Origin of the sequence: Thalassospira sp. MIT1004, from assembly GCF_001858545.1 — a bacterium.
GTDB classification, from domain to species: domain Bacteria; phylum Pseudomonadota; class Alphaproteobacteria; order Rhodospirillales; family Thalassospiraceae; genus Thalassospira; species Thalassospira xiamenensis.
Map to the genome: position 1 here is coordinate 1 of NZ_MCAO01000022.1, position 57,671 is coordinate 57,671.

At 55.8% G+C, this 57,671-nt stretch carries 55 protein-coding genes (1 of these 55 running past the window's edge); 30 read left to right on the forward strand and 25 right to left on the reverse strand.

Annotated elements, in window-relative coordinates; genetic code table 11:
• Positions 1–566 precede the first annotated feature (566 nt).
• The 4 genes from BC440_RS08590 to BC440_RS08605 all read left to right on the forward strand — a co-directional run bounded on the left by BC440_RS08590 (position 567) and on the right by BC440_RS08605 (position 3,855).
• Positions 567–1,637 (forward strand): ABC transporter substrate-binding protein, encoded by a 1,071-nt coding sequence (locus tag BC440_RS08590; protein ID WP_247643545.1) that lies wholly within the window; start codon positions 567–569, stop codon positions 1,635–1,637.
• Positions 1,638–1,711: 74 nt separating this feature from the next.
• Entirely contained in the window at positions 1,712–2,485 is a 774-nt protein-coding gene (locus BC440_RS08595; RefSeq protein ID WP_071239868.1) for an ABC transporter ATP-binding protein, read from the forward strand.
• Positions 2,475–3,308, forward strand: a complete 834-nt coding sequence (locus BC440_RS08600) for an ABC transporter permease (RefSeq protein ID WP_139192093.1) — start codon at positions 2,475–2,477, stop codon at positions 3,306–3,308. The genes BC440_RS08595 and BC440_RS08600 overlap by 11 nt, the downstream gene beginning before the upstream one ends.
• Before the next feature lie 91 nt (positions 3,309–3,399).
• Positions 3,400–3,855 carry a host attachment protein gene (locus BC440_RS08605; protein ID WP_071239869.1) on the forward strand — a complete coding sequence of 152 codons (456 nt, stop codon included), beginning with the start codon at positions 3,400–3,402 and terminating at the stop codon, positions 3,853–3,855.
• A 21-nt stretch (positions 3,856–3,876) separates the two neighbouring features.
• On the opposite strand, the gene BC440_RS08610 is transcribed toward BC440_RS08605, so the two are convergent.
• The 7 genes from BC440_RS08610 to pcaQ form a co-directional block, all read right to left on the reverse strand.
• Complete coding sequence (locus tag BC440_RS08610; RefSeq protein ID WP_071239870.1) at positions 3,877–4,797, reverse strand: helix-turn-helix domain-containing protein; 921 nt, start codon at positions 4,795–4,797, stop codon at positions 3,877–3,879.
• Positions 4,798–4,907: 110 nt separating this feature from the next.
• Positions 4,908–5,303 (reverse strand): type II toxin-antitoxin system HicB family antitoxin, encoded by a 396-nt coding sequence (locus tag BC440_RS08615; protein WP_071239871.1) that lies wholly within the window; start codon positions 5,301–5,303, stop codon positions 4,908–4,910.
• Between the two features lie 39 nt (positions 5,304–5,342).
• On the reverse strand, positions 5,343–5,531 hold the full coding sequence (locus BC440_RS08620) for a type II toxin-antitoxin system HicA family toxin (protein WP_071239872.1): 189 nt from the start codon (positions 5,529–5,531) through the stop codon (positions 5,343–5,345).
• 169 nt (positions 5,532–5,700) lie between these two features.
• A complete protein-coding gene (locus BC440_RS08625; RefSeq protein ID WP_071239873.1) occupies positions 5,701–7,092 on the reverse strand; it encodes a TRAP transporter large permease in 1,392 nt (463 codons plus the stop codon).
• Positions 7,085–7,588, reverse strand: coding sequence for a TRAP transporter small permease (locus BC440_RS08630; protein WP_071239874.1), 504 nt, complete (start codon positions 7,586–7,588; stop codon positions 7,085–7,087). Before BC440_RS08630 ends, BC440_RS08625 begins: the two co-directional genes overlap by 8 nt.
• 95 nt (positions 7,589–7,683) lie before the next feature.
• Positions 7,684–8,718: a TRAP transporter substrate-binding protein gene (locus tag BC440_RS08635; protein WP_037991622.1), complete on the reverse strand. Its 1,035-nt coding sequence runs from the start codon at positions 8,716–8,718 to the stop codon at positions 7,684–7,686.
• 233 nt (positions 8,719–8,951) lie between these two features.
• Positions 8,952–9,893, reverse strand: a complete 942-nt coding sequence (gene pcaQ, locus BC440_RS08640; protein WP_063092015.1) for a pca operon transcription factor PcaQ — start codon at positions 9,891–9,893, stop codon at positions 8,952–8,954.
• A gap of 130 nt (positions 9,894–10,023) precedes the next feature.
• On the opposite strand from pcaQ, the gene pcaD reads away from it, so the two are divergent.
• The 8 genes from pcaD (at position 10,024) to BC440_RS08680 (ending at position 16,979) form a co-directional block, all read left to right on the forward strand.
• Entirely contained in the window at positions 10,024–10,824 is an 801-nt protein-coding gene (gene pcaD, locus BC440_RS08645; protein WP_071239875.1) for a 3-oxoadipate enol-lactonase, read from the forward strand.
• Entirely contained in the window at positions 10,817–11,209 is a 393-nt protein-coding gene (gene pcaC, locus BC440_RS08650; protein ID WP_037991466.1) for a 4-carboxymuconolactone decarboxylase, read from the forward strand. Before pcaD ends, pcaC begins: the two co-directional genes overlap by 8 nt.
• A 5-nt stretch (positions 11,210–11,214) precedes the next feature.
• The gene (pcaH, locus tag BC440_RS08655; protein WP_071239876.1) at positions 11,215–11,916 is read left to right on the forward strand and encodes a protocatechuate 3,4-dioxygenase subunit beta; all 702 of its coding nucleotides are present in this window, start codon (positions 11,215–11,217) and stop codon (positions 11,914–11,916) included.
• A gap of 3 nt (positions 11,917–11,919) precedes the next feature.
• A complete protein-coding gene (gene pcaG, locus BC440_RS08660; RefSeq protein ID WP_071239877.1) occupies positions 11,920–12,507 on the forward strand; it encodes a protocatechuate 3,4-dioxygenase subunit alpha in 588 nt (195 codons plus the stop codon).
• A gap of 131 nt (positions 12,508–12,638) precedes the next feature.
• On the forward strand, positions 12,639–13,493 hold the full coding sequence (locus tag BC440_RS08665) for a CoA transferase subunit A (protein ID WP_071239878.1): 855 nt from the start codon (positions 12,639–12,641) through the stop codon (positions 13,491–13,493).
• A 14-nt stretch (positions 13,494–13,507) separates the two neighbouring features.
• Entirely contained in the window at positions 13,508–14,281 is a 774-nt protein-coding gene (locus BC440_RS08670) for a CoA-transferase subunit beta (protein ID WP_062953078.1), read from the forward strand.
• Between the two features lie 11 nt (positions 14,282–14,292).
• The gene (pcaF, locus tag BC440_RS08675) at positions 14,293–15,498 is read left to right on the forward strand and encodes a 3-oxoadipyl-CoA thiolase (RefSeq protein ID WP_071239879.1); all 1,206 of its coding nucleotides are present in this window, start codon (positions 14,293–14,295) and stop codon (positions 15,496–15,498) included.
• Between the two features lie 140 nt (positions 15,499–15,638).
• The gene (locus BC440_RS08680; protein WP_071239880.1) at positions 15,639–16,979 is read left to right on the forward strand and encodes a 3-carboxy-cis,cis-muconate cycloisomerase; all 1,341 of its coding nucleotides are present in this window, start codon (positions 15,639–15,641) and stop codon (positions 16,977–16,979) included.
• Between the two features lie 46 nt (positions 16,980–17,025).
• Here the strand turns inward: BC440_RS08680 and BC440_RS08685 are convergent, their stop codons facing one another.
• Positions 17,026–17,508 carry a GNAT family N-acetyltransferase gene (locus tag BC440_RS08685; protein WP_247643546.1) on the reverse strand — a complete coding sequence of 161 codons (483 nt, stop codon included), beginning with the start codon at positions 17,506–17,508 and terminating at the stop codon, positions 17,026–17,028.
• Positions 17,505–18,245, reverse strand: a complete 741-nt coding sequence (locus tag BC440_RS08690) for a TenA family protein (protein WP_071239882.1) — start codon at positions 18,243–18,245, stop codon at positions 17,505–17,507. Before BC440_RS08690 ends, BC440_RS08685 begins: the two co-directional genes overlap by 4 nt.
• A 199-nt stretch (positions 18,246–18,444) precedes the next feature.
• Between BC440_RS08690 and BC440_RS08695 the strand changes: the two genes are divergently transcribed.
• The 5 genes from BC440_RS08695 (at position 18,445) to BC440_RS08715 (ending at position 23,147) form a co-directional block, all read left to right on the forward strand.
• Positions 18,445–18,675 (forward strand): DUF2892 domain-containing protein, encoded by a 231-nt coding sequence (locus tag BC440_RS08695; protein WP_037991445.1) that lies wholly within the window; start codon positions 18,445–18,447, stop codon positions 18,673–18,675.
• A 34-nt stretch (positions 18,676–18,709) separates the two neighbouring features.
• Positions 18,710–19,618: an MBL fold metallo-hydrolase gene (locus tag BC440_RS08700; protein WP_051682332.1), complete on the forward strand. Its 909-nt coding sequence runs from the start codon at positions 18,710–18,712 to the stop codon at positions 19,616–19,618.
• Between the two features lie 47 nt (positions 19,619–19,665).
• Positions 19,666–20,079: a TIGR01244 family sulfur transferase gene (locus BC440_RS08705; RefSeq protein ID WP_083379327.1), complete on the forward strand. Its 414-nt coding sequence runs from the start codon at positions 19,666–19,668 to the stop codon at positions 20,077–20,079.
• 73 nt (positions 20,080–20,152) lie between these two features.
• Complete coding sequence (gene sulP / locus BC440_RS08710) at positions 20,153–21,922, forward strand: sulfate permease (protein ID WP_071239884.1); 1,770 nt, start codon at positions 20,153–20,155, stop codon at positions 21,920–21,922.
• 112 nt (positions 21,923–22,034) lie between these two features.
• On the forward strand, positions 22,035–23,147 hold the full coding sequence (locus BC440_RS08715; RefSeq protein ID WP_247643547.1) for a peptidase C39 family protein: 1,113 nt from the start codon (positions 22,035–22,037) through the stop codon (positions 23,145–23,147).
• 39 nt (positions 23,148–23,186) lie between these two features.
• On the opposite strand, the gene BC440_RS08720 is transcribed toward BC440_RS08715, so the two are convergent.
• Entirely contained in the window at positions 23,187–25,160 is a 1,974-nt protein-coding gene (locus tag BC440_RS08720) for a GNAT family N-acetyltransferase (RefSeq protein ID WP_083379328.1), read from the reverse strand.
• A gap of 279 nt (positions 25,161–25,439) precedes the next feature.
• Here BC440_RS08720 and BC440_RS08725 point away from each other — a divergent pair, with 279 nt between their 5' ends.
• Together BC440_RS08725 and BC440_RS08730 are read left to right on the forward strand one after the other, a co-directional pair.
• The gene (locus BC440_RS08725; RefSeq protein WP_071239886.1) at positions 25,440–27,434 is read left to right on the forward strand and encodes an autotransporter assembly complex family protein; all 1,995 of its coding nucleotides are present in this window, start codon (positions 25,440–25,442) and stop codon (positions 27,432–27,434) included.
• Positions 27,431–31,849 carry a translocation/assembly module TamB domain-containing protein gene (locus BC440_RS08730; protein ID WP_071239887.1) on the forward strand — a complete coding sequence of 1,473 codons (4,419 nt, stop codon included), beginning with the start codon at positions 27,431–27,433 and terminating at the stop codon, positions 31,847–31,849. Before BC440_RS08725 ends, BC440_RS08730 begins: the two co-directional genes overlap by 4 nt.
• Here BC440_RS08730 and BC440_RS08735 read toward each other — a convergent pair.
• Positions 31,843–32,793 (reverse strand): sugar kinase, encoded by a 951-nt coding sequence (locus BC440_RS08735; protein ID WP_071239888.1) that lies wholly within the window; start codon positions 32,791–32,793, stop codon positions 31,843–31,845. The genes BC440_RS08730 and BC440_RS08735 overlap by 7 nt on opposite strands.
• Before the next feature lie 27 nt (positions 32,794–32,820).
• The gene (locus BC440_RS08740; protein ID WP_007089337.1) at positions 32,821–33,705 is read right to left on the reverse strand and encodes a MurR/RpiR family transcriptional regulator; all 885 of its coding nucleotides are present in this window, start codon (positions 33,703–33,705) and stop codon (positions 32,821–32,823) included.
• Between the two features lie 298 nt (positions 33,706–34,003).
• Here BC440_RS08740 and BC440_RS08745 point away from each other — a divergent pair, with 298 nt between their 5' ends.
• From BC440_RS08745 to BC440_RS08765, 5 genes are all read left to right on the forward strand, one after another.
• Complete coding sequence (locus tag BC440_RS08745; protein ID WP_071239889.1) at positions 34,004–34,525, forward strand: TRAP transporter small permease; 522 nt, start codon at positions 34,004–34,006, stop codon at positions 34,523–34,525.
• Positions 34,522–35,802, forward strand: coding sequence for a TRAP transporter large permease (locus BC440_RS08750; protein WP_007089339.1), 1,281 nt, complete (start codon positions 34,522–34,524; stop codon positions 35,800–35,802). Before BC440_RS08745 ends, BC440_RS08750 begins: the two co-directional genes overlap by 4 nt.
• 95 nt (positions 35,803–35,897) lie before the next feature.
• Positions 35,898–36,953, forward strand: a complete 1,056-nt coding sequence (locus tag BC440_RS08755) for a DctP family TRAP transporter solute-binding subunit (protein ID WP_139192095.1) — start codon at positions 35,898–35,900, stop codon at positions 36,951–36,953.
• A 90-nt stretch (positions 36,954–37,043) separates the two neighbouring features.
• Entirely contained in the window at positions 37,044–38,513 is a 1,470-nt protein-coding gene (locus BC440_RS08760) for a M81 family metallopeptidase (protein ID WP_071239890.1), read from the forward strand.
• A gap of 38 nt (positions 38,514–38,551) precedes the next feature.
• Positions 38,552–39,622 carry a D-TA family PLP-dependent enzyme gene (locus BC440_RS08765; protein WP_083379329.1) on the forward strand — a complete coding sequence of 357 codons (1,071 nt, stop codon included), beginning with the start codon at positions 38,552–38,554 and terminating at the stop codon, positions 39,620–39,622.
• 11 nt (positions 39,623–39,633) lie between these two features.
• Here the strand turns inward: BC440_RS08765 and BC440_RS08770 are convergent, their stop codons facing one another.
• The gene (locus tag BC440_RS08770) at positions 39,634–40,128 is read right to left on the reverse strand and encodes a hypothetical protein (protein ID WP_071239891.1); all 495 of its coding nucleotides are present in this window, start codon (positions 40,126–40,128) and stop codon (positions 39,634–39,636) included.
• A gap of 201 nt (positions 40,129–40,329) precedes the next feature.
• On the opposite strand from BC440_RS08770, the gene BC440_RS08775 reads away from it, so the two are divergent.
• The 3 genes from BC440_RS08775 to BC440_RS08785 all read left to right on the forward strand — a co-directional run bounded on the left by BC440_RS08775 (position 40,330) and on the right by BC440_RS08785 (position 42,767).
• Positions 40,330–41,181 carry an alpha/beta hydrolase gene (locus tag BC440_RS08775; RefSeq protein WP_071239893.1) on the forward strand — a complete coding sequence of 284 codons (852 nt, stop codon included), beginning with the start codon at positions 40,330–40,332 and terminating at the stop codon, positions 41,179–41,181.
• Between the two features lie 138 nt (positions 41,182–41,319).
• On the forward strand, positions 41,320–42,270 hold the full coding sequence (locus BC440_RS08780; RefSeq protein ID WP_071239895.1) for an ornithine cyclodeaminase family protein: 951 nt from the start codon (positions 41,320–41,322) through the stop codon (positions 42,268–42,270).
• Positions 42,267–42,767, forward strand: coding sequence for a thioesterase family protein (locus BC440_RS08785; RefSeq protein ID WP_071239896.1), 501 nt, complete (start codon positions 42,267–42,269; stop codon positions 42,765–42,767). Before BC440_RS08780 ends, BC440_RS08785 begins: the two co-directional genes overlap by 4 nt.
• A 57-nt stretch (positions 42,768–42,824) precedes the next feature.
• On the opposite strand, the gene BC440_RS08790 is transcribed toward BC440_RS08785, so the two are convergent.
• Positions 42,825–43,334: a GNAT family N-acetyltransferase gene (locus BC440_RS08790; RefSeq protein ID WP_071239899.1), complete on the reverse strand. Its 510-nt coding sequence runs from the start codon at positions 43,332–43,334 to the stop codon at positions 42,825–42,827.
• A gap of 102 nt (positions 43,335–43,436) precedes the next feature.
• Between BC440_RS08790 and BC440_RS08795 the strand changes: the two genes are divergently transcribed.
• Complete coding sequence (locus tag BC440_RS08795; protein WP_007089348.1) at positions 43,437–44,675, forward strand: bifunctional alpha/beta hydrolase/OsmC family protein; 1,239 nt, start codon at positions 43,437–43,439, stop codon at positions 44,673–44,675.
• Between the two features lie 88 nt (positions 44,676–44,763).
• Here the strand turns inward: BC440_RS08795 and BC440_RS08800 are convergent, their stop codons facing one another.
• From BC440_RS08800 to BC440_RS08845, 10 genes are all read right to left on the reverse strand, one after another.
• Positions 44,764–45,111 carry a RidA family protein gene (locus BC440_RS08800; protein WP_007089349.1) on the reverse strand — a complete coding sequence of 116 codons (348 nt, stop codon included), beginning with the start codon at positions 45,109–45,111 and terminating at the stop codon, positions 44,764–44,766.
• A 42-nt stretch (positions 45,112–45,153) separates the two neighbouring features.
• Positions 45,154–46,449, reverse strand: a complete 1,296-nt coding sequence (locus BC440_RS08805) for an ArgE/DapE family deacylase (RefSeq protein ID WP_071239900.1) — start codon at positions 46,447–46,449, stop codon at positions 45,154–45,156.
• 21 nt (positions 46,450–46,470) lie between these two features.
• The gene (locus BC440_RS08810; RefSeq protein WP_071239901.1) at positions 46,471–47,613 is read right to left on the reverse strand and encodes an FAD-binding oxidoreductase; all 1,143 of its coding nucleotides are present in this window, start codon (positions 47,611–47,613) and stop codon (positions 46,471–46,473) included.
• On the reverse strand, positions 47,610–48,653 hold the full coding sequence (locus tag BC440_RS08815) for a histone deacetylase family protein (protein ID WP_139192096.1): 1,044 nt from the start codon (positions 48,651–48,653) through the stop codon (positions 47,610–47,612). The genes BC440_RS08810 and BC440_RS08815 overlap by 4 nt, the downstream gene beginning before the upstream one ends.
• A gap of 55 nt (positions 48,654–48,708) precedes the next feature.
• Complete coding sequence (locus BC440_RS08820) at positions 48,709–49,638, reverse strand: 3-keto-5-aminohexanoate cleavage protein (protein ID WP_063091884.1); 930 nt, start codon at positions 49,636–49,638, stop codon at positions 48,709–48,711.
• A complete protein-coding gene (locus BC440_RS08825) occupies positions 49,635–51,011 on the reverse strand; it encodes an aspartate aminotransferase family protein (RefSeq protein ID WP_071240203.1) in 1,377 nt (458 codons plus the stop codon). Before BC440_RS08825 ends, BC440_RS08820 begins: the two co-directional genes overlap by 4 nt.
• Positions 51,012–51,034: 23 nt before the next feature.
• Positions 51,035–52,132: an ABC transporter ATP-binding protein gene (locus tag BC440_RS08830; RefSeq protein ID WP_071239902.1), complete on the reverse strand. Its 1,098-nt coding sequence runs from the start codon at positions 52,130–52,132 to the stop codon at positions 51,035–51,037.
• 90 nt (positions 52,133–52,222) lie between these two features.
• Positions 52,223–53,377 carry an extracellular solute-binding protein gene (locus tag BC440_RS08835; protein ID WP_071239903.1) on the reverse strand — a complete coding sequence of 385 codons (1,155 nt, stop codon included), beginning with the start codon at positions 53,375–53,377 and terminating at the stop codon, positions 52,223–52,225.
• Between the two features lie 110 nt (positions 53,378–53,487).
• Positions 53,488–54,297, reverse strand: coding sequence for an ABC transporter permease (locus BC440_RS08840; protein ID WP_071239904.1), 810 nt, complete (start codon positions 54,295–54,297; stop codon positions 53,488–53,490).
• 9 nt (positions 54,298–54,306) lie between these two features.
• Complete coding sequence (locus BC440_RS08845; protein ID WP_007089358.1) at positions 54,307–55,179, reverse strand: ABC transporter permease; 873 nt, start codon at positions 55,177–55,179, stop codon at positions 54,307–54,309.
• 152 nt (positions 55,180–55,331) lie between these two features.
• On the opposite strand from BC440_RS08845, the gene BC440_RS08850 reads away from it, so the two are divergent.
• Positions 55,332–56,276, forward strand: a complete 945-nt coding sequence (locus BC440_RS08850; protein WP_240478847.1) for a LysR family transcriptional regulator — start codon at positions 55,332–55,334, stop codon at positions 56,274–56,276.
• Positions 56,277–56,360: 84 nt separating this feature from the next.
• A complete protein-coding gene (gene moaD / locus BC440_RS08855) occupies positions 56,361–56,612 on the forward strand; it encodes a molybdopterin converting factor subunit 1 (RefSeq protein ID WP_071239905.1) in 252 nt (83 codons plus the stop codon).
• 60 nt (positions 56,613–56,672) lie between these two features.
• Here the strand turns inward: moaD and choV are convergent, their stop codons facing one another.
• On the reverse strand, positions 56,673–57,671 hold the 3' portion of the coding sequence (gene choV / locus BC440_RS08860) for a choline ABC transporter ATP-binding protein (protein ID WP_037991387.1). Its footprint extends 198 nt past the window's final position; only the last 999 of its 1,197 coding nucleotides appear in the window; its start codon lies beyond the right edge, outside the window; its stop codon occupies positions 56,673–56,675.

Consider the following 57,671-nt stretch of genomic DNA (forward strand, 5'->3'; position numbering starts at 1 on the left):
GTGCCTTAACTTCAAAACCCCTGCCGAGCTATTCTCTGAGCAGGTCAAACATGTTGCACTTCAAGTGTGAGTCCATCCTCCCGCGTTCGCGGGAGTGACGGTAGAGGAGCGAGGCGACGGTAGAGGGGCGGGCGACGGTAAAGGAAGCGGGGCGGCGCAGGCATCGTGGCAGTGGCGATAGAGAGGCGGGGCGACGGTTGTTTTGCGCAAGGCAAGTATCGGGCGCCTGACCCATCCCCGTCATGCCCGCGAAGGCGGGCATCCAGTCAGCGGTTCCGGGTTTCTCCGATTTCGGTGATGGAGGTTTTGGCCCGATGGGTTCCCGCTTTCGCGGGAACGACGGTTGAGGGGTGCTAGAAAGATGGGAGAGCGTGGTACGGGAAGGGCGGGAGGCCCGCGAAAATTCGACCTTGGCGGAAATAGGGTTCGCTGTGACTTGCGCATTAAGGGTGAGATCGACCCTTTTGGCGGAAAAATGCGGCAAAGATTGGCAATTTGTCGATAAATCGGCTAACAAAATTCCGAAGGTTATAATGCATTCAAAAAAATGATCCTGTGGAGGAAACATGCTTTCGATTAGGGGAATGGCGGGCGCGGCACGGCTGGCGCGTGGATCGGTTGTTGCACTGGCGATGGGGGCGAGCGCGCTTGTGGCGTTTGGCGCACAGGCCGCACAAGCCAACGAGAAGGTCGATATTGCCGCACTGGCGTTTGTTTCAAGCGCGCCGTTATTTATTGCCAAGGAAAAGGGTTACCTTGCCGACGAGGGCCTTGATGCCGAGATTTCGATCTTTCAGGCGGCCCAGCCGGTGGCGGTTGCGATTGCATCGGGCGATGCCGATTTTGGCGTGACGGCGTTTACGGGCGGGTTCTTTAACCTTGCGGCCAAGGGCGCGCTTAAGGTTATTGGCGCGCAGTTGCATGAAGATCCGGGTTATGACGGATCGGCCATTCTGGCGTCCAATGCGGCGTTTGAGGCGGGGCTGACATCGGTTGATAAATTGCCCGGTCATAGCTTTGCCCTGTCGCAGGTCGGATCGAGCTTCCATTACATGATCGGCAATGTGGCGGAGAAGGCCGGGTTTGACCCGGAAAGTGTTTCGCTTAAACCGTTGCAGTCGGTTCCCAACATGATTGGCGCGCTTAAAAGCGGGCAGGTCGACAGCATGATCATCGTGCCGCATATCGCAAAGCCGCTGGCCAATGCCGGGGCGGCACATATTATCGGCTGGGTGAAGGATTACGTGCCTTATCAGGTGGGTGGCCTGTTTACATCGACCGAGAATGTCGAAGAAAACCGCGAGATGGTCGAAAAGTTCGTACGCGCCTATCAGAAGGGGGTGGCGGATTACCGTGCGGCCCTTCTGGCGACCGATGCGGATGGCAAGCTTGTTGAAAGCGACACCACGCAGGAGATTCTGGAGATCGTGCATAAATATGTTTATGCCAACGATCCGGCGGACAAGGCCTATCCGAAAATCCGCAATGGCGCGATGTTCATCACCGAAGAAGCCAGACTTGACGTTGCCGATGTCAGGGCGCAGGTCAAATGGTATCAGGATCGCGGCTTTGTTTCGGCCGATGCCGATCCGGCGAAATTCATCGATACCAGCTTTATCCCGGCCTTGACCGAGTAAGGCGATATTTTCCGACCGGGCCATCTTCTAGCCCGGTCGTTTCATTTTTAGATTTCAGATAAACGGATTGTGCCATGCGGCTGCAAATCAAGGGCATTTGCCATTCATATGATCAGGTCGAGGCGCTGCGCGATATCGATTTCGGGATCGAGCCGGGCGAGGTCGTCGCCCTGATCGGGCCGTCGGGCTGCGGCAAATCGACATTATTGTCGATCATTGGCGGGCTGTTGGCCCCGACACGCGGCGAGATTCTGATTTGTGACAAGGCGACACCCGAAGGATGCCTTAACCCGCTGACTTATGTGTTTCAGGATTTCGCGCTTTTGCCGTGGCGGACGGTGGCGGGCAATATCAGCCTTGTTCTTGAAGACCACGGATTATCCAAGGCGGACCTTGAGGCGCGGGTGGCCGAGGTGCTGGCGCAGACAAATCTTTGGGATTTCCGTGATGCGTATCCCAAACAGCTTTCGGGCGGGATGAAGCAGCGTGTGGGGATTGCGCGTGCGTTGGCGGTGCGCCCGGCGGTTTTGCTGATGGACGAGCCGCTATCGGCGCTTGACGCGCAGACGCGGATTTTGCTGCTTGATGAATTTGCCGCCTTGTTTGCGCGGACCGGCATGACGGCGGTTTATGTGACGCATAACCTGAACGAGGCGGTGCGGCTGGCCAACCGGGTGGTGGCATTGCGCCGTCGCCCCGGCACGATCAAGGAAATCCATACAATCGATATTCCGATAGCAGAGCGGCGTGAAGGCATGCCGGAACTGATCGCGCATGAGCAGGCCCTTTGGGAGCTGATCCGGGATGAGGCGATTGCGGCCGATAAGGAGCTTGAAAATGTCGCATGATATCAGCGAAGTCCGGGCGGAGCGCCAAAGCACGGCATCGCCAGCAAGCCATGTGCGGTTTCGCGCGACGGGGTTTAACCCGAAGGCCAATCCGGTTGCGGCGTGGGGCTTTTTTGTGGGGGTGATTGCGCTTTGGCAATTGGGATCAAGCACGGGGGTGATCAGCGAACTTGCGATGCCAAGCCCGGTTGCAGTCGCCAAGGCGCTTTGGCAATTGATCATCACGGGTGATCTTTGGCTTCATCTTGGCGCGTCGTTACAGCGGCTTGTCGGCGGCTGGATCATGGGGACGGTGGCCGGGCTTTTTGTCGGTTTTCTGGTGGGGATGTTCAGCTGGGCGCGCTCGCCCGGTGTGGCATTTGTATCGGCCCTTTTCCCGATCCCGAAAATTGCGCTTCTGCCGCTTTTCATCATCTGGTTTGGCATTGGTGAACCATCGAAATTTGCCACCATTGCCTTTGGCGTGTTTTTCCCGACCGTGATCAATACATTCGGCGGGGTGGATAACGTGCAGCGCAACCTGATCCGCATGGGGCAAAGCTTTGATCTGCCGATGTGGTCGGTGATCCGCAAGATCATCCTGCCCGGTGCGTTGCCGACCATCCTGTCGGGGTTCCGTATTTCATCCTCGATCGCGATCATCCTTCTGATTGCGGCCGAAATGATCGGCGCTCAATACGGCATCGGGGCGCTTATTCTGGCCGCAGGCAACCTGTATCAGACCGATCAACTGATTGCCGGTGTGGTGGTTTTATCGCTTTTGGGGCTGTGTGTTTCGTGGCTTTTAGGAAGGCTTGATCGCTGGTTGCTGGGCTGGCGGTAATCGATTTCGGACTGTTTGATCTGCCTTGATTTGGAACCAAAGCTGTCCCCGTAACGTTCCGGGGACAGTCCTAACAAAAAGGCAGGTTGAAATGCATAGGAACCAGTGGATTCTCGTCGCCGACGGTGGCAAGGCGCATGTGATTGCGGTTACGCGCGATGCCGAAGGCCGTCATCTGGAAACGGTCGAGGAAATGCAGGCCGATAACCGGTCCAGTCAGGAAATCGCCAGCGACAAACCGGGACGAGGTTTTGCCAATCCGGCAGGCAATCAGCAGCGCCACGCCATGCCCCCGGCATCCGATCCGCATGAACATGCCCAGAAGGAATTTGTCGATGATGTCGTCAGATATCTTGCCGATGAGTGCAAGCAGGGCAGGTTTGACAACCTGATCGTGATTGCCCCGCCCAAGGTGATGGGCGAGGTCCGCACCAAAATGCCCAAGCCGCTGGCCGAGGCGCTTGACGGGGAAATCGTCAAGGATCTGACCAATGTGCCGCTTGATGAGTTGCCCAAGCATCTGAGCGGGACGGGTGGCTGGCTTTAACTGGCGTTGGTTTGGCCGGAGTTACCGGTGATCCTGCCGGAATTGCACCGGTGACATCGCGGCCTTTTTGGCGAAAAAGCGCGAGAAATAGCCGGCATCGCGAAAGCCCAGTTCATCGGCGATCTGCTGAACCGCGATGTCGGTATAGATCAGGGTGCGTTTGGCTTCGAGGATCAGGCGGTGATGGAGGACTTCGATGGCGGTCATGCCATAGATGTCCTTGGCGATGCGGTTGAGCTGTGTGGTGGTGATGCCGATTTCGCGGGCGTAGAATTCCAGCGGCTTGTGCTGTTTGTAGAAGGTTTCGATCAGGGATTGGAATTTGCGGAACTTGGCGGTTTTCTGTTCCTTGCGGCTAAGCCGTGCCGGATCCCCGGACGGGGCATCGCGGCCGATGCCGAGCAAAAGCAACCCCAATATGTTACGCAGGGCATATAACCGCCCGGTATTATGTCCGTAATATTCCGCGACCAGTTGACGGATCAGGAAATCGGTCGGGCTTGGCTGATCGGCGGTTGCCGATGCATCAACGCAAAGTGGTCGGTCAAGGCGTGCAAGCAATTTCGGGGCAGGGGCCAGAATTTCCTGCAAATGATAGTCGGTCAGTGAAATGACCCAGCCGTCGATATCGGGGCTGAAGCGAAAGCCGTGCACGGTGCCGGGCGGCAGGGTCAGCAGATGGCCGACCTGCATGGTGAATTGCCGGTCGTCAAATTCGATCCCGGCATGGCCGTGCGTGATGTAAAGCAATTGAAACAGATTGGCGTGACGGTGCGGCTGAATGTGCAGGTCATGCAGTTTGGATCGCGACGGGATGCTTTCGAGATGAAAGAATTCCGGTTCGGAAATGGCAATCTGTTCGGCGGTTCCGGGGACGGTATCGCCGGTTTCACCGTAAAGTTTATAGACCGGGATGCTGTTGCGGGTTGCGACCATGATCATGTTTTGCTGTTTGCTTTCGGACAGTCTAGCGGTTTTCGGGTTTGACCAAAAGAAAAGCCCGTGCCTTTTCGGGCACGGGTCTATCATCAACAACGGATTATCAAGCCGTTTCAGGGGGCGCTATTGCGCCGTTTGAGTTCCGCAAGGGCTGCATCCTCAAGGAATGCACTGCGGTTGGTGGTCACGCCATCAATGGCGGCCAGCAACGCACTATCAAGCGTGGTGTTGATCCGCGTCTTGCGACCGGGAACGGTTGCCGTCACCAGAAGCAAATCAGCGACCTGGACATCATCATCAACGACCACATCAGCAAGACGGGTTGCGTCGGGGATCGGGTCGCCATCTTCAAGCATTCCCGCCAGATGCATGACCAGTGCCTGTGTGGCATCGCTATAGCATTCTTCGACCGTATCCCCGGCACCGGCACAACCGGGAAGGTCTGGGAAGAAGGCGCTATAGCCGCCAGCTTCATCCGTTTCAATTACGACCGGAAAAGTCTTTTGCATGATGCAATCCTGTTTTCCTGTTTGTGTCGGGTGTCCGGCTCATTTGAGCTGGACACCGCTTTGTTTCTCTATGTTCCGAAGGGTACCTATTTTCAGATCCTTCTTCGGATGCGGGACCGTGACGCGCCCCGGCTTGGTCGGGTGGCGGAACTGGTGATGGCTTCCTGTCGTTCCGACCTCGTACCATCCATCCGCTTTTATCTTCTTGATGACTTCCCGGCTTTGCATCACCCCTCCGTTGTTGACACATTATATATACACACTTTTGCACACAAATACAACAGCAGGGTGTGCGTTTATATGTATGATCATATCTCTCCTCGCACCCGTAATCAGCCAATCAAAAGAAAAGCCCGCCACAGCGGGCGGGCTTTTCGCAAGCTTATGATGCGCGTTGCTAACCGCCGAGTAATGTTGGGACAAACAGGGTTAGCACCGGGACAAAGATCAGCAACATGATGCGGACGATCTCGGCGGCAAAGAAGGGCATGACGCCGCGGAAGGTCTGGCTCATGGGGACGCCATCGGCAAGGGCGTTGATGATGAACACATTCAGCCCCACCGGTGGCGTTATCAGCCCCAGTTCCACGACAATCAGGGCGAGAATACCAAACCAGATTTTAAGGTCTTCGGCCCCCATGCCATAGGCCGCGGTTGCCGCCGTTGCCCAGTCACCGCCATTGATATCGACCAGGGCCGGCCAGAAGAACGGGATGATCACAACGATCATCGACAGGCTTTCCATGAAGCAGCCCAGAACGATCAGGGCGAGCAGCATCAGAACCATGATCAGCCAGGGATCAAGGCCGCTGGTCGCGGCGGCCTCGGCCATATAGGCCGGAAGGTTGGCGCGGCTGAAGAAACCTTTAAGGATTTCGGCCCCCAGCAGGATGAAGAAAATCATCGAGGTGGTGACAGCCGTATCGCGCAGCGACTGTTTCAGACCGGAAAATGTCAGGCCGCCCTTGCCACGCAGGCGCATGTAAGCGCCATAAACCAGAATGGCAAACACGCCGACACCGGCCGCCGGGGTCGGGGTGAACAGACCGGCCCCAAGGCCCAGAATGATTGATCCGAAAATCACCATCACCGGGATCAGGCGCAGCAATGCTTCGCGACGTTCTGCCGGTGCCATCGGTTCGGGGATCGGGGCGAGGCTTGGATTCAGGCGGACCTGAATGGCAATTACCGCCATAAAGAACACCACCGCCAGCAAACCGGGGATGATGGCCGCCTGGAACATCTGGATGATCGATGCCTCGACCGTGACGGCGTAAATCACCAGTGCGACAGACGGCGGGATCAGGATGCCGAGCGTTCCGCCCGCCGCCAGTGTGCCGGTGGCAAGGCGCGGCGAATAATTCAGGCGGCGCAATTCCGGCAGGGCGACCTTGCCCATGGTCGATGCGGTGGCAAGCGATGATCCGCAAACCGCACCAAACCCGGCACAGGCCCCGATGGCGGCCATGGCAACGCCACCACGGAACCGGCCCAGAATGGCGTTTACACCCTGAAACAGATCGCGTGACAGGTTGGCCTGGCTGGCGAGATAGCCCATCAGGACGAATAACGGCACGACCGAGAGTTCATAGTTCGAGACAATCCCGTAAAACAGGGATTTGAACTGTTGCAGATAGGGTTCAAAGCGCAGGAAGGGGAAGAACAGGCTAAGCACATAGTTGCCGCCGATCCCGATCCCGATCATGGCAAGCCCGACCGGAACGCGCAGTGCGAGAATAAAGAACAGCAGTACAAGACCGCCAAGGCCGATTAATTCGCGTTCAGACATTGGCCGTGGCCTCGCTTTCGAAAATCTGGCTTGCGGCAATCAGCGCCCACAGGAACATCGATACGATGCCCGGCACATAGAACGGCCAGATCGGCCAGCCCAGAATTGCCGACAGGGTATTGTCGCTGCGGACTTCGATCAGGCCGTTGATCATCATATAGCCAAGGAACAGGGCCAGAAGCGTCATCAGGATGCCAGAGATGATATCAACGCCGCGCGCGAACCAGTTGGGAAACATTTTGATAAACACGTCGACGGCGACATGGCCGTAACGGGTCTGGCAATAGGGGAAGAACATCAGGGCCGCCGAGCTGACAACCATGCTGACGAAATCCTCGTAGCCGATAATTGCCGGGAAATTCGCACCAAACAGGCGCGCGAGTTTGTCCAGGCCGAATGCGGTAACGTTGACGATGGTTACCACCGCGATCAGCAGGGCCAAAAAACCACCCGCCACGGCAAGCCATGATGCGGCCTTGTTAAGCACGTGTTTCATCTGTCATTCATTCTCGCGGGCAATCTTGCGGGAAAACGGGGTTACGTAACGTGATGATACGTAACCCTGTCAGATTTGCCAGTAATCTGGAAAGATTACTGCTCGGTATGGGCGAGAACGGCAGCCTTGGCCTTTTCGACCAGTGCAGCACCGTCGATGCCGTTCGATTTGGCTTCTTCGATCCAGCGATCAACAACCGATGCGGATGCATCGTCAAAGGTCGCTTTTTCTTCCGGGGTCAGTTGAACAACCTGACCCTTGCCATCGTTGATCATTTTCTTGCCGACTTCTTCGACATTATTGAAAACATCACCGATCTGGGCGGCAAAATCGCGGCCGGAGTTCCGGTCGATGATTTCTTTCAGATCGTCGGGCAGGCTTTCGTAACGGTCCTTGTTCATGGCGAACAGGAAGACCGAGGTACCAAAGCGCGAATTAACGCCCTGGCCTTCGACGGAATAGGAAACCAGTTCAGCCAGTTTCAGCGGCGGGACGACTTCGAACGGAACCAGGCCGCCGTCAACCACGCCAAGCGACATGGCCTGCGGCAGGGCCGGGACCGGCATGCCAACCGGTTCCGCACCCCAGGATTCAATCACCCATGAACCGGTACGGGTCGGTGTACGCAGTTTGAGGCCTTTGACATCGGCAACGGTGCGGACTTCTTTCTGGGTCAGGTGGATGGCCTGACCGGCATGGACGTGAACGGCGAGCGGATGGATGTCTTTAAGGTCCGGTGCCATGTCTTCCATCAGGTCCCAGATCGCGAGGTTGGTCGCGCGTGCATCGCCCAGATGAACACCCGGAAGTTCGAAAACTTCGGTATGCGGGAAGACGCCCGGGGTGTAACCTGGCAGGGTCCAGACGATATCGGCGACACCATCACGGACCTGACGATACAGTTCCGGCGGGTTGCCACCCAGCGACATGGACGGGAAAATTTCAAACTTGATGCGACCGTTGGATTCTTCTTCGATCTTTTTGGCCCACGGTTCGATCATCTGGGCCTGTGCCGGTGCTTTCGGGCCCAGGAAGTGCTGGATCGTCAGGGTGACTTCCTGTGCATGGGCGCCAAACGACACCATGGTCGCAACGGCGGCACCTGTCAGCAGTTTCGTGATGTGTTTCATTCTTTCCTCCTTTGAACGTCCCGTGGCGTTGCCAAACGCCATCAAACGTCTCAGCCATGATGCGTTTTTTATCTGCAAAGTTTTCCTGAAGTTTTTTTCTTGTTGTTTTTGTTATTCTTTTTGTTCGCATGTTTGCCGTTTATGCACAGCTGCCATGCCAATTTGTAATCAATCTAATGGTCGTCGCATGGTTATGTATAATGATATTGGCGCTTGTTTTCATAACCATATGATTATGTATCGTGGCGGGCATGGGTTGCATGATGCCGGGCGGCTTCTTCGCGGACCGCATTGATCAGGATTTCGACCGGGGGGGGAATCGGGCTGTCGATACGGGTGGTCAGGCCCACCGGGCCAAAGGTATCGCTGGTATCAATCGGCAATTCGACAAGGTGGCCTTCGGCAATGTCGGATGCCACAGCCCCGTTCGAGATGATCCAGATCGCATCGGTTTCGCGGGTAAAGGCGCGGCCAAAGGATGTCGAAACGGTTTCGATCCGGTCGGGCAGGGCACCGATTCCATGCGCAATCAGCATTTTGTCGACAGTCGAGTGAATGATCGCCTGTTTGGGCGGCACCAGAACGGTAAATTCGCGAATGCGCGTAATGTCCGGGTTTTTATCGGCCAGCAATGGATGACCGGGCCGCGCAACCAGCGAGATATGTTCCGAATATAGATGTATGAAGGACAGGCCCGACATCTGATCGGGTTCGGCCAGACGACCGACCACCAGATCAAGTTCGCCGACGCGCAATTGCCCCATCAGCATCACGTTTGGCCCGGCCACGACCTTGACCGTTGTATCGGGGCTGAGTGCCTTGAACCGGCGGATGGCGTTTGGCATGACGCTGGCGGCGACGGTTGGCAATACACCAAGATTGATCGAAAGGCCGCCCTGCATGCGGACCTGACTGATACTGTCGACACCCTGACGAAGGGCGGTGACACTGGCACCGGCATAACGCAGGAACACCTTGCCGAAATCGGTCAGCGTGACACCGCGTTTGGAGCGGTCGAACAGACGGGCATCAAGATGTTCTTCGAGCTCGCGGATGGTTTTGGAAACGGCCGGCTGGGTGATGGATAATGTGTCGGCGGCCTTGACGACGCTGCGCTGGCGGGCGACCTCCAGAAAGCAGGTCAGATGGCGGAATTTAATGCGTTGATCAAGCATGCGTACCATTCCAGAAATCAAATCTTGCGAGTTTATATAATTGTATAGTTATGCAATTAACGCAAATCCTCATTTTACATAACCAAAACTGCCTGCCAGATTATGGGTAACAAGTCAGGGTGGAAATAACATGAGTTTACAAGTCGCCCCGATCAACGGGACACATATCCATTATTGCCAGACCGGCCCGAAAGACGGCCCGGCTTTGGTGTTTTCAAATTCGCTGGGTACGGATCTGCGTATCTGGAACGATGTTGTTGCGGCCTTTTCGAACCGGTTCAACGTCATAACCTATGACAAGCGCGGACATGGTTTATCGGGCATTGGCGGGGTGGATTATAATATCGACCTGCATGCCAATGACCTGATCGGGCTTCTGGATTATCTGGGCGTCAAGGACGTCATTATTTGCGGTTTGTCGGTTGGCGGACTGATTGCGCAGAAGGTCACGGAACTGGTGCCCGCGCGCGTTCGCGGTCTGATCCTGTGTGATACTGCGCCGAAACTTGGCGATGCGGATGGCTGGAACATGCGCATCAATGCCATCAGGGAAGGTGGCATCGAGGTTCTTGGCGATGCCATCATCGAACGCTGGCTGTCGCCGACATATCGCCGTGAACGGCCGGTTGAAACCGCGATGTATCGCGACATGCTGGTGCGGACCACGGTGGAGGGGTATGTCGGAACGTGCGTTGCCCTTCGTGATGGGGATCTTCGCGATGCCGCGACCCGGATTTCGGTGCCGGTTCTTTGTGTTTGCGGATCGGACGATCTGGCGACACCGCCCGATGTGGTGCGCGAGATGGCCGGGATGATCCCCGGTGCCGAATTCGAACTTATAAACGGGGTCGGGCATTTGCCGTGCCTTGAAACCCCCGAATTGCTTTCCCGGTTGATCGACCGATTTATCAAGGAGAAGAACCTTGTCTGAGAACCGGTATGAAGTCGGTATGAAAACCCGCCGTTCCGTTCTGGGCGATGCCCATGTGGATCGTGCATCGGCGAATGTCACGGAAATCGATGCCGGTTTTCAGCGTTACATCACCGAGAATGTCTGGAATGGTGTCTGGACCAGCGATGCGTTCACCAAACGCGAACGCAGCATTGTGACCATCGCGCTTCTGGCCGGGCTTGGCCATGAAGAAGAACTGGCGATGCATATCCGTGCGACGCTGAATACCGGCGCCACGCGCGAAGATATCCGTGAAGTTCTGATGCATGTTGCGGTCTATGCCGGTGTTCCCACCGCCAATACGGCATTCCGCATTGCCAAACAAACCTATGCCGAGATCGATGCGGCCGCCAAGGGAGAGTAAACGCCATGTCCACCTTTAAACCGCGCGACTGGGGTTCCCACGCCCCCTTTATCGCACCCGGTTACAAGTCCACCATCCTGCGCGGCCCGACGCAGGCACCACTTGCGATCAAATCAGGATTGAGCGAGGGCACCGGCCCGCGTTTTGCCCCGGCATCGGTGCGCAAGCTTGACTTCGATCTGACCAAGAACGGCATCACCAATGGTGAACCGCTGGGTGAACGTATTGTGGTGCATGGCAAGGTCATGGATACCGATGGCCGCCCGCAGCCCGACATTCTTGTTGAAGTCTGGCAGGCCAATGCGGCGGGGCGTTATGTGCACAAGGTGGATCAGCATGACGCGCCGCTTGACCCGAATTTCCGCGGGTCGGGCCGGTGCATGACGGACGCCAATGGCAATTATGTTTTCTATACGATCAAGCCGGGTGCCTATCCGTGGGGCAACCATTTCAATGCATGGCGTCCGAACCATATTCATCTGTCGTTGTTCGGGCCGGGTTTTGCCACGCGACTTGTGACCCAGATGTATTTCCCGGGTGATCCGTTGCTGGAGCTTGATCCGATTTTCCTGGGTACCGAGGACGCCGCGGCACGCGAACGCCTGATTTCGAAATTCTCGATCGAGAAGACCGAGGAAGGCTTTGCCCTTGGTTATCAGTTTGACATCGTCCTGCGCGGACGCAATGCCACCCCGATGGAGAATTAAGTCATGGCATATGGTGAAACCCCCTCGCAGACGGTTGGTCCGTATTTCGCCTATGGCCTGACCGCCGGGCAATATGCATACGACTTTACCGACATTGCCGACACGACCATCGCCGGACCGGACGCGGAAGGCGAACATATCCGCATCACTGGTCGTGTCCTTGATGGCAACGGCGATGTCGTCAATGACGCGATGATCGAAATCTGGCAGGCCGATGCCAAGGGCGCCTATACCGAAAATCCGGTTGATGTTGCGTCATCGGGTTTCCGGGGCCTTGGCCGTTGTGGCACCGGCACGGACGCGCAGAACCGCTTTTATTTTGACACCGTCAAACCGGGTGTTGTTGCTGATGGCACGGCCCCGTTTGTCAATGTCATCGTGTTCATGCGCGGCATGCTGGTTCATGCCTTTACCCGTTTTTATTTCGATGACGAGGCGGCATTGAACGCCAAGGATGACATCCTGCAATCGGTTCCCGCCGATCGCCGTGACACGCTGATTGCCAAGCGTGTTGAAACCCGTACCGGGGTTGAATACCGGATCGACATTCATATGCAGGGGGACGCGGAAACCGTGTTCTTCGACGTGTAAGTCGCTTCGGTCTGGATGGCTGTGTTCGCTGCTTTGGGGAAAGCCGGTGGTCACAGCCATCCAAATCATTCCAACGCATCCGGCTGAGATATGCCGCGTTTTATTGTTCTGGTTACCACAGGAGTTTTACCGTGGTTGCACGTTTCATGTCGCTTAAAGAGGCTGTCGCATCCTGCATCAAGGATGGCGATACCGTCTCGATGGAAGGTTTCACACATCTGATCCCGCATGCCGCCGGGCACGAGGTCATTCGTCAGGGGATCAGGGATCTGACCCTGATCCGGATGACGCCCGATATGATCTATGATCAGCTGATCGGGGCCGGTTGTGCAAAGAAGCTGGTGTTTTCGTGGGGCGGCAACCCCGGTGTCGGGTCGCTGCACCGGTTGCGCGATGCGGTGCAGGAAGGCTGGCCGCACAAGCTTGAGATCGAGGAACACAGCCACGCGGCAATGGCGAATGCCTATGACGCGGGGGCGGCGGGTCTGCCCTGTGCGGTGTTCAAGGGATATCGCGGGGCGGAATTGCCGCGCGTGAACAAGAACATCAAATTCATCGAATGCCCGTTTACCGGTGAAAGCCTTGCCGCTGTTCCGGCCATTCGCCCGGATGTGGCGGTGGTTCATGCCCAGAAAGCCAACAAGAAGGGCGATGTCCTGTTTGAAGGTATTGTCGGGGTTCAGAAAGAAGCCGTTCTGGCCGCGAAAAAGTCGATCATTACGGTCGAGGAGATCGTCGATAACTTTGACGATGTTCCCTACAACGCCGTGATGCTGCCGAACTGGGCGGTGACCGCGATTGTCGAGGTGCCCGGTGGTGCACATCCGTCTTATGCCCAGGGTTATTACAAGCGCGACAACGCGTTTTACAAGGCGTGGGACAAGATCGCCAATGATCGCGACAGTTTCACCGCATGGATTGATGAGCATGTCATGAAGGGCGGCCCCGAAGATTTCGCCGCCAAGCGCGAAGCGAACAAAGGGTAAGCGGAGGAAAGATCATGGTTGACTATACCCCTACCGAAATGATGACGGTTTCTGCCTCGCGCGCACTCAAGAATGACGATGTGTGCTTTGTCGGCATCGGCATGCCGTCGGCAGCGTGCAACCTTGCACGTTTGACGCATGCGCCGGAACTGACCCTTATTTATGAAAGCGGCACGATTGGCACGAAGCCCGATGTGTTGCCACTGTCCATCGGGGATGGCGAACTTTGCGAAACGGCTGTCAATACCGTGCCGGTGCCGGAAATGTTCCGCTACTGGTTGCAGGGCGGCAAGATTTCCGTCGGCTTCCTTGGCGCGGCACAGCTTGATAAATATGGCAACATCAACACCACCGTGATTGGCGATTACGACGATCCCAAGGTTCGCCTGCCGGGCGGTGGCGGGGCACCGGAAATCGCGACGAGCTGTGGCGAGGTGTTTCTGGTGATGAAACAAAGCAAGCGCGGCTTTGTTGAAAAGATCGATTTCGTGACCTCGCTTGGTCATGGCAAGGGCGGGGATGACCGTGCATCTTATGGTGTGGATACCAAAGGCCCGTCGCGGCTGATTACCGATCTTTGCATCATGGAACCGCATCCGGTTGGAAAGCATTTCATCGTGACATCGATCCATCCGGGCGTGACGCGCGAAGATATTATCGAAAACACCGGCTGGGCTGTTGAATTTGCGGATGAAGTCGCCGAAACTCCGGTGCCCGACGCGCACGAGCTTCAGGTCCTGCGTGACCTGCATGCCCGCACCGCCAAGGCCCATGAAGGCCAGCAGTAAGGACTTTGATTATGGCTGATGCTTATATCTGCGATTTTATCCGTACCCCGATTGGCCGTTTTGGCGGCAGTCTTTCGTCGGTCCGTGCGGACGACCTTGGTGCCATTCCGCTGAAGGCGTTAATCGAACGCAACCCGAATATCGATTTCGGCGATGTCGATGACGTGATTTTCGGATGTGCCAATCAGGCCGGTGAAGACAATCGCAACGTGGCGCGCATGTCGTCGCTTCTGGCCGGATTGCCGGAAAATGTTACCGGCACGACGGTCAACCGTCTGTGCGGGTCGGGTATGGATGCGATCATCATGGCCGCACGCGCGATCAAATCGGGCGAGGCCGATCTGATGATTGCGGGCGGTGTTGAAAGCATGTCGCGTGCGCCGTTTGTGATGCCAAAGGCGGAAAGTGCCTTTTCGCGCAATGCGGAAATCTATGACACCACGATTGGCTGGCGTTTCATCAATCCGGTGATGAAAAAGCAGTACGGCGTTGATTCCATGCCGGAAACCGGTGAAAACGTGGCCGAGGATTTCAAGATCAGCCGTGCTGATCAGGATGCCTTTGCCGCCCGGTCGCAGGACAAGGCGGTGGCCGCACAGGAAAATGGTAATCTGGCCGCGGAAATCACGCCGGTCACCATTCCGCAGCGTAAGGCCGACCCGATCATCGTTGACAAGGATGAACATCCGCGTCCGGGCACCACGGCCGAAAAGCTTGGCAAACTGCCGACCCCGTTCCGCGAAGGTGGTTCGGTGACGGCGGGCAACGCATCGGGTGTGAATGACGGTGCGGCAGCATTGATCATTGCATCGGAGGCAGCGGTCAAGAAATACGGCCTGAAACCGATTGCCAAGGTGCTTGGCGGTGCGACGGCGGGGGTCCCGCCACGCATCATGGGCTTTGGCCCGGCACCGGCCAGCAAGAAGCTTCTGGCGCGTCTTGGCCTTACGACCGATCAGCTTGACGTGATCGAACTGAACGAGGCCTTTGCCTCGCAGGGGTTGGCAACGTTGCGCGATCTTGGCATTGCCGATGACGATGCGCGTGTTAACCCGAATGGCGGGGCGATTGCGCTTGGTCATCCGCTTGGCATGTCGGGCGCACGTATCACCGGGACGGCTGCGATGCAGCTGAAACGTACCGGTGGTAAATATGCGCTGGCGACGATGTGCATTGGCGTCGGACAGGGTATTGCCATTGTGCTTGAAGCGGTCTGATTGATCGTTTGATTTCAAAAGGGCCCCTGTGCCGTTGCAAGAACGGGCAGGGGCTTCTTTTTGTGTTGTTGACCGAACGCAGTCGCGGCGCGACACTAACGACCTGAAATAACACCTGTTTAAACGGTGGACCAAACCAGATGACAATTTCGCCCTTTGATTCCGCGATGCTTGGCAATCTGTTTGCCGATGCGGAAATTGCCGCGCTTTTTACCGATGATGCGCAGATCGCATCGATGGTTCTGTTTGAGGCGGCATTGGCATCGGCCGAAGCACGCGCAGGCGTGATCCCGGAAGCAAGTGCGAACCATATTGCCGATGTGTGCCGCGAATTTCGCCCCGATCCCGCGACATTGGCGGCGGGTACGGCAAGTGCCGGTGTGCCGGTGCCGGCATTGGTCAAGGCGCTTAAGGCCGAGATCGGCGGGGATGATGCGCGTTATGTCCATTTTGGCGCGACCAGTCAGGATGTGTTTGATACGGGGCTGGTGTTACGGCTTCGCGATGCGGTGGCGATTATCCGCCGCCGGACGCGCAAGCTGATCAAGGCATTGATTGCACAGGCCGAAACCCACCGGGCGACTGTCATGATCGGACGAACCCGTTCCCAGCAGGCCGTGCCGACCACATTCGGGCTTAAAGCCGCCGGATGGCTGGTGCCACTTGTGCGGATTGATCATCGGATTGATACGTTATGTACCGATCTGTTCCGGCTTAGTTTCGGCGGGGCAGCGGGGACGCTGGCATCGATCGGGGACAAGGCGATTGAGGTTGAACGCAATCTGGCCGATGAACTGGAACTGCCGCCGACCGATATGCCGTGGCACAGCCAGCGCGATGTTCTGGTCGATTTTGCTGCACAGTTAACCGCGCTTAGCGGTGCGCTTGGCAAGATGGGGCAGGATTTGGTGTTGCTGGCGCAATCCGAAATAGCTGAAGTCCAGCCGGGCAAGGGCGGTGGATCATCGACCATGCCGCACAAATCCAATCCGGTGCAGGCGGAAATGCTGATCACATTGGCGCGGTTCAATGCAGGCCAGCTTGGCACATTTGCGCAAAGCCAGATCCATGAACATGAACGATCCGGGGCAAGCTGGTTGCTGGAATGGCTGACTTTGCCGCAGATGATCATGGCAACCGGGGCCGGATTGGCGCAGGCGGTTGATATGGTGCCGAGCCTTAAGGTCAATACTGACCGGATGGCGGCCAATCTTGAACTGTCGCGTGGTGCGATGCTGGCGGAGGCGGCGACCTTTGCCCTTGCCGAGCATCTTGGGCGTGACGGGGCGGACAAGCTGGTCAAGGATGCGCTTTCGCGGTCTGCCGCCAATCAAAGCAATCTGTTTGATGAGTTGCCCCGACTTACCGATGTCGGGATCGACTGGGCCAAGCTGCGCGATCCGGCGCATTATATCGGGCAGGCCGATGCCTTTGTCGAGCGGGTGGTGACAACCGCCCGTCGGGCGATCAAGGACAGTTGACATGAAAAGGCGGTCGGGAAATGACCGTCTTTTGATTTTGCCCCGATCAGGTCACAGGACGCAGGCGTTTTTCAACGGCATAGTTATGGATCGGGACCCCGGCGACTTCAAAATCGCGGCGTTCAACCACGTGAAAGCCCTGTTTTAACAGGAAGCCCTTGGCGAGTTCGCTGGCTTCGGAATAGAGCTTTGCGATGTTGCGGTCACGTGCCGCTTTTTCGAGGGCGTCATAAAGTATCCTGACCGCACCGGTCCCGGCAAGTTCGGGCAGGGCATACAGAAAATGGATATGCCCGTCGGCTTCGAGATCGCAAAAGGCGACGGGCTGGTCGTTTGCGTCCGCCGCGATCAGGCGCAGCCGACCATCGTCCATCAGCTCGGCAAACCGTTCCGCGGTTGGAGCAAGGGTTGCCCAGATGCCGACCTGATCGGGGTTATAGGCACGCGATCCCAGTTCCATAACAGAACGGGTATAAATTTCGGTCAGCACCGATGCATCGGTTGCGCGATACAGGCGGATGGTGATCACGTTTGTGAACCCCATGCCGCGTCAAAGAACCGGACTTCAAGTTCGGTTGCCTTGCGGAAACAGGAAAGACAGTTTGCGCGGGCAGCGTCATCCAGTGTCGGTCCGGTTTTATCAAGCTGATCATTGAGGAAGGCGACGACGCTTTCGAAATAGTCCCCGATATGCAGATCAAGCCATTCGGCGTACCAGAACTCTTTGGGGTGGCTTTCGATTTCATTGTGAACCCGGTCCGCCCAGCCAAGATAGGTGCCTTCGGCCACTGCCAGAACCGCCAGCATGCTGGCGTAGTCGTTGCTTTCCATTGCGGTGCGCATCAGGTCCTTGAAGTCACGCGTGGCGTCCCAATCCGGCATTTCGCGGCGTTCCTGTTCGGTGACGCCAAGCGCATCAAGTGAGCGTTCGAAATAGGTGTTTTCCGGTCCGGTCAGAAGGGCGAGAAACTGGCAGGCCGGAATCCGGTCCGGCAGCGTTGGCGCACGTGATACGGCACCGGCCAGAAGGGCAACAAACCGGTCGATAAAACGGTGGTCCTGAATCAGATAGTTTTTGAGATTGCGGTCGGGAACCGCGGCCTTGCCCCAGGCATCGGTAAAGGGATGGTGGGTGACCTTGTGCCAATCATCGGCAACACACGTCTTGAGCCACTGGGAAAATGTGCCCGCCGGATTTTGTGCCTGCCAGACAGGCCAATCAGGTGTTGAGGCGTTTTCGGGTTGTGATGCAACGTTGTCGGTCATGATCCATCCCCAGAAATTTTGATTTGAGAGGGGCTTAGCACGCGCGGGAAAGGACCGCAACCGGGCGCTTTTGTACATTGCATTGCGATGGATCATTTTTAACACAAAAAAATGATAAAATTACATTTGATTATTATAATATTTAATTATAACCTTTGAGCCAGAGATTATTCATCCATTTAAAAAGCGGAGTTTCGCGATGAAAGCCAATGTTGGAACATTTGATCGTGTGGTACGGATCATCCTTGGTCTTGTCCTGATTGTATTGCCGTTCATCCTTGCGACCGAGGCCGGTCCGTTTGCCACCCTTGGCGGTTTTGGCTGGCTTGCGATGATTGTGGGCGCGGTCATCCTGTTGACCGGGGTTATGCGATTCTGCCTGCTGTATCGCATTTTGGGTATTTGCACCTGTCAGACATCCACGAACTAGCATTATCGGCGTCCGACAATACCGGAGGAGTGGCATGAGTATCGGATCAGGCAAACCGTCGCTTCGGGCGGACAAATCGAAAATGCCGGTGGTGAAGGCATTTTTTGACGAGGCGACCTTTACGATCAGCTATGTGGTGCGCGATCCGCAAAGCAGTTGTTGCGCGATTGTTGACTCGGTTCTGGATTATGACCCGGCAAGTGGCCGGACCAATACCGTTTCCGCCGATGCGATTGTTGCCTTTGTCCGCGAGGAAGGGCTTACGGTGCAATGGATACTTGAAACCCATGTCCATGCCGATCATCTGTCGGCGGCCCCGTATTTGAAGGACAAGCTGGGCGGGCGCATGGGTATCGGATCAAAGATCAGTGTGGTGCAGGAAACATTTGGCAAGGTGTTTAATGCCGGAACGGAATTCCAGCGCGACGGCAGTCAGTTCGACCATCTGTTTGAGGATGAGGAAACGTTTGAAATCGGCGGGCTTTCGGCGCGTGCGCTGCATACGCCAGGGCATACACCCGCCTGCATGTCCTATGTGATTGGTGATAGCGTTTTTGTCGGTGATACGTTGTTCATGCCCGATTTTGGCACCGCAAGATGTGATTTTCCGGGTGGGGATGCGGCGACACTTTATCGGTCGGTGCAAAAGATTCTGGCCCTTCCGGGAGAAACACGGGTGTTTCTTTGCCATGATTACAAGGCACCGGGGCGCGATATTTATATCTGGGAAACCACGGTGGCCGAAGAACGCGCCCATAATGTCCATGTTCGCGAAGGTATCAGCGAGGATCAATTCACCAAAATGCGCAAGGCCAAGGACGCGACATTGGATATGCCGCGCCTGATCCTGCCATCGGTTCAGGTAAATATGCGCGCTGGGGAGTTGCCACCAGCCGAAGATAATGGCATCCGTTATCTCAAGATCCCGCTTAACAGCCTTTGAGGGCAAAGGCGGGACGATTCCGACGCGAAAGAATGGATGCAAGGACGATGAAACGCCTGAATGACGATCTTACCGTATCGCCCCAGATGCCGATTGAGGCACTGGATCACATTGCCCAAGCCGGTTTCAAGACGATCATTTGCAACCGGCCGGACAATGAAGATCCCGGCCAGCCACCGTTTAGTGCGGTCAAGGCGCGGGCCGAGGAACTTGGCCTTACGGCAGTGTTTCAACCCGTGATGAGTGGCAATGTGCAGGACGGCGATGCCGATGCCTTTGCCAAGGCGTTAAACGAATCCCCAAAACCGGTCTTTGCCTATTGCCGGACCGGAACGCGTTGCGCGATTTTGTGGTCGCTTGCCAATGCCGGGAAGATGCCGGTCGAGGATATTGTCAAAACGGCTGCGGATGCGGGGTATGACATGTCTGGTCTGGCACCGCGGATTGCCGCACGGCGCTGATAATTCAGCGGTGCGGCCATTGGCGGAAACGGGCCGACGTGATTTGTGGCCTTGATGGCCCGGAGTGCCGAATGTGAAACGGTTGCACCGTTATTTTCCGATCCTTGACTGGGGACGGACCTATAACCGACACGACGCTGCCAACGATATGACGGCGGCGGTGATCGTGACGGTAATGTTGATCCCGCAAAGTCTGGCTTATGCGATGCTGGCGGGATTGCCGCCCGAAGTCGGGCTTTATGCCTCTATCCTGCCATTGATTGCCTATGCGGTGTTTGGCACGTCCCGTGCCCTGGCCGTCGGGCCGGTTGCGGTCATTTCATTGATGACGGCATCGACCATTGGGGCGGCACAATTGCCCGAGGGCGTTAATGCCTTAATGGCGGCGGTGACATTGGCGGTGATGTCGGGTTTGATGTTGCTGGCGATGGGAATTTTCCGTTTGGGATTTCTGGCCAGCTTTTTGAGCCATCCGGTCATATCAGGTTTCATTACCGCATCGGGCATCCTGATCGCGTTGGGGCAGCTGCGCCATATTCTGGGCCTTCAGGTCCCGTCGGGAAATGCGGTGCAGACCGCGATTGCGATTGTGCGATCCGTTGCAGACAGCAACCTTTCGACGGTTTTGATCGGGATTGGCAGCCTGATTTTCCTGTTTTGGGTGCGGATGTCGATGGGGTCGCTTCTGGTGCGGTTGGGGATGGCCAGGGTTTGGGCGTCGTTCTTGACCAAGGCGGGGCCGGTTCTGGTGGTGATCGTCACAACATGGCTGGTCTGGCAGTTTGATCTGGCGGCGGTGGGCGTGCGGATTGTCGGCGATGTTCCGGTCGGGTTTCCCGGGCTGTCGATACCATCCTTTGACCCGGAACTTGTCGTGCAATTTTTGGTGCCGGCATTGCTGATCAGCGTGATCGGATTTGTTGAATCGGTTTCGGTTGCCCAGACATTGGCGGCCAAGCGCCGCCAGCGCATTGTTCCCGATCAGGAATTGATTGCCCTTGGCGCATCGAACATCGCCGCCGGTTTTTCGGGCGGATATCCGGTGACGGGCGGGTTTGCCCGGTCGGTGGTGAATTTCGATGCCGGGGCGCAAACACCCGCTGCCGGTTTGATAACTGCGATTGCGATTGGGGCGGCGACATTTTTCTTAACGCCGCTTTTGTATTTTCTGCCGCATGCGACATTGGCCGCAACCATCATTGTCGCGGTATTAAGCCTTGTGGATATTGCGGCGATCCGGCGGGTCTGGGTTTATTCGAAACGCGATTTCAGCGCGATGATGGCAACCATTGCCGTAACGCTTTTGTTTGGTGTCGAGCCGGGGGTGATCAGCGGTGTGCTGCTGTCGATCATTTTGCATCTGCATCACACCAGCCGCCCGCATATTGCGGTGGTCGGTCTGGTGCCTGGAACCGAACATTTTCGCAATATCCATCGTCATCAGGTTTTGACCGGCACGCGGGTTTTGACGGTGCGCCCCGATGAAAGTCTTTATTTTGCCAATAGCCGTTATCTGGAAGACCGGATTTATGATCTGGTGGCGAAGAATCCGGGTTTGGCGCATGTGATTTTGATGTGTCCGGCGATTAATGAAATTGACGCCAGCGGTCTTGAAAGCCTTGAAGATATCAATCTGCGTCTGCGCGATGCCGGGGTTAAATTCCATCTATCTGAGGTCAAGGGGCCGGTGATGGACCGGTTGGCGCGCACCGCGTTTTTATCGCATCTGAGCGGGCAGGTGTTTTTATCCCAATATGCCGCGATTGCCGCCCTTGACCCAATGATCATCAATCCGGATCAGGATGGCGACGGCGACGGGGCCGCGACGGTTAATGCGGGATAGCGTTTTTGCGTGACACATCTGCCAAAATTGCACTTTAAGTTTCGAGGGATTAGAACGATATGGTCACGGCGCGCGACAATGGCGCGCATGCCATGTGTTTGAAGGTGCCGTTTTGAGCGACTTATCACTTCGTATGGCGGTCGAGGGCGATCTGGATGCCCTTTGTGCCATCGAAAACCAATCTTTTGCCATCGACCGTCTGTCACGCCGCGCGTTCAAGCGTTTCCTTGGTATCGATACCGCGCGTCTGTGCGTTGCCGAGAAGGGCGGGGTGGTGATTGGCTATGCGCTGGTGATTTTCAGGTCCAACGTTGCGATGGCGCGGCTTTATTCCATGGCGGTGCTGGCCGAACATCGTGGGCTGGGTATTGGCCGCGCACTTTTGAACCGGGCCGAGGAGCTGAGCCTTGATTTCGGCGCGCCGATCCTGCGTCTTGAAGTCAATCTGGATAACGATACGGCGATCCGTCTGTTCAAATCGGCTGGTTACCGCGAATTTGCGCTTTATCCCGATTATTATCCCGACCATTCCGACGCGTTGCGTATGGAACGGGTTCTGGTGCCGCAATCATTGCGTCGGCCATCGCCGATCCATTTTTATCATCAGACATTGCCGTTTACCTGTGGTCCGGCGGCGTTGATGATGGCGATGAATGCGCTTGATCCCGATATTGAAATGGATCGCAATCAGGAGATTGCGCTTTGGCGCGAGGCGACGACGATTTTCATGACGTCGGGGCATGGCGGGTGCGGGCCGCTTGGTCTTGGACTGGCGGCGCATCGGCGCGGATTTGATGTCGAGGTTTTAAGCAGCCGGGACGGGCCGCTTTTTGTCGATACCGTGCGCAAACCCAAAAACCGCGAAGTGGTCGAGCTGGTGCATTATGATTTCGCCCGTCAGGCACGTGAAGCAGGCATTCCGGTGACCACCGGGCCGTTTAGCATTGCGGAAATCGAGGAACGGTCAAAACAGGGCAAGATCGCGCTTGTTCTGATCAGCCAGTATCGGATTTACGGCGATAAAATCCCGCATTGGGTCGTGGTTTCGGGATTTGATGACCGGTATGTCTATGTCACCGATCCTGATATTGGCGAGGATCACGAACCGTTTAGTGGCAGCGATTGCGTATCGACACCGATCCTGCGCAACGAGTTTGACCTTATGGCGCGCTATGGCCGGGACAAGCTTCAGGCGGCAGTGTTCATCGAAAAAAGGGCCGGATAAACCGACCCTTTGTTTGTCATTTCGAGTGTCCGAAGACCTTCAGGGGCGTGCGATCTTGCCCAGAAGATGGGCGATGATGCGGCGATACAAATCCATACCCAGCACCACATCCTCGACCCCGCCATCGATACTGGGGTTGTCATTGACCTCGATCACCATCGGGCCGCGCGGCGTTTCCTTCATATCGACACCATAAAGCCCGTCGCCCATCAGGCGGGCTGCGGCAAGGGCGGTTGAAACAATGTCGGCCGGGGCGTCTTCAACCGCGACGGTTTCAAAACCGCCTTGTTCAAACGATTTGCCGTCATCTTCGTGTTTGACGATCTGCCAATGGCCCGGCGCCATGAAATAGCGGCTGGCAAAAAGCGGTTCGCCCCCCAGAACGCCGATGCGCCAGTCAAAGGTGGTTTCGACATATTCCTGAATGACCAGAAGTTCGGAATTTTTGAACATTTCGGTCGCGACTTCGGCCAGATGTTCGGGCGATTTCACCTTGCGCACCCCGCGCGAGAAACAGCCATCTGGCACCTTCAGGACCGAGGGGAAGCTGAACAGCTTGCCGATTTCGGCAATGCGGCGTTTATCGAAAATCATGCTGCGCGGGGCCGGGATGCGATGGGTGCGCAGCAATTCGGCAAGATAGACCTTGTTGGTGCAGCGCAGGATTGAGTCCGGATCGTCAATCACCGGAATGTCTTCCTTGCGAGCGCGCTTGGCAAAACGATAGGTGTGATGATCAAGGGCGGTGGTTTCGCGGATCAGCAGCGCATCAAATTCCGATAGATGGTGGAAATCCTTGGCGGTGATCAGTTCGGCCTTGGCACCAAGGTCGGCTGCGGCCTGAACAAACAGGGCCAATGCGTCGTTATCGGATGGCGGCAGAACCGCGTCGGGATCATGAAGGATTGCCACCAGCGCACTTGGTGGATTGCCGCCAGATGCCGGTTTGCGCACGCGACCGCGCAGATAGGCACGAATGGCACTTTCAAAGGCGGGAAGGTCTTCGGCATCCAGTTGGCTTAGGGCCGGGGCTTCGATTTCGCGCAGGATTTTCTTATCCGACGGGTTCAGATGCAGGCGCAGGATCGGGCAGCGGAACTGATCGAAGGCGCGTTGCGCGATATCGCGGAAACGCTTATCGACGGTGCGGCCGAAAAAGACGTCAATTCTGGTCGGGTGATCGCCGGGTTTGGTCAATGCTTCGACGATTTGCGAGCTCATTTCCGCGCGGGCGGTTTTTTGCAGCCGTTTCCAGTTCAGATCCAGAAGCACGTCGGCTTCGGGGATCACGCGTTCGCTGCGTGCGGCGGCAAGCAGGCTGCAATAATAGCCGCGTGACAGATATTCATAGGACTGACACAGGTTGATCACACGCCGGTTGCGGACCCCGTGGTCAAGCGCAAGATATTCGCGCACCCGCATGATGCGCGCACCGGGCACCTGAAACGGCAGGTCCTTGAGGCGGTCCACAAGGATCAAGGGGGCACCGGTTGCAACCGCAGGGGACCGTTCGGTCGGAATATCATAAAGATCATGTTGCAGGCGAATGCCATCGGCCCCGTCTTCATAATAACCGGGCAGATCGGCAATCTGTTGATAGCCATGGCGATCATAAAGATTGCGGGCATTGCTGTTTTCAACACGGACTTCAAGGCGGATACGCACACATCCGGCATCAATCGCCAGGTTTTCAAGCCCGGCCAGAAGTTGGGTGCCAAGGCCCTTGCCGCGCCACTTATCGGAAATTGCCAGCGAATAAATGCGCGCAGTTGTCGTATTGGCGCGCAGCAAAAGCAGGCCATAACCGACAATATCGGGTGTTCCGCTTTCGCCGGCATCGGCGACCAGAAGACGGGCGGAAGATTGGCGCAGGAAGCGCGAAAAGCCCGATCGTGAAATCGCGTCGCTTGTGAAGCTGCCGCTTTCAAGAGCGCAAAGGCCATCCAGATCGGATCGGGTCGCCGTACGGATGATAACGGGCAGGGAGGAATTTGATGTCGCGTTGGAGTTCACTTAGGGGCCTCCGGCTTTTGGGTGGCAATGGCAAAAAAAATAGCCTTCAACTTCGAGTAAGCCGGGCACATTTTTATGACAAGTGCGTTTAACGATCACAGCCATGCCATTATTTCATGCTTTCTGAGCCTTGGCGTCTTCGACCAGTCTATAGAATGAAAAGATGGCAGGCGCTTGGCAAGTGCCTTAAAACAATAAATGGATCGGCCTGCGCGACGAATGCAGCCGACCGTTGCATAAGTCTATCGGGACCGAGTGAAAATATTGGGGACGTCTTTGGTGAACAGGGGTAAACGCTACAGCCGCAAATCCAGACTGCGTGGCATTGGTGTTGTGTCTGTTCTGCTGATGGGGTCAGCCGTTTCGGGATGTTCAGGGGATGGTGTCTTATCCGAATTTGGGTTCGGTAAGGACAGCGATAGTGCAGCACAGGATGTGTTGGGTGTCCAGATCCCCTATCAGGTCAAGATAGAAGGTATTGATCCGCAGGAGGAAAGGCTGATCAATGCGTTGCGCGAGGTCAGCACATCGATCCGGTTGCAATCGCGTCCCACGCCATCACTTGCCGGGCTTGAACGCCGGGCGGAGGATGATGTGGAGCGGTTCGAGACCGTTTTGCGGGCCTTCGGGTTTTATGACGGGCAGGTCGCGTTCAATATCCGCAAGGCCGAACCCGATGATCCGAACATATCGGACGACGAAAATGGCGGCGCTGGCGATGACGTTGTCAGCGCGACAAGCGAGCCGGCTGCTGGCGCACCGGCGGGTGGGGAACAACCTGATCCGGTCGATCTGATTTATCAGGTCGACGTCAAGCAGCCCTATCTTCTGTCTGAAGTGAAATTTTCAATTGTCCGTCCGGACCATACGACCAAACGCGAGGCCACGGATGAGGAGCTTGAGCGGTCGAATTTGCACCTTGGACAGCGTGCAGCCGCAGATCCGATTATTCTGGCCGAACAATATGCCGTCGATATCATGCGTGATCGAGGTTATCCATTGGTGGAAGCGGGCAAGCGAACCGTGATCGCCAATACCACCGAAAAGACCATTTCGGTGACCTATGAACTGATCACCGGTGCGCAAGCCAATTTTGGCAAGGTCAATGTCAAAGGGGCTGAAAGTGTTGATGAGGATTTCATCGCCGGTTATCGCAGTTGGAAACCAGGGCAGAAATATTCCCCCGAAGAAATCAAAACGACGCGCCGCGATCTGGCGCAATCCAACCTGTTTGACAGTGTGATCGTCAAACCGGTCGGGCCGGTTGCCGAAAATGGTGAAATCCCCATCGAGATCGAAGTGCACGAACGCAAACATCGCACGATTGGTGGCGGGGTTGATTTTTCAACTGCCGACGGGCCGGGGGCGAATGCATTCTGGGAAAACCGCAATCTGTTCGGGGCGGGAGAACGGCTTAGACTTGGTATCGAAGGGTCGGGGCAAAGCCAGGGCCTTGAAGCTGCATTCCGCAAGCCGCAGTTTCTTAAGCGGCGTCAGGCGCTGGTCGCGGATGCTTCGGCCAAGAGTTACAGCACGGATGCCTATGACGGCGAACTTGTCGAAAGCTTTGTCGGTATTGAACGCAAGTTTGGCGATTACTGGTCGGTTACGCTTGGCCCAACGGCGGAATATTCCGACCTGACGGGGGCAGATTCGCCCAATGAGCAATTCTATCTTGGCGGTTTGCGGGGTGTTTTGCGGCGCGACAGCACCGATAATCCGCTTGATCCGACCGAGGGCAACCGGCTTGAATTCAACCTATCGCCCTATACCAGTCTGAGCGGCCCGAGCGCGCAATTCACATCCGTTTCATTCAATGGATCGCAGTATTTCGCCTTTGACGAGGACGGGGATTACGTTCTGGCAGGTCGTGGTCGTGCGGGGATGATCATCGGCGAAGACAGATCAGACCTTCCGGCCAACAAACGGTTCTATTCCGGTGGCGGCGGATCGGTGCGCGGTTACGAATATCAGAAAGTCGGGCCGATTGATGATGATGGTGATCCGCTTGGCGGGCGTTCGGTGCTTGAGGCCGGGGTCGAGTTCCGCGCACGTCTGACGGAAAGCTTTGGCATCGTGCCATTCATCGAAGGCGGCAACGTGTTTGAGGCAAGTGACCCCGAAGACCTTGATCTGCTTTGGGCGGCGGGGCTTGGTTTCCGCTATTACACGGCTGTCGGACCGTTGCGTTTTGACTTCGCCGTGCCGCTTGATAAGCGTGATAATGTTGATGACGATTTCCAGATTTATCTTAGCCTTGGACAAGCATTTTGACGTCGCCTGAAAATCCGAAACCATCGAGAGCCACCAAACGCGGAAAGGTCGCCAAATGGGTGCGGCGTGGCACGATTGCGTTCATATGCCTTTTGCTGACCGTGATCCTGATTGTCGGTATTGCTGGGACCGGGCCGGTATTGCGTGCGCTAACGCCGTGGTTAAACACTACGGTTGCAAAGGCGATAGAAGGCGATTTCGAACTGGGCCGGATCGAGGGCAGCCTTTGGACGGGGCTTTCGCTGGATCGTTTGTCGTTATCGATGCCGTCATCCGGCTTGGCCGTGGATGTCAGTCAGTTCGGGTTCGATTGGTCCCCGCTTGCCCTTTTGGGTGGGACGCTTCGGATCAATCGCGTCGAAAGTGCCGTGATTGACGTCGTTCTGCCCGATATGTCGGGCGTAGATGAAACGGCAGAGGACGAAGAGGCCGCATCGGGCGGTTTTGCGCCGCCATTGGCCATCGAGCTTGGCAAACTGGCGCTTGGCAATGTGCGTATTTCCGACCCGGCCAGCGGCAAAAGCTTTGAATACGGTCTAAGCGCCAGTGCGGCAATTCGCGAAAACCTTGAAGCGGCCTTGTCACTTGATCTGCAACCGCTTGATGACAGCATTGACCGGCTGCGTGTCGAGCTTGATCTTGATGCCGATGCGCAGCGATTGAAGGCCGATATCGAAGGTGAGCTTGATCGTGCAGGCTTGGTCATGACCCTTGCCGGGTTGGCACCCGAAGATGCGCCAAATATCACGATCAGCCTGAAGGGGGATGGCCCGGCGACAGGCTGGAAAGGGCGGATTGAACTTGCGGCAAGTGACCTTGTGACGCTTGGCGGTGATTTGGGCTTGCGGCTTGATGAAAGCCGGATCGGGTTTGACCTTGATGGTGTTCTGGCAACGCAGGGAGAACTGGCCGATCAGCTTCCCGAACCGTTGCAGGGTGATCTTGATTTGGGCATTGGCGGGCAGTTTGATGCGGATGCCAGTATCCTTTCGGTCACGCGCGGCGACATCACAAAATCCGGTCTTGCGATGATTGGCGCGACGGCGGAAATCGATTTTGATGAGAGCACTCTTCTGGCCGATCTGCACGGTGATATTGATCCGGCGACATCGGGCCTGATCGAGGATGCCGTGACATGGGGCGGGCTTGATGTGACCGCCCATGCCGAAGGGCCGCTTGAATTGCCTGATGTGACGGTGATGCTGCGTGGGGACAAGGTCGTAACGCCGGTATCAACCATCGCGACGCTGGCACTTGATGCCGATCTGCGTGGTGACGGGGACGGGTTTTCTGTTCAAAGCCGGATCGATGTTTCGGGCAATGACTGGCAGGATGCCGATCTTGGTGCGATGCTGGGCAATGCGCAGCAGGTTGCCCTTGATGCGGCAATCGCACCGGATTTCAGCAAGTTTGCGCTTGGCAAAATCAATATCACAACGCCGGGCATTTCGGTTAACGGCAAGACCGATATCAATGACGTGATGGCGGTGACGGATGGCGAATTGATTGCCGATGTTGCAGACCTTTCGATCTTTGCGCCGATTTCGGGGCTTGATCTGCGCGGGACGGGGCAGGTTGCGATACGCGATCTGGCATGGTCGGCTGAGCAGGGTGGTGCGGCGAATATTGCAATCAAGGCCGATCAGGCCGGGTTTGGCATTGCCGATCTTGATCGCATTGTCGGGGCGACGCCAACCATTGATGGCAAGCTTGCAGTTAATGATGCATTTGATCTGTCGATCACGCTTGATCAGATTGCCGCGGCGATGGTTTCCGGCCCGGCGCAGATCAATATTTCAAATGAATTCAGTGATTTGTCGGTCAAATCTGAACTCTCGGTTCAGCCCGGCGTGGTGCCATCTGATATCGGTGTTTCCATCGCCCCGGCGACGGTTGCGATCAATCTTGATGGGGATATCGCGGCACCGGTCGGGACCATCAAACTTTCAACGCCATCGGTTTTGGCCGGTGGGCAGAAGTTTGAAAAACTTGATCTTGTGAGCGAAATGCGCTGGTCCGATCAGGCGGTATTGTCGCTGATCAACAAGGCCGGGTTTGCCTTGATGGGGCGCAATTACGATCTGGCGGCAGATGTGGTTTTGCCCGCCGATGGGTTGCGGGTGGATAATATTGCCCTGACGGGTGAACGGCTTGAGCTTGTCGGTAGCCTGATGTTGCCAGATTACGCGGTGCCGATGCGTGGCAGGCTTTCGGTGCGCAAACTGGATGCGGTGATGCTGTCTGATTTCGGTGCGCCGGTGACAAATGGTGCGCTAACCGCCAATGTAGCGTTTGTGCCGAAATCGGGCCAGCAGCAGATTGATGTGAATGCGAACATCAAAGGCATTCGACTTGCCGCCGAAGAGGGGACAGAGCCGCCCGCAATCGAAGAAATCGTTCTTGCCGGTTCGATCCTGAACGCGTTTGAAAAGCCCGGTTTTGATTTGACCCTGAACGGGCGTGATATTCGTTTTGCGCCGCTTGCCATCAATGAGTTGCAGACCGAGATTTCCGGCGATCTTTCGGCCATTGGAATTGCGACGAATGCCAATGGTCAGCTTCGCGACACTATCCCGATTAAACTCGATAGCATGGTCGAACTTGGGCTTTCGGATGGCATCAATGTTCTTGCCGATCAGCTTGATATCAATATCGGCAGCCAGAACATCGCCCTTCGTGAACCATTGCTGTTTAGCCAAACCGACACAGGGCAGCAGAAACTTGATGCGGCATTGAATGTCGGCGCGGGGCAGGTGATTGCCAAGCTTGATCTGACGCCAAAGAAAAGCTTTGCGGCCAAGGCGCAGATTTCCGAGCTGGTACTAGGCCCGTGGGGAGAGATGTTTGGCCTGAGCGGGCTGGACGGCACAATGAATATCACCGCTGAGATGTCGGAACGTGCCGGAGAACTGCCGGTGGCGACCGTTTCGGGCGGGATTGGCAAGATCACAACCGTCGCGGTCAAGGACCTGAAGCCATTTGAAATGGTGCTTGATCTGGCGTTGCGTGACGGTCAGTTCGATGGCAATGCGACCCTTGGCAATGATGAGGCCCAGATTGTAGAGGCGCGCGGCACCGTGCCGCTTGGTATTTCCATACTCAAACAGGATTACACCCTTGATCCGGTTGCTCCGATTGACGCGCTGGTCAAGGTTGATGGCGAAATCGCGCAATTCTGGCCTTATGTCCCAGCCCCAGATCATGTCATGTCTGGCAATCTCAAACTTGATGTGGTCGCCAAGGGTACACTTGATGCGCTTGACTGGAATGGCAATATCGCCCTTTCGGGTGGGGCGTATGAGCATCTGGAATATGGCACGCTGTTAAAGCAGATCACGATCAATGGCGATTTTGATCAGAACGGTTTGCGGGTTTCGGAAATCTCGGCAACCGATGGCGGCAATGGCCGGATTAGCGGGGCCGCCGAGGTGACGTTGGATGGCGATCCGCTTGTCAGCTACAAGGCGGAGCTTAAGGTTGATAACGCAGCGCTGTCGCGTAAGGATGAACTGCAATTCTGGGCTGATGTGACGGCATCTGTTACCGGAACCGAACAGACTGCTGATATCCAAAGCAATGTGACGCTGCGCCGTGGTGAAGTCGACCTGACCCTTGCGCTGCCAGTGTCGGTCTCGACGCTTGATGTCGAGAATATCGAAGATTCCAGGCAGCGTGAGGAAGAAGAGGAAAAGAAAAACGCCGCATCGGGTTTTGTCGGCAATCTTGACGTGACGGTTGATATTCCGGGGCGTTTGTTTGTGCGCGGGCGGGGGCTTGATTCCGAATGGGGTGGCAAGCTTGATATCAGCGGCACAACTGCAGAGCCGATCATTGTCGGGCAATTGCAGGCGCTTCGCGGGCAGCTTGATATCATTGGCAAGACATTCGTGATCAAGGATTCCAAGATCACGTTTTCCGGTGCGACACCGCCCGATCCGTTACTCGATATCGCAGGGGTTTATACCACTGATGATCTGACCGTAACCGCCGGGTTCCAAGGCCCGGCAAGCGACCCGGAACTGGTTTTGACATCCAATCCGTCCCTGCCGGAAGATGAAATCCTGTCGCAGGTGCTGTTTGGCAAGTCCCAAGGCAGCCTGAGCGCGATTGAGGCGGTCCAGCTTGCCAGTGCGGTGAACGAGCTTTCGGGCGGGGGCGGCGGGCTTGATATCGTCGGTTCGGTACGTCGCTTTATCGGGGCGGATGTTTTGCAGGTTGGCGGCGGCGAAGACGGCCCGAACGTCAAGGTGGGCAAATACCTGACGGACGGGGTCTATGTCGGCACCAAAACCGGAACGACCCCGGGGTCAAGCGGGGTCGAGGTCGAGATTGAATTGACACCAAATATCAGTGTCACCAGTGAAACCACCGAAATCGACAGCAAGGCCGGTGTTCAGTTCCGGCTGGATTACTGATCGAGTTTGATGTCGCTGATATCAACCAGCGCACCGCGCCGTGAAATCACGCGGCCAGCAACCTTTTGCGCAACCGCAATCGCGGCAGGCACGTCACGCCCGGCATTGCGGGCGGCAAGGTATGATCCGTTAAACGAATCCCCGGCCGATGTCGTATCGACGATATCGGTGACCTTGGGAGGGGTGACGGTGCCGGTTTCACCATCCTTGATCGAATAAAAGGTTGGTTCGCCGCCGCATTTTACAACGACTTCTGTTGCGCCAAGCGCATGCCAGCGGTTGGCCGTGGCATCGGGGGTGGCGTCACCAAACAGCGCGCTGTCGTCGTCAAATGTCGGCAGGACGGTGTGGCAATGGGGGGCAATCGCCAGATAGGTTGCCATTGCAATGTCCTGATCGGCCCAAAGGCGCGGACGATGATTGGTATCAAAGCAGACTTTGCCGCCCTGTTTGGCGAAGTTTGCCGCGATATCGATCAGGGTTTTGCGATCCTTTTCCGACAGAATCGCAAGCGTGATCCCCGAAAGATAAAGGCAGTCAAACCCGCGAAGCGCATCGCGCAACACGGCATCGTGGCCGCCCTGAAGCATCTGTTTGGCTGCGGCATCATTGCGCCAGTAGGAAAAGCTGCGTTCGCCGGTTTCATCGGTCTGGATGGCATAAAGGCCGGGCAGAGCACCATCGATCCGGCGGACCAGCGTTGTGTCGATATTGTCCTTTTGCCACGCGGCAATCATCGCGTCGCTATAGGGATCGGTGCCCAGTGCCGTGATGAAGGAAACATCTGTATCAGGCGCTGCAAGCAGGCGGCTGGTGCGTGCCATATAGGTCGCACCATTTAGCGTATCCCCGGCAAAGCCAAGGTTCGCCGCGCCAAAAATGCTGCCGGGGGATGTTCCGGCAAGCTCGATCATGCATTCGCCGATAAAGGCAGTACGGGTCATTGGGGCCTCGATGGGATGGTGGCGTGATTAGTCGCCGATGGGCTGGCGACCTGTCGGCGGATTGAGAGTCAGCAAAGATGACCTGATCCGGCGAAGTTTTTCAAGTGTTCGGTCCGGCGTGCGCCGGGCAACCGCGGTGGCAATGATATCGATGGTTGCCAGAAAAACATGCCGGGTGGCCGTTGGCTTATAAATATCAGGGTTTTCAGGCATATCAATGCCAATCACAAGGTCGCTTTCGGCGGCAAGCGGACTTTGCGGGTGGGTCATGGAGATGACCTTTGCGCCATATTGGCGGGCAATGGCGGCACTGTGGATCAGTTCGGTCGGACGGCCGCTGGTGGAGATGGCAAAAAGCACATCTTCCTCGCCAAAGGTCGAGGCCAGCATGCGCTGAAGGTAACCATCACTTTGTGCCTGTGCGGGAATGCCAAGCCGGAAAAACCGGTTGGCGGCATCAAAGGCAACCGTGGTTGAGCCGCCGCCAACGCCCATAAAGGCGATCTGGCGGGCATTGGCCAGAATATCGGCGGCCTTGTCGATTTCGGTGCTTGAAAGCTGATCGCGCAGCAGTCGAAGGTTATCGACAATCACGCCCAATACATGATTGGAAAGCACGTCGGCAGCTGTTGTGTCGTCGGCCAGATCTTCGGGGGCCAGGTATTGCATGCTGACGGCAAGGTTCTGTGCCAGCCGTATTTTGAAATCGCGAAATCCGTCGCAGCCAAGGGTCCGGCAAAACCGTATCACGGTCGGTTCGCTGACGCCGACCTTTTGCGCAAGATCGGAAAGCGCGATGGTGGTGACGTCCTGCAAATGATCCTGAACGTAGTCGGCTACCCGTTGTTCGCGTGCGGGAAAGGTTCCGGCCTTTCGACGCAGGAGGCTGATGATATCGACAGTAGGTTGCATGCAAGCGTTCCGATCATTTTCGAATATGAGGTGTTGTTGCCAACACCCCGCTGATAAATATCACTTTTTTGGTTTGCAGGCGATAGCTTCGATCATGGTCCTGATATCGATCACCTTGACGGTAGTGCAACAATGATATGTGCAAAAATGTAGTTTAACTACCTGTAATATCGCTTTGCACAGGGACTTGTGACGATATTTACGATTGTGACTTAAAAATATGTAGACAAGCTACAAAAATATCCTCACGATGTAGAAAAATTACACAAAACATTCATCAGCGGAGAGATTAAGTAAGATGGCGCTGCGCCGTGTTGAAGCCACAGCCGCAATGATCAGCCGGTCGTTAAACTGGGTGGTCGAACGAGTGATTGCCGTCCTGATGCTGGCCCTTGTGCTGGATGTCTGGCTGGGCGTGATTGATCGTTATATTTTTCACTGGCAACTGCCCTGGCCCGAAGAACTTGCGCGCTATCTGATGATCTGGGCGGCGCTTTTGGCGGTATCGGCCGGGATTGCGCGGCGCGAACATATCGGTATCGGGATGTTTATCCTTAATACGCCAAAGCCGGTTCAGCGCACGGTTCTGTTCTGTGTCGATCTGATTGCGCTTTGCGCATTTCTGTATCTGGCGATTTATGGCTTTGATTTTGCCGCCGGTGGCATGCGCCGTCAGGCGATGATTTTTGGCATGTCACTGATGCTGCCTTATGCGGCGGTGCCGGTTGCGTCCCTTCTTGCTGCCATTCAGCTGTTGCTGGTCGCACTTCGCGATCAGGGACGTTTTGTTCCCATTGATCTGGCGGAGGGCGCAGAATGATCGTCGGTATTGCTTTTGTCGTTCTGATGGTTCTGGGTATGCCGATTGGTTTTGCCCTTGGCGTTGCCGGGGTGATTGGCCTTTATGACATGGGCGGGGGCATGTTCCTTGTTCAGGGGCCCAGCAAGGTCTTTAACGGTCTGAACGTTTTCCCGTTTCTTGCCATGCCGTTCTTTATTCTGGCGGGCGAAATCATGAACCATATCGGCATCACCAGCCGCCTTGTCCTGTTTGCGCAGGCGCTTGTCGGGCATTTTCGTGGTGGGTTGGCGCATACCAACATGCTGGCGTCGGTTTTCTTCGCCGGGTTGACCGGGGCGGCGACTGCTGATGCGGCGGCCTTTGGCAAGACACTGGTGCCAGCCATGGTTGAACGGGGCTATCGGCGGGATTATGCCTGTGCGGTGACGGCCGCCGGATCGATCATCGGCCCGACCATTCCGCCGTCGGGTTTGATGGTTGTTTACGGATCGTTGATGGGGGTCTCGATTGGCGGGTTGTTTGCCGCCGGTATTCTGCCGGGGCTTATGATCTGTCTGATCTGCATGACGGTGATTGCGGTAACCGCCCGGTCCAAGAACCTGCCGAAAAACGAACGTCGGGCAAGCCTTCTGGAAATCTGGAAGATTTTCAAATCATCAATCACGGCCCTGATCATGCCTTTGATCATTCTGGGCGGCATTCTGGGCGGGATTGTCACCCCGACGGAGGCGGCATCGGTCGCCGTGGCCTATGCGCTGTTTATCGGTATCTTTATTTACCGTGCGCTGACATTTGCCGATTTCTTCAAGATGCTGATCCGCACCGCGCGTGTTACGGGGGTGATTTTCATCATCATTGCCTTTGCGTCGATCCTTGGCTGGTGGCTGAGCTTCAATCGCATTCCGCAGGAAGTCGCAAGCCTTGTGCTGAGCCTATCGTCTGATCCCTATATGGTCATTTTCATGATCGTCGCCCTGTTGCTGATGATCGGGATGGTCATGGATATCAATGCGATCCTGATCATTCTAGCACCGGTTCTGGTGCCATTGACGGTTCAGATCGGCATGGACCCGATCCATGCCGGGATCATCTTTGTCCTTGCGCTTAACATTTCCCTGATGACGCCGCCCGTGGGGGCCTGCCTTTTCGTGCTGTCGTCTGTCACGGGTGAAAAGCTTGAAAAAATTGCTGCCCAGCTTTGGCCGTTCCTTTTGGCGGAACTGGGTGTGCTGTTCCTGTTTGCCTTCTGGTCCGATCTTGCCCTCGCGATCCCGCGATTGCTGGGCTTCCGGTAACCGGCGGCAATGAAACGCCCCGATCAGGTCCGGATCGGGGCACCAAAACCAAGACCGCGGACAGAAATAAAAGGCCTTAATCAAGGAGAGGTAGAATGAATACGATGAAGCGTTTCGGGGCATTTGCCCTTGCGACGGCCATGCTGGCCAGCACCACGTCATTGGCTTATGCGGAACCCAAGGTTCTGAAATTTGCCCATGACAACAAGGAAGACCCGTTTGAAAACCCGGCGCATGCCTGCACCGCTGTTTTCGCCAACATTGTCGAAGCCGACACCAATGGCGAGATCAAGGTTGAGGTTTATCCGTCCAACCAGCTTGGTTCGGCGGCCGAACATGTGCAGATGGTTCGCGATGGCCTTATTCAGGCGACCCTGACCTCGACCGGGGCGATTGCATCCTATTATCCGCGCATCGACGTTCTGAACCTTGCCTTTGCGTTTGACAGCAACGCATCAACCTATGACGTGTTTGATGGTCCGTTTGGTCAGAAACTGGCGGCGGATATCGAAAGCACCCTTGGCGATGTCAAGGTTCTTGGCTTCCCGGATACCGGCGGGTTCTTTGCCGTGACCAACTCCAAGCATCCGATTGCAACGCTTGAGGACTTCAAAGGCATTCGTGTTCGCACCATGTCGCTGCCGTCGCACCAGAAAATCATGCAGTCACTGGGCGCAGAAGCCTATCCGATGGCGTGGGGCGAAGTGTATGCCGGTCTTCAGACCGGTGTGATTGATGGTCAGATGAACCCGGTTCCGACCGTGACCTTTGCCAAATTCAACGAAGTGCAGGGCTATCTGACCCTGACCAACCACCTGTTTTCGCCCTACACCTTTATGCTGTCGAAAGCATTCTGGGATGATCTGACTGCCGATCAGCAGAAGATTGTTCGTTATGCAGCACAGTCCTGTGTGGTTGCCAGCCGTGGTGTTTCACGCGTGATCGAGGCATCTGATCGCGGTCTTGCCGGTTTGACCGACAAAATGGAAATCACGGCATTGAGCGCGCAAGAGCGTCAGAAGCTTAAAGATGTGACCCAGCCGGTCGTGGTCAAACACGTTCAGGAATCTTTGGGCACGGAAGGCGTTGAACTTCTCGAACTGTTCCAGACGGAAGTCGATAAGGCCAACGCCCACCGCTACATGGAATAATCCATGCGCGTGCGGGTGGTGCTTCACCCGCACGCATTTTTCTTTTGCACATAAAATATGATGATTACAAAGAACAAAAAGGATGGGGTCATGAGGATTTTTTGCGCCTCTATTGCGACCGAAACCAATACATTCTCGCCGTTGCGCACCGATTTTTCCGATTTCAAGGAAAGCTTCTATGCACCGCCCGGACAGCATCCGGTGACCCCGACGCTGTGCAGTGCCGTCTTTACCGAGGCGCGCGTGCGTGCGGCAAAGGAAGGCTGGGGCCTGATCGAGGGAACCGCCACCTGGGCCGAGCCGGGCGGTTTGGTCAATCGGGAAACCTATGAACAATTGCGCGACGAGGTTCTGGGGCAGTTGCGTGCGGCCATGCCGGTTGATGCGGTTATTCTGGGGCTGCATGGGGCAATGGTGGCGCAAGGATATCTGGATTGCGAAGGTGATCTGGTTTCGCGTGTTCGTGATATTGTCGGCCCGGATGTTATTATCGGCACCAGTTATGATCCGCATAGCCACCTGACCGAGCAGCGCATTGCGAACGCCGATATCATCGTTGCGTTCAAGGAATTCCCCCATACCGATTTTGTCGATGCCGGGCGTTCGGTGGTTGATCTGGTGTTGCGTACGCTTCGCGGAGAGATCAAGCCGACAAAGGCGGTTTTTGACTGCCATATGATCGAAGTTCTACCGACGTCACGCGAACCGATGCGGTCCTTTATTGACCGGGCCAAGGCGATGGAGGGGGCGGGTGATGTTCTTTCGGTATCGTTTATTCACGGCTTTATGGCCGGTGATGTGCCCGATCTTGGTGCCAAGGTGATTGTGACCACCAACAATAATCCGGCCAAGGCAAGCGAGCTCGCCCAAAAGCTGGGTCAGGAGCTTTTTGGGTTCCGCGGTACGACACGGCCAAGTTTTGTGACCCCAGATGTCGCGCTTGATCAGGCATTGGCAAGCGACGCACGGCCAATTGTTCTGACCGATGTGTGGGATAATCCGGGCGGCGGTGTGCCCGGTGACAGCACGATTTTGCTGCGGGCCGTAATGGCGCGCGGGCTTCGCGATTTTGCGGTTGGCACCATCTGGGATCCGATGGCGGTTCGGATTTGCATATCGGCCGGCGAGGGCGCGACATTGCCGTTACGCTTCGGCGGGAAAACCGGTGCACATGCCGGGGCACCGATTGATGCCGAAGTGCGGGTGAAAAAAATCCGGCGCGACTCATGGCAGTATTTCGGTGACAGCATCGTACCGCTGGGTGATTGCGCGGTGATCGAACTTCCGGGTGGGGGGGAGGTGATCCTGAATTCCAACCGATCGCAAAGCTTCGATCCCAGCCTGTTTTCGAATATGGGCATTGATCCGACGGCGAAAAAATATCTGTTTATCAAATCGACCAATCACTTCTACGATGCGTTCGCCAAGATTGCGGGCGAGATCATTTATGTCGATGTCCACGGACCTTATCCGTCCGATCCGAAAACCAATGGATATCATCATCTGACACGCCCGATATGGCCGATTGTTGATGACCCGTTTGCCGCAATTGCAAGCTGATTGCTGCCACCACCTGATTTGATAAGGACGCTGCCCCGATGACCGGAATGCCCCAATATCCCGAACTTGATACGCCGTGCGCGGTTGTTGATCTTGATATCGTTGACCGAAATATCGAAAGCTATCAGGCCTATTGCGACAAACACGGGATCGGGCTGCGTCCGCATATCAAAACCCATAAAATTCCGGCCTTCGCCGCCCAGCAGATGAAGGCCGGGGCGATTGGCATCACCTGCCAGAAAATCGGCGAGGCCGAGGTAATGGCAGATGCGGGGCTGGATGATATTCTTCTGACCTATAACGTATTGGGCGAACGCAAACTGGCCCGTTTGCGGGCCTTGTTTGACCGGATCAAAAGCCTGCGCGTGGTGGCCGACAATGCGGTTGTGGTCGAAGGATTGTCCAGGGCCTTTGCCGACAGTGCCAAGCCGCTTGAAATCCTGATCGAATGCGATACCGGTGGCGGACGTTGCGGGGTGCAAAACCCGGCAGAGTCCGTTGAACTGGCAAAGAAAATTCAATCGCTTCCGGGCGTGAAATTTATCGGTCTGATGACCTATCCGGCGACCGGTGGTGGTGCCAAGGTTGAGGCATTTTTCACCTCGGCCATGAAGGAACTGGATGCGAGTGGCCTTGAATGCCCGGTGCGCAGTTCCGGTGGGACGCCCGATATGTGGTTGGCCCATGAAGTGCCGTCTGTGACCGAACATCGCATCGGGACTTATATTTATAATGACCGATCCCTGATGGCGCGTGGGGTTTGCAAGGAAGATGATTGTGCGCTTCGGGTTTTGACGGAAATCGTATCCTTGCCAACGCCGGGCCGGGCGATCATTGATGCCGGGTCAAAGGTTCTGACATCCGATTTGCTGGGCCTTGACGGATACGGCTATGTCGTGGGGCATCCCGATGTTGCGGTCAAGGCTCTGTCCGAGGAACACGGCATTTTGTATTTCGATCCGGCGACAAAACCGTTTGAAATCGGCCAGCGGATCGAAATCATCCCGAACCATGTCTGTGTTGTCAGCAACATGCTGGATCAGGTGCATCTGGTGCGTAATGGCGATATCGAAACGGTTGATGTTGCCGCGCGTGGTTGCGTGCTTTAAGGCAAGCGTATCTATGCCGGGTCGTGATTGGGCAGATAGCCGGTGAAACCGGTAATCAGCCATTTTCCATCGATCTGTTTTTCGCAGTAATAATGGGTTTTCCAAAGCAGACGGTCGGTTGATCCGTCTGCTTTTTTTATGGTGCCGTTGAAATGTTTGCGCACCAGTGCACGATTGCCGGTGATATCGATTTTCGAAAGGTCGGTGGCCCGGAAAACCGCGTCAAACAGGTCTTCGGCATAGTCGATTTTCTGTGCTGCAACCGCTTGACGCAGCCATTCGTCATGATACGCTACCAGATCGGGAAACATCATTTTCCATTTATCCGGATCATCGGATTTGCAGGCATCAATCGCGTAAAAGCCGTCTGCCTTGAAGTCATCTTGAACCATGGACCAGTCGGCCGCGACAAAGGCCGCGATGTCGCGTGGCACCAGCATTTCCCAAATCTGATTGCGATCCGCATCATCGGCGGGGAACGGGCTTTGGATCTTGTGGTTGCTCATGGTCTATCCGGCTGATTTTAAAATTGATTTTCGATATTCTGCCATTGCCTTTCAGGTCTTGCAATCACGACCGCATTTGTATCGCATTGCGTGAAGAACCTTAGCGTAGCATTTGCAAAAACCTGAAAAATAAAGAAAGATTGCCCGACAGGTTTGATATGGCAGCAATGATTCCGGTCGGGCAACGCAAACGAGGTTCAGATGAGTTGGGGTGGTTTTACCCTTGCCGAACTTGAATGGCAGTATAATCCGCGCGAAACCGTGCCGGAATATATGACCTGTTTTGACCGGTTTGTGCGTCTGTCCGACGATACACGGGCAAGTGTCCGCCACATGACCGATATCCGCTATGGTGACGGGCCAAAGGAAACCATGGATGTTTATCCGGCAGCCGAGCCGGACGCACCGGTACATGTGTTTTTCCATGGCGGGTATTGGCGAAGCCAGGACAAAAAGGACTATGCGTTTGTTGCCCGCGACCTCAACGCCGCGGGCTTTACTGTCATTTGCCCGAATTATGATCTGTGCCCGGATGTGACGGTGGCGGAAATCACCCGTCAGGCGATCCGTTGCATGACCTTCATTTACCAGAATATCGGCGACTTTAACGGGGATCGGGATCGTATCAGCATTTCCGGTCATTCGGCAGGCGGCCAGATTGTCGCGCGCCTCGCGGTCCATCATTGGGAAGATACCCTTAATGATGCCTATCCGTTTTGTGCGGTTGTTCCGGTTTCCGGGGTTTTTGATCTGGAACCGATCCGGTTCACCAGTATCAACAACGACCTGCAACTTAATGCCGCGACGGCAGCGGATAATTCACCGATGCTTGATGCCGTCCCACACGACATCAAAATGATGGTCGTGGTCGGTAGTAACGAAAGCCCGGAATTTGTCCGCCAAAGCGATGCTTATGCCGCCTATTGCAGTCGGGAAGGGCTGCATGTTCCAGTTTACAAGGCATGGGGGGCGAACCATTTCACGGTGCTTGAAGAACTTTATCTTGGCACCGGTTCACTGTTTGGCCATTTCAAACGTTTTTTGCAGCGTTAATTTCACCTATTTCGGGAAGATTTTTCACCGGAAACAAAGTGAAAAACAGTGTGCGATCCTGTGACGCATGTCCTTTGACGTGGTATAAGATATCAACGCTACCACGCTGAAATCGAAAATAAATTTACAGGAAGGCCCATGCGTTTCATCTCTGCTGAAGAAATCGATAAATTCGTCTCGCCCCGCGATCTGGTTGAGGCGCTCCGTCAAGGATTTGCCGATGGCTGCGAAGCGCCGCTACGCAGCCATTTCAACATGGAACGCAGCAATGAGGATGACGCGACGTTCCTGATCATGCCTGCCTGGCAAAAGGATGGCGCGGCCGGGGTCAAGGTTGCGGCCGTGGTGCCGGGTAATTCGGCGCGTAACCTGCCGGCGGTTTCGGGGACTTATATCCTGCTTGATGCCGTGACCGGGCAACCATCGGCCGTGATTGATGGCACCAAGCTGACCACACGCCGGACAGCGGCGGCATCGGCATTGGCGGCGGGCTACCTTGCGCGCCAAGATACGCGCGAAATGGTCATGGTCGGTTCCGGGGCGATGGCACCCAATCTGATCAATGCACATGCGTCGGTGCGTCCGATCAAAAAGGTCACGATCTGGAACCGCAATGGCGACAAGGCCCGCGCATTGGCCGCAGAAACTGCTGCCCTTGGGTTCGAGGCGTTGGGCACGGATGATCTGGAAGCTGCATGCAAAACAGCCGATCTGATTTCATGCGCGACACTTTCGACCGAGCCGCTGGTGCGGGGCGAATGGCTTCGCGAGGGGACGCATGTTGATCTGGTCGGGGCGTTCAAGCCGACCATGCGCGAAACCGATGATGCCCTGATGCAGAAATGCCGGATTTATGTTGATAGTTTTGAAGGGGCCGCGGCCGAGGGCGGTGATGTGGTGCAGCCGCTAAATGCCGGATCGATTTCAAAATCCGATATTCTGGGCGATCTGTTCGGCCTGACGCGTGGTGAGGTCAAGGGACGCGAGACAGATACTGAATGCACGGTTTTCAAATCTGTTGGCCATTCGCTGGAAGATTTCGTTGCGGCGGTTGCGGTTGTCGATGCGGTGGGAAAGGCTGGTAAATGATCATTACCGATCTTTTTGCCCCGGAAATGCTGGAAAGTTATCGCGGGACGGTGCCGCAGGACTGGATCGATTTTAACGGGCATGTGAATGTCGGGTATTACGTGGTTGGTTTTGATCTGGGGTCTGTGGCGTTTCTGGACGGGGTCGGGATGGGGCGGACTTATCCCGAACGGCGCGGGTTTTCGACCTTTGCGCTTGAAATGCACATCACCTATGACCGGGAAATTCACCTTAATGACCCGTTCGTGATCCATACGCAAATTCTGGATTGCGATCACAAACGCATTCACATGTATCACGAATTGCGTCACGGGACCGAAGGGTGGCTGTCGGCGACCAATGAAATCATCACGATGCATATCGATATGGAAACGCGCCGTTCGGCGGCATTTCCCGATGACATTCAAAAGACGCTTGATCTGATCCGTGAGGCGCATCGCGATTTGCCGGTGCCAACGGGTGTCGGGCGCAAGATCGGTATTCGCCGCAAGGAATAACGATTTTCAATGCTCCGAAATGAGCAAACCCGCATCCAGTGATGCGGGTTTTTGCGTTCAGGCGACCTTTACAAACAGCTTGCAGATTTCGCCGCTATTGTTCACGTCCTGATCGCGTTCATAGGTCAGGCCCAGTTTGGCGAGAAGTTTCAGCGATACGGTATTTTCCGGCAGGGTATAGCCAAATATCCGATCAAAGCCCAGCGTATCGTGGCCATAGTCGATCAGGGCGGTGCTGACTTCAAACGCATAACCCATGCCATAATGGCTTTCGGTAATGGCATAGCCGATATCGGGTGCATCAAGCGTGTCGCGTTTGACAAATCCGCAAAGCCCGATACTGCATCCGGTTGCTTTTTCGTCCACGATGTAAAGCCCGAAACCGTGTTTCAGATAGCTGCTGAGAAGCCGGTCATCAATAAATTTTCGGGCGGCATCAAGATCATGGATGTTGCGATCCCCGACAAACCGTATCCAGCCCGGTTCGTTCAGCAGTTGCATGATAAAGGGGGCGTCGTTGTGGGTTCCGTGACGCACAAGCGTTCTTTTGGTTTCCAGTATTGTCATACTGTATTACCCTTGGTTTCGTGGCAGCGAATATCGCATGCTAGCGTAGAACGTGCATAAATAAACAATGAATTCGCCAAATAACGGCGGCGGAGGTCCGATATGGCTGTAAGGCCGATTAAGCTTAGCTTTGAAGGTGCACTGGGGGCACAGCTTTCGGCACGGTTGGATTTGCCAACGGGGCCGGTTCGGGCCTATGCGCTGTTTGCGCATTGTTTTACGTGCAGTAAGGACCTGACGGCGGCGCGTAAGATCGCGCAGTCACTGACCATGCAGGGTATTGGGGTTTTGCGGTTCGATTTTACCGGGCTTGGCGGATCGGGCGGTGATTTTGCATCGACCAATTTCACATCCAATCTGGATGACCTGAAACGCGCGGCCGATTTCCTGCGGCATGAATTTGCCGCCCCCCGTTTGCTGATCGGGCATTCGTTGGGCGGGGCGGCGGTTTTGGCCGTGGCCGATAGCGTGCCCGAAGCAACCGCGGTTGCAACGATTGGTGCGCCCGCCGATGTCGAGCATGTGACCCATAATTTCGCCGATTACCTTGAAGATATCGAACGGGACGGGCAGGCCGAAGTTTCGTTAAGCGGGCGGCCCTTTGTGATCAAGAAGCATTTCATTGACGATCTGCGTGCCCACAATATTGAAAAATCGGTCGGCAGATTGCACAAGGCGTTGCTTGTGCTGCATGCGCCGATGGATCAGACGGTGGGTATTGAAAATGCCGCACGGATTTTTGATGCCGCCAAGCATCCGAAAAGTTTTGTGTCGCTTGATAGTGCGGATCATTTGTTACGCGATCCCGATGATGCGACCTATGCCGCCGAGGTGATCAGCGCCTGGGCCAAGCGTTATATTACCGACGAAGACCCGGTCAATGACGAAGTGCCCGATGGGGCGGTGGTTGTGCGTGAAACCGGGCTTGGCAAGTTTCAGGCGATGGTTCTGGCCGGGCATCACCGGATGTTGGCCGATGAGCCCGAAGATGTTGGCGGGTTTGACAGCGGACCGTCACCTTATGATTTTCTGGCTGCCGCCCTTGGGTCATGCACGGTGATGACGATGCGGATGTATGCCGATCAGAAACAGATACCGGTCGATGGCATTCGGGTCGAAGTCCGACATGATAAAATCCACGCAAGCGATTGTATGGAATGCGGGGCAGAGTTCGAGCAAAAGGGCGGCAAGATCGACCGGTTCGAACGGATCATTACCCTGCATGGTGATTTTACCGAGGAAGTCCGCGAAAAGCTGATCGCGATTGCCAATAAATGCCCGGTGCATCGCACGCTGGAAGCCAAGTCGCTGATCGTGACCCGTGATGAGCGGGATCGGTAAAGCCGGTCTTCCTTGACGCAAAGTACAAAAACAAAAACGCCCGGCGCAATCGGCCGGGCGTTTTGTATTCGGATCGGAAGTGACCGGATTACGGTTTTGCCGCGACCACGATGAATTCAACCAGATAGTCCGGGGTGGCAAGTTTGGCTTCGCCGCATGCACGTGCCGGGGTGTGACCCTGCGGGACCCATGCGTCCCAGATTTCGTTCATTTTGGCGAAGTCGGCCATATCGGCCAGCCAGATGGTGGTCGACAGGATGTTTTCCTTTGATGCGCCGCATTCGGCCAGAAGCGCATCAACCTTGGCAAGGCATTCCTTGGTCTGGTTGGTAACGTCACTGCCCGGTTCGCCAACCTGGCCAGCAAGATAGATGGTGTTGCCATGGACAACGGCCTGGCTCATGCGCGGGCCGGTGTGAAAACGCTGAATGCTCATCAAAGTCTCCTGATATCAAGATATGATTAGGTTTTGGTTGGTTTATGCGGCGTGATTATCACGTTTGGTAACGCCACACCAGTCGGCAATGAACAGGGCAAGGACCTCGGTGACTTCCATCATGCTGGAAATCGAAACCCGTTCGTCAATCCCATGAATTCGTTCGGCTTTCGGGCCATAGCAGGTGGCCGGGACATTGCCGTAAATCTGGAAGAAACGCGCATCTGTGGTGGCGGTGGAGGCATAATTTTTGATCGCATTGCCGGTGACTTCGTGGTGAATGTCGCCGATCATTGTCATCATCGGATGGGTTTCGTCCATCACGCATGCCTCGGCCTGAAAACCGCGATAGGTGATGTCGAATTTAGCACCTTTGCAGGCCGGGTGATTTTCCATCGCACTTTGTGCAACTTCTTCGATGGTTTCACGCACCTTGGCCAATTCCATGCCGGGATAGAACCCGACACGGATATCGGCCGAACAAACCGGCGGCACGGTTGATGCCCATTCACCACCTTCGATCTTGCCCAGATTGAAGTTCACCGGATGGATATGCGCGCCATAGGCCGCATGACGGTGGGTGGGGTGGTTCCAGATGTCTTCGACTTCTTTCAGGGTTTCGAAAAAGCCAAAGGCCGCCTCGATGGCGTTACTTCCGGCTGAGGTATCAAGAACATGCGCCGGACTTCCGGTGACGTGAAGCTGAAACCACATCACGCCAAGCTGGGCGGTCATCAGCGTCTGATTGAACGGTTCGGGAATGATCGCACAATCGGCACGATATCCGGCATGCAGGCAGGCTAAGGCACCATTGCCGGTGCATTCTTCTTCGACAACCGATTGCAGGATCACCGGGGCGGCGGGCTCAAGCCCCAGATCGTGAACGGCGGCAAGGGCGTTACAATAGGCAATGATGCCGGCCTTCATATCGCCAGCCCCGCGGCCATAAAGCCAGTCGCGTTCGACATAGGGATCAAACGGTCCGCGTCGCCATTGCGCCACTGGCCCGGTCGGCACGACATCAATATGCCCGTTTAAAATCAGGCTGCGTCCGGTTTGTTTGGCCGGTTGATGAATACCGACGATATTTTCCCGTCCGTTATATTTCGTCGTAACCGGCGGGGAAAAGCCCGGTAAATCGTGCAATGCGTCAATATTGATCGCAACCCTTTCGACCAGAAGTCCCATATCGGCAAAACGATCCGCGACCCAGTTCTGGGCCGATGTTTCATTGCCCAGAAGGCTGTCATGGCGAACCAAAGCGCAAAGGTCGTCAATCGCACGATCCCGGCGATTGGCAACGGCACTGCGCAGTTCATTGCGATCAAAATGGGTCATGGCACGATTTCCGTTCAATCCTTACGCGGTTTGGTCAAGGCCGGGGCGGGTGGCGGCAAGGGCATCTTCGGTCACGCCAAGTTTCACCATCCTGTCCGGAACGCCATCGCCGCAAATCAGGCTGGCGGCATATTCACCCATGGCCGGGGCGGTTTGAATGCCATAGCCGCCCTGACCGGCAAGCCAGTAAAAGCCATCCGCATCCGGGTCGAATGCCGATACCGGATCACCATCGGCAAAGAAGCTGCGCAGGCCAGCCCATGCTTCGCCGGGGCGATTGACCTTAAGCGTGGTTGCCGTCATCAGGCGATCAATCGTGATGGCGATATCGAGTTCTTCGGGCTGGACATCATGGGGAACCGTCGGTGTCGCATCGGATGGCGATACCAGAAGCCGACCGGCGTCTTCCTTGAAATACAGGCCTTCGCCCACGTCTGATACCATGTGCCAGCCATGCGCATTGACATCAGATGGCAGATCAACCATCACCGCCGTGCGGCGTTTGGGGGTGATGCCCAGCGGGGTAACGCCCGCCAGTTTTGCGATTTCATCGGCCCATGCACCGGATGCGTTAACGAGGATTTGGGCCTCATAGGTTTCGCCGCCTGCCGTGACCTGCCAGCCGGTTGCGGTTTTTGCAATTGCGGTGACATCGGCCTTGACCACCAGATCACCGCCAAGCTTTTTGAAATGGCGGATGAAGCCCCAATGCAGCGCATGAACATCAATATCCATCGCATCGGTTTCAAGTGCGCCACACGCGATCAGATCGGTATTAAGGATCGGGATCAGTTTTTTGATATCATCGGCTGTCAGGGCGACAACATTCGCGCCATTCGCGCGGCCTTCGGTAAGCAGTTCGCCAATCGCGCCTTCATTGCCGTGGGCGGCGGTCAGGATCACACCACGTGGGGTCAGGATCGGATTTTCGGTGAAACCTTCGGGCGGGTTCAGGAAAAAGTCCCGGCTGGCGGTCGACATCTTGCGGATGATTTTCGGGCCATAGGTTTCGCTATAGAGTGCGGCAGACCGGCCGGTGCTGTGATAGCCGGGCTGATCTTCGCGTTCGAGAACCGTGACCGATTTTCCACGTTTGGCCAGAAAATAGGCTGCTGACATGCCGGCAATACCGCCGCCAATGATCAGGATATCGGATGTTTTCATTCGGGGCTCCCTGCGGTGGTGGCGTGAAAGGCGCTGATAAACTGAAAAAGGTTTTCAGCCAGTGTGTTACTGACATAACCACCTTCCTGCACTAGCACGGTTGGCAGATTGATGCCGCCAATTTTTTCGCCGATTTTGGCAAATCCGCCGGGTGTGACAGCCAATCCGCCAAACGGATCATCCGATGATGCATCCAGACCCAGTGCAATGACAATTGCATCGGCGCTGAAATGATCGATCATGACAAGCGCACGATCAAGGGCGGCCAGAAATGCGTCATCGCCGCTGCCAAGGGGCAGGGGATAATTGTGGTTGAAACCAAGCCCGGCACCCTGTCCGCGTTCTTCGGCATGGCCCCAGAAAAACGGATAGAAATCACGCGGGTCGGCATGGATCGACAGCGTCATGACATCATCACGGGCATAGAAAATATGCTGTGTGCCGTTGCCGTGATGCAGATCGACATCAAGGATCGCAACGCGGTCGTATTTGACGCGCAGTTCCTGTGCGGCAATCGCGCTGTTGTTCAGGTAACAGAAACCACCGGCGATATCGCGGCTGGCATGGTGGCCGGGGGGGCGGCAAAGGGCATAGGCCGATCTGGCATTGCCATCGCGGACCTTGCGCGCGGCGGCAATGGCGGTTTGCGCACTGGCATAGGCCGATTGCCAGGTGGTTGCCGATATCGGGCAGGATGTATCACCCATGTGAAAACCGGCCTTGCCCGCCGGTGACCTGGGATAGGGGCCAAGCCGGTCAAACGGATGAATACCGGGCACCACCAGATCAGACCCACCAACAGCCTTCCATTCGGCATGGATGGTTTGCAGGAATTTCAGATATTCCGGCGCATGAATGGTGGCAATCGGACCCATGCCGAAATCATCGGGGGTGCGCAAATCAAGCCCAAGCCGTTTTATGGCAGTGGTCAGGATTTCCGCCCGTTCGGGGACTTCGGGGATTGGCCGTGCTTCGCCCGCGACCATGAATGTCTGGCCGTGATGGCGAAGCTGATCGGCTGAGAAATAGGCATGCATCATGGGCGCCGCCTTTCGTTGGCTTTGCGTCGTGGTGTTGGTGGCAGTTTGTTGTTTCCTAAAAGGCGACCTGATTGGCACCTTTCAGACCCAGCATGGCGCGGGCTTCGTCCGGTGTTGCGATTTCAAGCGATAACCCGTCCAGAACGTCGCGGATTTTGCGAACTTGCGATGCGTTGTCCGGGGCGAGTTCGCCCTTGCGCAGATACAGATTATCTTCAAGACCGACCCGGACATGACCGCCCATGGTGGCCGACATGGTGGCAAGCGGCATCTGATGTCGCCCGGCACCCAGAACCGAAAACTGGTACTGATCGCCAAAAAGTTTGTCGGCGGTTCGTTTCAAATGGGCAAGATTGTCGGGATCGGCCCCGATACCACCCAGAACACCCAGAACGAACTGAATGAAAATCGGCCCTTTGATCAGGCCGCGATCAACAAAATGGGCCAGCGTATAAAGATGCCCGACGTCATAACATTCAAATTCAAACCTTGTGCCATTGGCATCGCCGAGATCTGCCAGAATGGTTTCGATATCGGCAAAGGTATTTTTGAAAACGAAATCACGACTGTCTTCGAGAAATTTCGGTTCCCAGTCATGTTGCCAGTCGCTGCGCCCGGCAAGGGCGGGGAACAGGCCGAAATTCATCGTCCCCATATTCAATGACGCCATTTCGGGTGCTGCCTGCTTTGCCGCACGAATACGGTCCTTGACCGTCATGGTCATGCCGCCGCCGGTCGAAATATTGATCACCGCATCGGTGGCCGATTTGATGCGCGGCAGGAATTGGTTGAAAATTGCGGGTTCGGGGCTTGGAAAGCCGGTTTCGGGATCGCGTGCATGCAGATGCAGGATGGCAGCCCCGGCATTTGCCGCCGCAATCGCCTGATCGGCAATCTGGTCGGGGGTGATTGGCAGATGCGGGCTCATGGACGGGGTGTGAACCGATCCGGTGATGGCGCAGGTGATGATGACTTTCCGGCTCATGCGAAGGCTCCGGCAAGGGTGAGTTCGTCCTGAAGCTCGCCAAGGGCGGCGCGCAACGGAATGAGGATGTCGTCAAACTGATCGTGTGTGATCGTCATGGGCGGGCAGACCATCACGTGATCGCCGCGATAACCGCCGCGGGTGCGACGCCAGTAAATGATCAGGCCCTTGTCATAGGCAATATCCACAAGGCGGGCAGCCGCAAGATGTTTGGGATCAATCGGTTCCATGGTTTCGCGGTCTTTGACCAGTTCGACCGCAAGAAGCAACCCAAGCCCGCGCACATCGCCGATGATCGGAAATTCATCGGCAAGTTTGCCAAGTTCGGCCTTTAATGCCGCCCCGCTTTGGGTCGCATTTTCCAGAAGGTTGTCTTCATCAATCACATCAAGGACCGCATTGCCCGCTGCACAGGCCATCGGATTGCCGGCATAGGTGTAACCATGGATAAAGCCACCATGATCAAGAACCGGGCCGACAATACGATCAGGCGCAATCATCGCGCCAAGCGGGGCATAACCCGCCGCCAGTCCCTTTGACACGGCCAGAATATCCGGCGTGATGCCCCAATGTTCGGCGGCAAAATATTTGCCAGTGCGTCCGGCACCCGTCATGACCTCGTCATAGATCAGAAGAATGCCGTATTGATCGCAGATCTCGCGAATGCGGGCATAGTAGCTGTCAGGCGCAACCAGTGCGCCGGTCGCAGCCCCGCCAACCGGTTCCATGATGAAACCAAGAACGGTTTCAGGGCCCTGTTTGAGTATTTCGGCCTCAAGCATGTTGGCGTATTTCAGGCCGCGTTCATGATCACTCAGATCATCGCGATCCAGATAGCAGGTCGGGGCCGGAATTTTGGGTTGGTCCACCATCATCGGGGCAAAGGGCGCATGCATCGGCGTATAGCCGGTGATGGCAAGCGCACCAAGGGTCGATCCATGATAGCTGGGGAAACGCGAAATGATCTTGGTCCGCTGGGCTTGCCCCTTTGCCAGGGCATATTGACGGGCAAGCTTGATGCAGCTTTCGACGGCTTCTGACCCGCCAGAGACAAAAAATACCCGTTCAAGATCGCCCGGTGCGCGTTCGGCAAGGCGGAATGCCAGATTTTCGGCCGCATCATTTTCAAAATGCAGGCGATAGGCGAAGCTGGCCTTTTCAAGCTGCGCATTCATTGCGGCAATCACGCGCGGGTCGCTATGGCCGATATTGCTGACCATCGCACCGCTGGAGGCGTCGATATAGCGTTTGCCATCGACATCCCACATATAGACGCCCTTGGCATGGTCGATCAGCGGCCGACGCGAACGGCTTTGATAAAACAGGCGGGATTCCCGGTTATGGCCGGTTTTGTTGGGGGTATCATGCGTCACTTCGGGTGGCACTCCAGATCCGGTCAGTCGTGATGACCGGGCAACAACACACAATTTCGGGCGGCAATGTGCATGAACACATCGGCACCTTCGTGATGGGGGCGGGCATCAATCGGGTTGATCACCTGCCAGTCACGACCATTGGCCGTGACGAAATAGCGGGCCTGCTGACCCAGATAATCCACCGTTTTGATCCTGCCGGGGATGGCAATCACACCGTCCGTCGCACCGTTCTGATCCGACAGGCCGATTTTTTCAGCGCGGATAACGGCGCGGACGTCTTTTGAACCATTGGTTTTGGCGGTTTGTTCGGATGTGGTCAGCAATGTTTCGCCGCTTTGCAGGGCAACCTTGGTAAAGGCCGCATCCGGTGCACCAAGGGCAGCAGGAATGATATTGGAATGACCAAGGAAATCGGCAACAAAGGCCGATGCGGGATTGTTATAGACGTCTTCAGGCGCGCCTTCCTGTTCGACGACACCGTTATTCATCACCACCAATTTATCGGACATGGCAAGGGCTTCGGATTGATCGTGGGTGACGAAAACGGTGGCAATGCCCAGTTCGCGCTGAATACGTTTCAGTTCGACCCGCATTTCTTCACGCAGATTGGCATCAAGGGCAGATAGCGGTTCATCAAGCAACAGCACATCGGGTTCGATCACGATGGCGCGCGCAAGGGCAATGCGCTGCTGCTGCCCGCCGGAAAGCTGGTTTGGAAAACGATCTGCAACATGGGGCAGTTGCACCAGATCAAGGGCACGATTGACCTTTTCCCGGATGTCGGATTTGGACACCTTGCGATATTTCAGGCCAAAGGCGATATTGTCGTAAATCGATTTGTGCGGGAACAGCGCGTAGTTCTGAAACACCAGTCCCAGATTGCGTTTGTGGATCGGCAGGGCATTGACCCGTTTGCCACGGATCAGCAAATCGCCTTCGGTAATGTCGGTCAGTCCGGCAATCATGCGAAGTGTCGTGGTCTTGCCGCAGCCCGATGGACCCAGAAAGGTCACGAAGCTGTTGTCGGGCACGGTCAAATCCATGCGTTGCACGGCGGTAAATTCGCCGTAACGCTTGACGACATTTTGCAGTTCGACCGCATTTTCGATGTCAGCCATCACAAATAACCCTGTCAGAAAAAGGCGGTGGTGCCCCGGCCATTATTTAAAAACAACGACCGGGGTTCCGGTTTATGCGATCAGTCCGGCTTAGTAGCCGCGCTGAACCCGCGAGAAGGTTTTCGACCAGTCGGCTTCGTTTTCGTTCCAATAGGCCGGATCAAAGAAGCTGAGTTCCTTGAGCGTGCCGGATGGATCAAACGCGGGCAGGGTCGGGATGACTTTGCCGAGTTCGACTTTCTGCGGATCAAGAGCAGGCGGGTAACTTTGGCCTTCGGCAACCGCAATCGCGACTTCGGGTTCGAGCATGAAGTTCAGAAGTTCTTCACAGGCTGCCATGGGGCTTCCGCGCAGAACGAACAGGCATTCCTGCCAGCCAAGACCGCCTTTCGGGTCGTGATAGCCGATATCGTGGCCCTGATCCTGTAATGCCTTGATGCGCCCGGACCAGCCTTCGGTGACATAGATTTCTTCTTCGGCCAGAAGGCTCATCAGTTCGGCCCCTGAGCTCCAGTATTTCAGGGCCAGATCGCGATGGGCACGGATCATGTCCCAGACGGCGTCGATATCCTTGATCGCATTCGGGTCCTGATCGGATTGCAGGGCACCGTACCAGACGCGGGTTTTCCATTCGCCCCAGCCGCCGATCTTGCCTTTGTAAGCTTCATCGACCATCAGCTTGGCACCTTTGGCCTTGGCTTCATCGTCGCTGATATATTTGCGGTTATAGGCAATGCCGGTGGTGCCGTAATCATAGGGAACCGCCGAAATGGTACCGCCGGTGATTTTGCGCAGCGGTTCGATCAGGCCGGGAATGACGTTTTTGAGGTTCGGAATATTGGCTTCGTTCAGCTCGGACGTCAGTTCCAGACCATGATATCGGGCATAATCAAACACACCCGACAGGTGGGCAAGGTTAAACTCGCCCGGTTGGCCCGCCTTGACGCGGGCGATATATTCGTCCGCACCGCCAAAGGTGCCCGATACGACCTTGATCCCGGTTTTCTCGGTATAGGGGGCAAATGCGTATTTTTCAAATGCCTCGGATACCACACCGCCCCAGCCGTCAAAGCGGACCTGTTCTGGTGTTGCGGCAAGGGCGTTGCGGGTCAGCATGCCCATCGCGCCCCCGGTGATTCCGGCGGTGACACCCGCAGCCCCCAGAACGGTCAGAAAAGTGCGACGGTTGATATCACCGTCTTTAAGGCGGGTTAGCAGGCGTTCATAGCGTTTCGTCTCGTCCATTTAAGGCCTCCTGATAAAGGTTTTTATCCGTTTTCTTGTCGGTCTTATGGTCTTCTTTTTTTATGGTCTTGTTGTTGGTTTTGGCGGTTTCCCGCGGTATCTGTTATTTGTTAGGCAGTGGCTTTTTGTGCCCGTATTTTTCGTGCTGATGCGATGCGTGCAATGGCGGTGGCAATCAATGGCAGCGCGATGGTGAAGATCACCATCACAGCGCCCAGTGCATTGATTTCCGGGCTGATGGAATTGCGCAGCATGGCAAAAATCTGGGTTGGGACGGTTTCAACCCCGCCCGGTTTCCAGAACAGGGTTCCGGTAATGTCGTCAAACGAGATGGTGAACGAAAACAGCATCCCGGCCATGACAGCCGGCATCATCAGCGGCAGGGTGATTTCAAAGAAAGTCTGGATCGGAGTTGCGCCAAGGCTCATGGCGGCCTCTTCGACGTCGCGCCGGATCGATACAAGGCGCGCCTGAACCACCAGAACCACAAAGGGCAGGGTGAATACGACATGCCCCATCAGAAGCAGACCAAAGCTTTTGGGCATGGAAAGGAATTGCAAAAACAGCAAAAGAGCCACAGCCAAGACGACCTCGGGGATCAGGATTGGAGCAACCAGAAGCGTTGATATTGAACGCTTCCCCGGAAAATCGTACCTGACCATGGCAAGTGCCGCGAGCGTGCCAAACGTCGTTGAAATTGCACTGGTCAGCGCGCCCAGCAACAGAGATGTTTTGAATGCACGGATAATGGCATCGTTGTTCCACAATGCTTCGAACCAGCGTGTTGAAAAGCCCTCGATCGGGAAACTGCCGAACTGGTTGGCGTTGAATGCCAACAGGATGACGACCGCGACCGGCGCGAACAGAAACAGATAAACAAGGATTGTGGCGATACGGATCAGGGACCAGCCGGACATCATTACATTCCCCTATTTGAAGCTTTTGGCGATCTGATCGACGCCAAGATAACGGGTGTAAATGACAACCAGCGCACCCAGAAGCGCCAGCAGGACAAGCGAAAGGGCGGAACCCAGCGGCCAGTTAAGCTGTGTGACGATGGCCTCGAACACGAGATTGGCAAACATCGCGTCGCGTGGCCCGCCCAGAACGATCGGGGTGATATAGGTCCCCGCGGCCAGAACAAAACATAACAGCGATCCGGCGGCGAGACCGGGGAAGGACAGCGGCAGGGTGACTTCGCGGAAGGCTTGCCAGCCGGTGCAGCCAAGGCTTTGGGCTGCCTCGGTAAGGTTTTTTTCAATACCATCCAGGCTGACATAGACATTCAGGATCATGAAGGGCAGCAGATAGTGCACAAGGCCCAGAACAACTGTCGTCTGGTTATAGAGCATCTGGATCGGTTCATCGATGATGCCAAGCGAGATCATCAATGTGTTGAGCGCGCCCGACGTGCCAAGGATGTTGATCCACGACATGGTGCGGATGATGTAGCTGATCCAGAAGGGCAGCATCAGCATCAACAGCAGGAAAGTCTTCGATTTCATCGGGGTGTTGGCAACGAAATAGGCCGGGATATAGCCAACCAGCGCACAGATCACCGTGGTGTAAAAGGCAATGGCAAAGGTCTGAAACAGGATATCGCGGTAAAACCGATCGCCAAGGACTTCGACCCAGTTATCAAGATAAAATCCGACCTGATCGGCACCGGTCGCGGTGCGCAGCCAGAACGAATAAACCACGATGAATATCATCGGGATGATCAATAACAGCGATATCGTCGCCAGTGACGGCGATAGCAGGACCCAGGGCGTTCTGCGTGCCCCGGCTACATCTGCGGCCATTTTTGCCTCCCGTTATTGTGCTCTGGCAATTGCCTGCCATGCGCGGTTATCTGGCCGTGAATGAATATGTCTGATCATTTCACCCCAGACTTGCGCATAGCGCAAATAGATAAGTAGAATGGATTGCATAGCCAATTGCTATGGGTGGGGAAATGAGCGACCTTTTAAAACGGCAATTCGACTGGAACCTGTTGCATACCTTTACGGTGATTGTCGAAGAACGGTCGATCACCGGGGCGGCCAACCGGCTGCTTTTGCGCCAGCCCAGTGTCAGCAATGCGCTTAAACGGCTTGAAGATCAGATCGGCGCGCGCCTGATTGACCGGGAACGCGGCCGGTTTGAGGTCACCGAACAGGGATTGGCGCTTTATCACGAATGCCGCGAGATTTGCGGGGCGATTGGCCGACTTTCCGATGTGATGTCGGACAGTGGCAATCAGCTTAGCGGGCATTTGCATTTGTGGCTGGCAAGTCATGTGGTGTTTCCGCCGCTTGACGATGCGTTGTTTGAATTCAATCGCGAACATCCCGAAGTCACCTATGAAATCAACGTCGCGACATCCGCCCATGTAACAAGTCAGGTCCTGTCCCAGCAGGCAAGTTTCGGCATTTGTCTGGTGAATGAACAGCATCCCCGGCTGGAATATCGCAAACTGTATCGTGAACATTTCGGGTTCTTTTGCGGGCCGACACATCATTTGTTTGGTCGGGAAAACCTGACACTTGCCGATCTGCGTAGCGAAGCATTTGTATCGTTTTCCACCGATCAGCTTTCCGATGCGCTGGCCCCGGTTGCGGTATTGCGCGCGCGCGAAGGCATGAAAGGCAAGGTGATCGCCACCAGCCCGCATCTGGAAGAAGTACGCCGCCTGATCAATGCCGGGCTTGGTATTGGTCCGTTGCCGATCCATGTGGTGCAAAACGCGATGGAACGCGGGCAGTTATGGCGCCTGCCACCCTATGATGCGCCGCCGGCAATTGATATCTATCTGGTGACCAATCCGCGCATGTCGCTTGGCCGGGCGGAACGGTTTTTTATTGAAAACCTGACCGGGCGGCTTGGCAATGCGCCGGATGGCTATTTTGTTTATCCGTAAACAGGATGTGATCGGGACTTGCGGATTGTGGGTGTTTGCGCAAGCATGCGGCCAAACACGGATTTCAAGCGAACGGGATAGAAGATGAAGCTGGTTTATTTTTCCTGGGTCAAGGACCGTATCGGCATGGCAGAGGAAGAGGTTGAACTGCCGGAAAATGTGAAAACCGTTGCCGACCTTCTGGCATGGATGCCGGGCAGGGGGTCGAATTTCGCTGATGCGCTGGCTGATCCGGCGATCATCCGGGTTGCGGTTGATCAGGAATATGCGCAAGGCGAACGTGATGTTCGTGGTGCCAGCGAAATCGCGCTGTTTCCGCCGGTGACCGGTGGATAAAAGACGAAATTGAAATGGTATTTAAAAGGCGCCCGGTTTGCAGGGCGCCTTTTTTGATGATCAGTCTGCGACGGTTGCCGTTTGCGTCAGGCTTTCAAAAAATTCCTTGCGGCCCAATGTGCCGGAAATGCGTCCCTCCCGGGTTAGAAGCACCGGATTCTGGGTGATGCTGCGCATTTCGATCAGGTCTTTGAGAAGTACGGTATCATCGGCAACGAAGATGACCGAATTGTCGGTCCCGTCCAGATCGTCCGGCAGGTTGCCGTCATACTGGATCAGCTTCAACTCGCCATGTTCGCCGCTATTGGCGGCACGAATGATGCCGTCCTGAAGCGTGATGCGGATATCTTCGTCTTCGACAGAAAGTTCGCCGGTCGTGTTGCGCTGATCGCGGTCAATGCGGTGCATGATGGCGCGACCGCGCAGGATATTGACCGGGTTCATATGGGCGACAAAGTCCGCGACATATTCATTGGCCGGACGCAGGGCGATGTCTTCGGGCGTGCCATGCTGTACGACATAGCCACCTTCCATGATGGCAATTGAATTGCCAAGTTTCATGGCCTCGTCCAGATCATGACTGACAAACAGGATGGTTTTATTAAGCTTTTCCTGAAGATCAAGAAGCTCGTCCTGCAGGCGGTTACGGATCAGCGGATCAAGGGCCGAAAACGGTTCATCCATCAAAAGGATCGGTGCATCGGTGGCAAAGGCACGGGCAAGGCCGACACGCTGCTGCATACCGCCTGAAAGTTCATGGGCATATTTTCCGGCCCACTGATCCAGCCCGACAAGAGCCAGCTTTTCCCGGACGATTTCACGGCGTTCCTTCGGTCCCATGCCGTCAAGCTCAAGACCAAATCCGACATTGTCTTCGACGGTGCGCCAAGGGAACAGGCCGAATTGCTGGAAGACCATGGCAACGCATTTACGACGCAGATCGCGTAGCGTATTGGCATCACAGCTGGTGACATCGACCATCCAGTCCCCGTCATGCACCCGAAGCGATCCGCGTGAAACGCGGTTAAGCCCGTTTACACAGCGCAGCAACGAGGATTT

Excerpts from the sequence above, each read along its gene's own strand:
- BC440_RS08590 (WP_247643545.1), top strand. The coding sequence starts at position 567 with ATGCTTTCGATTAGGGGAATGGCGGGCGCGGCACGGCTGGCGCGTGGA.
- BC440_RS08595 (WP_071239868.1), top strand. The coding sequence starts at position 1,712 with ATGCGGCTGCAAATCAAGGGCATTTGCCATTCATATGATCAGGTCGAG.
- BC440_RS08600 (WP_139192093.1), top strand. The coding sequence starts at position 2,475 with ATGTCGCATGATATCAGCGAAGTCCGGGCGGAGCGCCAAAGCACGGCA.
- BC440_RS08605 (WP_071239869.1), top strand. The coding sequence starts at position 3,400 with ATGCATAGGAACCAGTGGATTCTCGTCGCCGACGGTGGCAAGGCGCAT.
- BC440_RS08610 (WP_071239870.1), bottom strand. The coding sequence starts at position 4,797 with ATGATCATGGTCGCAACCCGCAACAGCATCCCGGTCTATAAACTTTAC.
- BC440_RS08615 (WP_071239871.1), bottom strand. The coding sequence starts at position 5,303 with ATGCAAAAGACTTTTCCGGTCGTAATTGAAACGGATGAAGCTGGCGGC.
- BC440_RS08620 (WP_071239872.1), bottom strand. The coding sequence starts at position 5,531 with ATGCAAAGCCGGGAAGTCATCAAGAAGATAAAAGCGGATGGATGGTAC.
- BC440_RS08625 (WP_071239873.1), bottom strand. The coding sequence starts at position 7,092 with ATGTCTGAACGCGAATTAATCGGCCTTGGCGGTCTTGTACTGCTGTTC.
- BC440_RS08630 (WP_071239874.1), bottom strand. The coding sequence starts at position 7,588 with ATGAAACACGTGCTTAACAAGGCCGCATCATGGCTTGCCGTGGCGGGT.
- BC440_RS08635 (WP_037991622.1), bottom strand. The coding sequence starts at position 8,718 with ATGAAACACATCACGAAACTGCTGACAGGTGCCGCCGTTGCGACCATG.
- pcaQ (WP_063092015.1), bottom strand. The coding sequence starts at position 9,893 with ATGCTTGATCAACGCATTAAATTCCGCCATCTGACCTGCTTTCTGGAG.
- pcaD (WP_071239875.1), top strand. The coding sequence starts at position 10,024 with ATGAGTTTACAAGTCGCCCCGATCAACGGGACACATATCCATTATTGC.
- pcaH (WP_071239876.1), top strand. The coding sequence starts at position 11,215 with ATGTCCACCTTTAAACCGCGCGACTGGGGTTCCCACGCCCCCTTTATC.
- pcaG (WP_071239877.1), top strand. The coding sequence starts at position 11,920 with ATGGCATATGGTGAAACCCCCTCGCAGACGGTTGGTCCGTATTTCGCC.
- BC440_RS08670 (WP_062953078.1), top strand. The coding sequence starts at position 13,508 with ATGGTTGACTATACCCCTACCGAAATGATGACGGTTTCTGCCTCGCGC.
- pcaF (WP_071239879.1), top strand. The coding sequence starts at position 14,293 with ATGGCTGATGCTTATATCTGCGATTTTATCCGTACCCCGATTGGCCGT.
- BC440_RS08680 (WP_071239880.1), top strand. The coding sequence starts at position 15,639 with ATGACAATTTCGCCCTTTGATTCCGCGATGCTTGGCAATCTGTTTGCC.
- BC440_RS08690 (WP_071239882.1), bottom strand. The coding sequence starts at position 18,245 with ATGACCGACAACGTTGCATCACAACCCGAAAACGCCTCAACACCTGAT.
- BC440_RS08695 (WP_037991445.1), top strand. The coding sequence starts at position 18,445 with ATGAAAGCCAATGTTGGAACATTTGATCGTGTGGTACGGATCATCCTT.
- BC440_RS08700 (WP_051682332.1), top strand. The coding sequence starts at position 18,710 with ATGAGTATCGGATCAGGCAAACCGTCGCTTCGGGCGGACAAATCGAAA.
- BC440_RS08705 (WP_083379327.1), top strand. The coding sequence starts at position 19,666 with ATGAAACGCCTGAATGACGATCTTACCGTATCGCCCCAGATGCCGATT.
- BC440_RS08735 (WP_071239888.1), bottom strand. The coding sequence starts at position 32,793 with ATGACCCGTACTGCCTTTATCGGCGAATGCATGATCGAGCTTGCCGGA.
- BC440_RS08740 (WP_007089337.1), bottom strand. The coding sequence starts at position 33,705 with ATGCAACCTACTGTCGATATCATCAGCCTCCTGCGTCGAAAGGCCGGA.
- BC440_RS08745 (WP_071239889.1), top strand. The coding sequence starts at position 34,004 with ATGGCGCTGCGCCGTGTTGAAGCCACAGCCGCAATGATCAGCCGGTCG.
- BC440_RS08750 (WP_007089339.1), top strand. The coding sequence starts at position 34,522 with ATGATCGTCGGTATTGCTTTTGTCGTTCTGATGGTTCTGGGTATGCCG.
- BC440_RS08755 (WP_139192095.1), top strand. The coding sequence starts at position 35,898 with ATGAATACGATGAAGCGTTTCGGGGCATTTGCCCTTGCGACGGCCATG.
- BC440_RS08760 (WP_071239890.1), top strand. The coding sequence starts at position 37,044 with ATGAGGATTTTTTGCGCCTCTATTGCGACCGAAACCAATACATTCTCG.
- BC440_RS08765 (WP_083379329.1), top strand. The coding sequence starts at position 38,552 with ATGACCGGAATGCCCCAATATCCCGAACTTGATACGCCGTGCGCGGTT.
- BC440_RS08770 (WP_071239891.1), bottom strand. The coding sequence starts at position 40,128 with ATGAGCAACCACAAGATCCAAAGCCCGTTCCCCGCCGATGATGCGGAT.
- BC440_RS08775 (WP_071239893.1), top strand. The coding sequence starts at position 40,330 with ATGAGTTGGGGTGGTTTTACCCTTGCCGAACTTGAATGGCAGTATAAT.
- BC440_RS08780 (WP_071239895.1), top strand. The coding sequence starts at position 41,320 with ATGCGTTTCATCTCTGCTGAAGAAATCGATAAATTCGTCTCGCCCCGC.
- BC440_RS08785 (WP_071239896.1), top strand. The coding sequence starts at position 42,267 with ATGATCATTACCGATCTTTTTGCCCCGGAAATGCTGGAAAGTTATCGC.
- BC440_RS08790 (WP_071239899.1), bottom strand. The coding sequence starts at position 43,334 with ATGACAATACTGGAAACCAAAAGAACGCTTGTGCGTCACGGAACCCAC.
- BC440_RS08795 (WP_007089348.1), top strand. The coding sequence starts at position 43,437 with ATGGCTGTAAGGCCGATTAAGCTTAGCTTTGAAGGTGCACTGGGGGCA.
- BC440_RS08800 (WP_007089349.1), bottom strand. The coding sequence starts at position 45,111 with ATGAGCATTCAGCGTTTTCACACCGGCCCGCGCATGAGCCAGGCCGTT.
- BC440_RS08805 (WP_071239900.1), bottom strand. The coding sequence starts at position 46,449 with ATGACCCATTTTGATCGCAATGAACTGCGCAGTGCCGTTGCCAATCGC.
- BC440_RS08810 (WP_071239901.1), bottom strand. The coding sequence starts at position 47,613 with ATGAAAACATCCGATATCCTGATCATTGGCGGCGGTATTGCCGGCATG.
- BC440_RS08815 (WP_139192096.1), bottom strand. The coding sequence starts at position 48,653 with ATGATGCATGCCTATTTCTCAGCCGATCAGCTTCGCCATCACGGCCAG.
- BC440_RS08820 (WP_063091884.1), bottom strand. The coding sequence starts at position 49,638 with ATGAGCCGGAAAGTCATCATCACCTGCGCCATCACCGGATCGGTTCAC.
- BC440_RS08830 (WP_071239902.1), bottom strand. The coding sequence starts at position 52,132 with ATGGCTGACATCGAAAATGCGGTCGAACTGCAAAATGTCGTCAAGCGT.
- BC440_RS08835 (WP_071239903.1), bottom strand. The coding sequence starts at position 53,377 with ATGGACGAGACGAAACGCTATGAACGCCTGCTAACCCGCCTTAAAGAC.
- BC440_RS08840 (WP_071239904.1), bottom strand. The coding sequence starts at position 54,297 with ATGATGTCCGGCTGGTCCCTGATCCGTATCGCCACAATCCTTGTTTAT.
- BC440_RS08845 (WP_007089358.1), bottom strand. The coding sequence starts at position 55,179 with ATGGCCGCAGATGTAGCCGGGGCACGCAGAACGCCCTGGGTCCTGCTA.
- BC440_RS08850 (WP_240478847.1), top strand. The coding sequence starts at position 55,332 with ATGAGCGACCTTTTAAAACGGCAATTCGACTGGAACCTGTTGCATACC.
- moaD (WP_071239905.1), top strand. The coding sequence starts at position 56,361 with ATGAAGCTGGTTTATTTTTCCTGGGTCAAGGACCGTATCGGCATGGCA.